58 protein-coding genes and 2 pseudogenes (1 of these 60 cut by a window edge) are annotated in these 56,050 nt (G+C 65.4%); 48 read left to right on the forward strand and 12 right to left on the reverse strand.

Annotation, left to right across the window (positions count from 1 at the left end; genetic code table 11):
• Positions 1 to 157: 157 nt before the first annotated feature.
• Entirely contained in the window at positions 158 to 643 is a 486-nt protein-coding gene (locus tag NG698_RS17000) for a nucleoside deaminase (protein ID WP_058929495.1), read from the forward strand.
• Positions 644 to 655: 12 nt separating this feature from the next.
• Here the strand turns inward: NG698_RS17000 and NG698_RS17005 are convergent, their stop codons facing one another.
• Positions 656 to 1,822, reverse strand: coding sequence for a pyridoxal phosphate-dependent aminotransferase (locus NG698_RS17005; protein WP_252600028.1), 1,167 nt, complete (start codon positions 1,820 to 1,822; stop codon positions 656 to 658).
• A gap of 69 nt (positions 1,823 to 1,891) precedes the next feature.
• Between NG698_RS17005 and truB the strand changes: the two genes are divergently transcribed.
• The 10 genes from truB to NG698_RS17055 all read left to right on the forward strand — a co-directional run bounded on the left by truB (position 1,892) and on the right by NG698_RS17055 (position 11,985).
• Positions 1,892 to 2,875, forward strand: a complete 984-nt coding sequence (gene truB, locus NG698_RS17010) for a tRNA pseudouridine(55) synthase TruB (RefSeq protein ID WP_252611168.1) — start codon at positions 1,892 to 1,894, stop codon at positions 2,873 to 2,875.
• Positions 2,876 to 2,877: 2 nt separating this feature from the next.
• Entirely contained in the window at positions 2,878 to 3,231 is a 354-nt protein-coding gene (locus NG698_RS17015; protein WP_248761780.1) for a hypothetical protein, read from the forward strand.
• Position 3,232: 1 nt separating this feature from the next.
• Positions 3,233 to 3,703 (forward strand): hypothetical protein, encoded by a 471-nt coding sequence (locus tag NG698_RS17020; protein ID WP_248761779.1) that lies wholly within the window; start codon positions 3,233 to 3,235, stop codon positions 3,701 to 3,703.
• 184 nt (positions 3,704 to 3,887) lie between these two features.
• Positions 3,888 to 4,871, forward strand: a complete 984-nt coding sequence (locus tag NG698_RS17025) for a bifunctional riboflavin kinase/FAD synthetase (protein ID WP_252600030.1) — start codon at positions 3,888 to 3,890, stop codon at positions 4,869 to 4,871.
• A 40-nt stretch (positions 4,872 to 4,911) separates the two neighbouring features.
• Positions 4,912 to 5,766, forward strand: coding sequence for a tryptophan 2,3-dioxygenase (gene kynA, locus NG698_RS17030; RefSeq protein ID WP_252611170.1), 855 nt, complete (start codon positions 4,912 to 4,914; stop codon positions 5,764 to 5,766).
• Between the two features lie 8 nt (positions 5,767 to 5,774).
• Complete coding sequence (locus NG698_RS17035) at positions 5,775 to 7,022, forward strand: kynureninase (RefSeq protein WP_374209891.1); 1,248 nt, start codon at positions 5,775 to 5,777, stop codon at positions 7,020 to 7,022.
• A gap of 230 nt (positions 7,023 to 7,252) precedes the next feature.
• Positions 7,253 to 7,522 (forward strand): 30S ribosomal protein S15, encoded by a 270-nt coding sequence (gene rpsO, locus NG698_RS17040; RefSeq protein WP_056348417.1) that lies wholly within the window; start codon positions 7,253 to 7,255, stop codon positions 7,520 to 7,522.
• 249 nt (positions 7,523 to 7,771) lie between these two features.
• A complete protein-coding gene (locus tag NG698_RS17045; protein WP_252600052.1) occupies positions 7,772 to 10,024 on the forward strand; it encodes a polyribonucleotide nucleotidyltransferase in 2,253 nt (750 codons plus the stop codon).
• Positions 10,025 to 10,148: 124 nt separating this feature from the next.
• A complete protein-coding gene (locus NG698_RS17050; RefSeq protein WP_252611172.1) occupies positions 10,149 to 11,492 on the forward strand; it encodes a M16 family metallopeptidase in 1,344 nt (447 codons plus the stop codon).
• 31 nt (positions 11,493 to 11,523) lie between these two features.
• Positions 11,524 to 11,985: a DUF1579 family protein gene (locus NG698_RS17055; RefSeq protein WP_252611174.1), complete on the forward strand. Its 462-nt coding sequence runs from the start codon at positions 11,524 to 11,526 to the stop codon at positions 11,983 to 11,985.
• 56 nt (positions 11,986 to 12,041) lie between these two features.
• Here the strand turns inward: NG698_RS17055 and NG698_RS17060 are convergent, their stop codons facing one another.
• Positions 12,042 to 12,323 (reverse strand): hypothetical protein, encoded by a 282-nt coding sequence (locus NG698_RS17060; RefSeq protein ID WP_252611176.1) that lies wholly within the window; start codon positions 12,321 to 12,323, stop codon positions 12,042 to 12,044.
• Positions 12,324 to 12,530: 207 nt separating this feature from the next.
• Here NG698_RS17060 and NG698_RS17065 point away from each other — a divergent pair, with 207 nt between their 5' ends.
• Positions 12,531 to 13,670, forward strand: coding sequence for a helix-turn-helix transcriptional regulator (locus tag NG698_RS17065; protein ID WP_252611178.1), 1,140 nt, complete (start codon positions 12,531 to 12,533; stop codon positions 13,668 to 13,670).
• Positions 13,671 to 13,682: 12 nt separating this feature from the next.
• On the opposite strand, the gene NG698_RS17070 is transcribed toward NG698_RS17065, so the two are convergent.
• The 3 genes from NG698_RS17070 to moaA form a co-directional block, all read right to left on the reverse strand.
• Positions 13,683 to 15,224: an HNH endonuclease signature motif containing protein gene (locus tag NG698_RS17070; RefSeq protein WP_252611180.1), complete on the reverse strand. Its 1,542-nt coding sequence runs from the start codon at positions 15,222 to 15,224 to the stop codon at positions 13,683 to 13,685.
• 221 nt (positions 15,225 to 15,445) lie between these two features.
• Entirely contained in the window at positions 15,446 to 15,712 is a 267-nt protein-coding gene (locus NG698_RS17075; protein WP_252611182.1) for a MoaD/ThiS family protein, read from the reverse strand.
• Between the two features lie 4 nt (positions 15,713 to 15,716).
• Positions 15,717 to 16,919, reverse strand: coding sequence for a GTP 3',8-cyclase MoaA (gene moaA / locus NG698_RS17080; RefSeq protein ID WP_252611184.1), 1,203 nt, complete (start codon positions 16,917 to 16,919; stop codon positions 15,717 to 15,719).
• 249 nt (positions 16,920 to 17,168) lie between these two features.
• On the opposite strand from moaA, the gene NG698_RS17085 reads away from it, so the two are divergent.
• From NG698_RS17085 to NG698_RS17115, 7 genes are all read left to right on the forward strand, one after another.
• Positions 17,169 to 18,725 (forward strand): molybdopterin-dependent oxidoreductase, encoded by a 1,557-nt coding sequence (locus tag NG698_RS17085; protein WP_252611271.1) that lies wholly within the window; start codon positions 17,169 to 17,171, stop codon positions 18,723 to 18,725.
• Positions 18,726 to 18,748: 23 nt separating this feature from the next.
• The gene (locus NG698_RS17090; protein ID WP_308293049.1) at positions 18,749 to 19,993 is read left to right on the forward strand and encodes a molybdopterin molybdotransferase MoeA; all 1,245 of its coding nucleotides are present in this window, start codon (positions 18,749 to 18,751) and stop codon (positions 19,991 to 19,993) included.
• On the forward strand, positions 19,981 to 20,475 hold the full coding sequence (moaC, locus tag NG698_RS17095) for a cyclic pyranopterin monophosphate synthase MoaC (protein ID WP_252600038.1): 495 nt from the start codon (positions 19,981 to 19,983) through the stop codon (positions 20,473 to 20,475). Before NG698_RS17090 ends, moaC begins: the two co-directional genes overlap by 13 nt.
• Positions 20,472 to 21,011 (forward strand): MogA/MoaB family molybdenum cofactor biosynthesis protein, encoded by a 540-nt coding sequence (locus tag NG698_RS17100; RefSeq protein WP_252611185.1) that lies wholly within the window; start codon positions 20,472 to 20,474, stop codon positions 21,009 to 21,011. Before moaC ends, NG698_RS17100 begins: the two co-directional genes overlap by 4 nt.
• Positions 21,001 to 21,462 (forward strand): molybdenum cofactor biosynthesis protein MoaE, encoded by a 462-nt coding sequence (locus tag NG698_RS17105; protein ID WP_252611187.1) that lies wholly within the window; start codon positions 21,001 to 21,003, stop codon positions 21,460 to 21,462. Before NG698_RS17100 ends, NG698_RS17105 begins: the two co-directional genes overlap by 11 nt.
• Positions 21,463 to 21,556: 94 nt before the next feature.
• The gene (gene dapB / locus NG698_RS17110; RefSeq protein WP_252611189.1) at positions 21,557 to 22,327 is read left to right on the forward strand and encodes a 4-hydroxy-tetrahydrodipicolinate reductase; all 771 of its coding nucleotides are present in this window, start codon (positions 21,557 to 21,559) and stop codon (positions 22,325 to 22,327) included.
• A gap of 3 nt (positions 22,328 to 22,330) precedes the next feature.
• Positions 22,331 to 22,810 carry a hypothetical protein gene (locus tag NG698_RS17115; RefSeq protein ID WP_058929479.1) on the forward strand — a complete coding sequence of 160 codons (480 nt, stop codon included), beginning with the start codon at positions 22,331 to 22,333 and terminating at the stop codon, positions 22,808 to 22,810.
• A gap of 59 nt (positions 22,811 to 22,869) precedes the next feature.
• Here the strand turns inward: NG698_RS17115 and NG698_RS17120 are convergent, their stop codons facing one another.
• On the reverse strand, positions 22,870 to 24,105 hold the full coding sequence (locus NG698_RS17120) for a heparan-alpha-glucosaminide N-acetyltransferase domain-containing protein (protein WP_252611191.1): 1,236 nt from the start codon (positions 24,103 to 24,105) through the stop codon (positions 22,870 to 22,872).
• 226 nt (positions 24,106 to 24,331) lie between these two features.
• Here NG698_RS17120 and NG698_RS17125 point away from each other — a divergent pair, with 226 nt between their 5' ends.
• The 8 genes from NG698_RS17125 (at position 24,332) to NG698_RS17160 (ending at position 32,949) form a co-directional block, all read left to right on the forward strand.
• Entirely contained in the window at positions 24,332 to 24,640 is a 309-nt protein-coding gene (locus NG698_RS17125; RefSeq protein ID WP_374209890.1) for a hypothetical protein, read from the forward strand.
• A 4-nt stretch (positions 24,641 to 24,644) separates the two neighbouring features.
• On the forward strand, positions 24,645 to 25,391 hold the full coding sequence (locus NG698_RS17130; protein WP_252611194.1) for a carbon-nitrogen hydrolase family protein: 747 nt from the start codon (positions 24,645 to 24,647) through the stop codon (positions 25,389 to 25,391).
• Between the two features lie 125 nt (positions 25,392 to 25,516).
• On the forward strand, positions 25,517 to 26,425 hold the full coding sequence (gene dapA / locus NG698_RS17135) for a 4-hydroxy-tetrahydrodipicolinate synthase (protein ID WP_252602117.1): 909 nt from the start codon (positions 25,517 to 25,519) through the stop codon (positions 26,423 to 26,425).
• 41 nt (positions 26,426 to 26,466) lie between these two features.
• Entirely contained in the window at positions 26,467 to 28,158 is a 1,692-nt protein-coding gene (locus tag NG698_RS17140) for a ribonuclease J (protein WP_252602113.1), read from the forward strand.
• A gap of 130 nt (positions 28,159 to 28,288) precedes the next feature.
• The gene (locus tag NG698_RS17145; RefSeq protein ID WP_252611196.1) at positions 28,289 to 31,210 is read left to right on the forward strand and encodes an FtsK/SpoIIIE family DNA translocase; all 2,922 of its coding nucleotides are present in this window, start codon (positions 28,289 to 28,291) and stop codon (positions 31,208 to 31,210) included.
• A gap of 9 nt (positions 31,211 to 31,219) precedes the next feature.
• Positions 31,220 to 31,855 carry a CDP-diacylglycerol--glycerol-3-phosphate 3-phosphatidyltransferase gene (gene pgsA, locus NG698_RS17150; RefSeq protein WP_252611198.1) on the forward strand — a complete coding sequence of 212 codons (636 nt, stop codon included), beginning with the start codon at positions 31,220 to 31,222 and terminating at the stop codon, positions 31,853 to 31,855.
• A gap of 9 nt (positions 31,856 to 31,864) precedes the next feature.
• Entirely contained in the window at positions 31,865 to 32,344 is a 480-nt protein-coding gene (locus tag NG698_RS17155; RefSeq protein WP_252611200.1) for a CinA family protein, read from the forward strand.
• Positions 32,345 to 32,496: 152 nt separating this feature from the next.
• Positions 32,497 to 32,949 (forward strand): helix-turn-helix domain-containing protein, encoded by a 453-nt coding sequence (locus tag NG698_RS17160; RefSeq protein WP_111906474.1) that lies wholly within the window; start codon positions 32,497 to 32,499, stop codon positions 32,947 to 32,949.
• Between the two features lie 75 nt (positions 32,950 to 33,024).
• Here the strand turns inward: NG698_RS17160 and NG698_RS17165 are convergent, their stop codons facing one another.
• Complete coding sequence (locus NG698_RS17165) at positions 33,025 to 33,594, reverse strand: MarR family winged helix-turn-helix transcriptional regulator (RefSeq protein ID WP_104063364.1); 570 nt, start codon at positions 33,592 to 33,594, stop codon at positions 33,025 to 33,027.
• A 41-nt stretch (positions 33,595 to 33,635) separates the two neighbouring features.
• Between NG698_RS17165 and NG698_RS17170 the strand changes: the two genes are divergently transcribed.
• From NG698_RS17170 to dapF, 6 genes are all read left to right on the forward strand, one after another.
• Positions 33,636 to 33,860, forward strand: a complete 225-nt coding sequence (locus tag NG698_RS17170; RefSeq protein WP_252611202.1) for a DUF3046 domain-containing protein — start codon at positions 33,636 to 33,638, stop codon at positions 33,858 to 33,860.
• A gap of 233 nt (positions 33,861 to 34,093) precedes the next feature.
• Complete coding sequence (gene recA / locus NG698_RS17175) at positions 34,094 to 35,152, forward strand: recombinase RecA (protein ID WP_104063365.1); 1,059 nt, start codon at positions 34,094 to 34,096, stop codon at positions 35,150 to 35,152.
• Positions 35,153 to 35,339: 187 nt separating this feature from the next.
• Entirely contained in the window at positions 35,340 to 35,843 is a 504-nt protein-coding gene (locus tag NG698_RS17180; protein WP_252611275.1) for a regulatory protein RecX, read from the forward strand.
• Positions 35,844 to 35,920: 77 nt separating this feature from the next.
• Positions 35,921 to 37,468 carry a tRNA (N6-isopentenyl adenosine(37)-C2)-methylthiotransferase MiaB gene (miaB, locus tag NG698_RS17185; RefSeq protein ID WP_252611209.1) on the forward strand — a complete coding sequence of 516 codons (1,548 nt, stop codon included), beginning with the start codon at positions 35,921 to 35,923 and terminating at the stop codon, positions 37,466 to 37,468.
• A 3-nt stretch (positions 37,469 to 37,471) separates the two neighbouring features.
• On the forward strand, positions 37,472 to 38,368 hold the full coding sequence (gene miaA / locus NG698_RS17190; RefSeq protein ID WP_252611211.1) for a tRNA (adenosine(37)-N6)-dimethylallyltransferase MiaA: 897 nt from the start codon (positions 37,472 to 37,474) through the stop codon (positions 38,366 to 38,368).
• Between the two features lie 9 nt (positions 38,369 to 38,377).
• Positions 38,378 to 39,322: a diaminopimelate epimerase gene (gene dapF, locus NG698_RS17195; RefSeq protein ID WP_252611213.1), complete on the forward strand. Its 945-nt coding sequence runs from the start codon at positions 38,378 to 38,380 to the stop codon at positions 39,320 to 39,322.
• Here the strand turns inward: dapF and NG698_RS17200 are convergent.
• Positions 39,303 to 39,917, reverse strand: a complete 615-nt coding sequence (locus tag NG698_RS17200) for a class I SAM-dependent methyltransferase (RefSeq protein WP_252611214.1) — start codon at positions 39,915 to 39,917, stop codon at positions 39,303 to 39,305. The two genes, dapF and NG698_RS17200, sit on opposite strands and share 20 nt — an antisense overlap.
• Positions 39,918 to 40,356: 439 nt before the next feature.
• Here NG698_RS17200 and hflX point away from each other — a divergent pair, with 439 nt between their 5' ends.
• Together hflX and NG698_RS17210 are read left to right on the forward strand one after the other, a co-directional pair.
• Positions 40,357 to 41,922 (forward strand): GTPase HflX, encoded by a 1,566-nt coding sequence (gene hflX, locus NG698_RS17205; protein ID WP_252611216.1) that lies wholly within the window; start codon positions 40,357 to 40,359, stop codon positions 41,920 to 41,922.
• Positions 41,915 to 43,972 carry an ATP-dependent DNA helicase gene (locus NG698_RS17210; protein ID WP_252611218.1) on the forward strand — a complete coding sequence of 686 codons (2,058 nt, stop codon included), beginning with the start codon at positions 41,915 to 41,917 and terminating at the stop codon, positions 43,970 to 43,972. The genes hflX and NG698_RS17210 overlap by 8 nt, the downstream gene beginning before the upstream one ends.
• A gap of 13 nt (positions 43,973 to 43,985) precedes the next feature.
• Here NG698_RS17210 and lexA read toward each other — a convergent pair whose 3' ends face one another.
• The gene (gene lexA / locus NG698_RS17215; protein WP_252611220.1) at positions 43,986 to 44,732 is read right to left on the reverse strand and encodes a transcriptional repressor LexA; all 747 of its coding nucleotides are present in this window, start codon (positions 44,730 to 44,732) and stop codon (positions 43,986 to 43,988) included.
• A 349-nt stretch (positions 44,733 to 45,081) separates the two neighbouring features.
• On the opposite strand from lexA, the gene NG698_RS17220 reads away from it, so the two are divergent.
• The 8 genes from NG698_RS17220 (at position 45,082) to NG698_RS17255 (ending at position 51,383) form a co-directional block, all read left to right on the forward strand.
• Positions 45,082 to 45,522 carry a LysM peptidoglycan-binding domain-containing protein gene (locus NG698_RS17220; protein WP_252611222.1) on the forward strand — a complete coding sequence of 147 codons (441 nt, stop codon included), beginning with the start codon at positions 45,082 to 45,084 and terminating at the stop codon, positions 45,520 to 45,522.
• Between the two features lie 78 nt (positions 45,523 to 45,600).
• The gene (locus NG698_RS17225) at positions 45,601 to 46,719 is read left to right on the forward strand and encodes a histidinol-phosphate transaminase (protein WP_252611224.1); all 1,119 of its coding nucleotides are present in this window, start codon (positions 45,601 to 45,603) and stop codon (positions 46,717 to 46,719) included.
• Positions 46,720 to 46,800: 81 nt separating this feature from the next.
• Positions 46,801 to 47,427 carry an imidazoleglycerol-phosphate dehydratase HisB gene (gene hisB / locus NG698_RS17230; RefSeq protein WP_252611226.1) on the forward strand — a complete coding sequence of 209 codons (627 nt, stop codon included), beginning with the start codon at positions 46,801 to 46,803 and terminating at the stop codon, positions 47,425 to 47,427.
• Positions 47,424 to 48,155 carry an imidazole glycerol phosphate synthase subunit HisH gene (gene hisH, locus NG698_RS17235; RefSeq protein ID WP_141140036.1) on the forward strand — a complete coding sequence of 244 codons (732 nt, stop codon included), beginning with the start codon at positions 47,424 to 47,426 and terminating at the stop codon, positions 48,153 to 48,155. Before hisB ends, hisH begins: the two co-directional genes overlap by 4 nt.
• The gene (locus NG698_RS17240) at positions 48,156 to 48,314 is read left to right on the forward strand and encodes a CG2302 family histidine operon protein (RefSeq protein WP_167349814.1); all 159 of its coding nucleotides are present in this window, start codon (positions 48,156 to 48,158) and stop codon (positions 48,312 to 48,314) included.
• A gap of 57 nt (positions 48,315 to 48,371) precedes the next feature.
• Complete coding sequence (gene priA, locus NG698_RS17245) at positions 48,372 to 49,118, forward strand: bifunctional 1-(5-phosphoribosyl)-5-((5-phosphoribosylamino)methylideneamino)imidazole-4-carboxamide isomerase/phosphoribosylanthranilate isomerase PriA (protein ID WP_252611228.1); 747 nt, start codon at positions 48,372 to 48,374, stop codon at positions 49,116 to 49,118.
• A gap of 8 nt (positions 49,119 to 49,126) precedes the next feature.
• A complete protein-coding gene (locus tag NG698_RS17250; protein ID WP_252564719.1) occupies positions 49,127 to 50,023 on the forward strand; it encodes an SseB family protein in 897 nt (298 codons plus the stop codon).
• Between the two features lie 55 nt (positions 50,024 to 50,078).
• Positions 50,079 to 51,383 carry an MFS transporter gene (locus tag NG698_RS17255; RefSeq protein WP_252611230.1) on the forward strand — a complete coding sequence of 435 codons (1,305 nt, stop codon included), beginning with the start codon at positions 50,079 to 50,081 and terminating at the stop codon, positions 51,381 to 51,383.
• 75 nt (positions 51,384 to 51,458) lie between these two features.
• Here the strand turns inward: NG698_RS17255 and NG698_RS17260 are convergent, their stop codons facing one another.
• Complete coding sequence (locus tag NG698_RS17260) at positions 51,459 to 51,845, reverse strand: DUF1844 domain-containing protein (RefSeq protein ID WP_252611232.1); 387 nt, start codon at positions 51,843 to 51,845, stop codon at positions 51,459 to 51,461.
• 252 nt (positions 51,846 to 52,097) lie between these two features.
• Here NG698_RS17260 and infC point away from each other — a divergent pair.
• A pseudogene (gene infC / locus NG698_RS21985) lies at positions 52,098 to 52,682 on the forward strand (translation initiation factor IF-3); the annotation flags it as partial.
• Positions 52,683 to 52,993: 311 nt separating this feature from the next.
• Here infC and NG698_RS21990 read toward each other — a convergent pair.
• Positions 52,994 to 53,284, reverse strand: a pseudogene (locus NG698_RS21990) (hypothetical protein); the annotation flags it as partial.
• 129 nt (positions 53,285 to 53,413) lie between these two features.
• On the opposite strand from NG698_RS21990, the gene rpmI reads away from it, so the two are divergent.
• From rpmI to NG698_RS17280, 3 genes are all read left to right on the forward strand, one after another.
• Positions 53,414 to 53,608, forward strand: a complete 195-nt coding sequence (gene rpmI / locus NG698_RS17270) for a 50S ribosomal protein L35 (protein WP_009358635.1) — start codon at positions 53,414 to 53,416, stop codon at positions 53,606 to 53,608.
• A gap of 119 nt (positions 53,609 to 53,727) precedes the next feature.
• Entirely contained in the window at positions 53,728 to 54,174 is a 447-nt protein-coding gene (gene rplT / locus NG698_RS17275; protein ID WP_252611235.1) for a 50S ribosomal protein L20, read from the forward strand.
• Between the two features lie 49 nt (positions 54,175 to 54,223).
• A complete protein-coding gene (locus NG698_RS17280) occupies positions 54,224 to 55,117 on the forward strand; it encodes a TrmH family RNA methyltransferase (protein ID WP_252602073.1) in 894 nt (297 codons plus the stop codon).
• Positions 55,118 to 55,195: 78 nt separating this feature from the next.
• Here the strand turns inward: NG698_RS17280 and NG698_RS17285 are convergent, their stop codons facing one another.
• Positions 55,196 to 55,471 carry a GlsB/YeaQ/YmgE family stress response membrane protein gene (locus NG698_RS17285; RefSeq protein ID WP_056342958.1) on the reverse strand — a complete coding sequence of 92 codons (276 nt, stop codon included), beginning with the start codon at positions 55,469 to 55,471 and terminating at the stop codon, positions 55,196 to 55,198.
• Between the two features lie 203 nt (positions 55,472 to 55,674).
• On the opposite strand from NG698_RS17285, the gene NG698_RS17290 reads away from it, so the two are divergent.
• On the forward strand, positions 55,675 to 56,050 hold the 5' portion of the coding sequence (locus NG698_RS17290; protein ID WP_252611237.1) for a cation diffusion facilitator family transporter. The gene runs 629 nt beyond the window's last position; the window shows 376 of its 1,005 coding nt (coding positions 1–376); the start codon lies at positions 55,675 to 55,677; its stop codon lies beyond the right edge, outside the window.

Here is a 56,050-nt window from a genome sequence, read left to right on the forward strand (position 1 = left end):
TCTAAAAGTTTCTTTCCTTAGACAGTCAGAAACCTATAGACGGAAAGCGGCGTGCGTCCGTTAAGGCGCGCTCAAAACGCCCACGGAAGAGTCAGGAGAGCCCTAATGTGCCCCCTATTTTGAACCGGAAATCCTGGCTCATGGCTAGGATCTAGTTATGACGCAGGCGAGCGACAACCACGAGGCCACCCGATACCTGGAACAGGCCATTGAGCTGGCTGTCCGGAACGTCTCCGACGGTGGCGGCCCGTTCGGTGCGCTGGTTGTGACCCCGGATGGGCGGGTCCATGAAGGCACCAACCGGGTCACCCGGGACAACGACCCCACCGCGCATGCCGAAGTGGTGGCAATCCGCGCTGCGGCAGCCGCAGGCGCCACGTTCGACCTGAGCGGCGCCGTGCTCTACACCAGCTGCGAGCCGTGCCCGCTGTGCCTGTCAGCCGCACTGTGGGCGCGGATTGATCGAGTCTATTTTGCGGCCGACCGCCATGGTGCAGCCGCGGCCGGTTTCGACGACGCCGTGTTCTACGAGTATTTCAACGGCACGCGTCCGGAACTTCTGCCGGTCGCCCAAACCGCCATTCCGGCGTCGGACGCTCCGTTTGACGCGTGGCGCCGCAACACGAAACGCAAGGATTACTAACCAGGTGCCGGATCATGAATCCTGGCGTTCAGGCAGCCTGCCGACACCCTCCACCAAATCGTTGCGGGTACCGCACAGCGCGATCCGTACCCAGCCCTCGCCGATCGAGCCAAAGGCAGTTCCCGGCGCAAGCGCAACGCCGGAATCGGCCAGGAACCTGCGGGCCCAGCTGCGGACGTCCCCGTCGCTGACATGGGAGACGTTGGCCCACAGATAGAAGGCTCCCTGTGCACTCAGGTACGGGATTCGCTTGTCCTCCAGCACTGCTGAGGCCGCGTCCCGGTTGGCCCGGTAGTGGTCGTGGGCGTGACCGACGTAGTCCTGCGGGCCTGTCAGTGCCGCGAGCGCGGCGTACTGCGACGGCGAGGCAACGCAGGAGACAATCGCTTCCATCACGTTGTTCATCTTCTGCTCCAGCCCCGGCGGACAGACCAGGGCGCCGATCCTCAGGCCGGTGAGGCCGTACGTCTTCGAGAGAGTCAGCGACGTGAACACGCGCGCCTCGCCGGGCACGTCGCTGTCGAACCGGGCCGGGCTGACGTGGGGGACGTCGTAAGTGAAGGCCTCGTAGCATTCGTCGGAAATGATCCAGAGATCGCGCTTGCGGGCCAGGTCCACAAGTTGCCGGGTCAGGTCCTCGCCGAGGACGGCGCCCAGCGGGTTGGACGGGGAATTCAGGATGAGCACCCGGGTCCGGTCCGTGATGAGCGCTTCAATGTCCTGGATCCGCGGCTGGAAGTCATGCTCGGGATACAGCGGGTAGCCCACCGGCACGGCATTCAGGAGCCGGCTGGTCATGGCGAACGTGGGGTAGCCGGGGTTCGGGATCAGGATTTCGTCGCCGGGGGAGAGCAGGAGGCTCATGGCGAAGTGCAGGCCCTGTTGCGCTCCGTCCACCACGTAGACGCGCTCGGCACCGAGGCCGGTGTTGAGTCCGGCGCGTTCACGGAACCGGGTGGCGAACGCTTCACGGAGGGCCGGGATGCCGGCGTTGGGCGTGTAATTCGTTTCGTCCCGGTCGAGGCACGCCATGCCGGCTTCCAGGATGTGGCGGGGGAGCGCGAAGCCCGGCTCGCCGATGCTCAGGACGATGGCCCCGGGAGTATGCCAGGCGGCCTCGGTGATTTCGCGGATCTGGTTGACGGGGACGTCGCGCGCGTGCGCCGCAAGCTCAGGCATGGATGCCATCCTAGCCGCCACCCGCGCACCTGGGCGGGGTCCGTCGCCAGCGCCGATATACTGGGAAGCGTGCTTTCTGGACTGGTGATAGTGGACAAACCGCAGGGATGGACCAGCCATGATGTGGTTGGTCGGATGCGGCGTCTCGCCGGGACCCGGAAAGTGGGGCACGCCGGCACCCTTGATCCCATGGCTACCGGCGTCCTGGTGGTCGGCATCAACAAGGCCACCCGGCTCTTGACCTACATCGTGGGCACGTCCAAGACGTACACGGCAACCATCCGGTTGGGCCAGTCCACTATCACGGACGACGCCGAAGGTGACGTGATTGCCGCCGTCAGTGCCGCCGCCGTCGCCGATGAAGCAATTCACGACGGCGTCGCCGCCCTCACGGGTGAAATCCAGCAGGTGCCCAGCAGCGTCAGCGCCATTAAAGTCAACGGAGAACGTGCCTACGCCCGGGTCCGCTCCGGTGAAGAGGTAAAGCTCGCGGCGCGCCCGGTCACCATCCACCGTTTCGAAGTTCACGCCATCAACCGGGAAGCGGGCGGCGACGTCGTGGACATTGATGTCACCGTTGAGTGCTCATCCGGTACCTATATCCGCGCCCTCGCCCGTGACCTCGGCGACGGGCTGGGAGTGGGCGGCCACCTGACCGCCCTCCGCCGGACCCACGTTGGCCCGTACTCGCTGGACCAGGCCCGGACGTTGGAACAGCTGGCCGAGGAGCTGAATGTCCTGGAGATGTCCCAGGCTGCCCGGGCACTGATGCCTAACCGCGAACTCACAGCGGAGGAGGCCAGAGAGATTTCCTTCGGACGCCGGATCGCAGCGGGAGCGGAAGCAGGAGATCCCGCGGCTGCCACCACTGAGCACCCGGCAGCAGCGTTCGCGCCGGACGGCAGCCTCGTGGCGCTCCTGGCGGACTCCGGAAACTTTGCCAAGCCTGTCCTGGTATTCGCGCCTGGCAACGGTGCGTCAGAAAAAACTGCGGCCCGGAATGCTGCGCCCGAGAATGTTGTGCCTGAAGATGCTGCGGGCGGGGACGCTTAGGCATGGACGCCTATTTCTACATCATCCTGGTGGTCGGCCTGCTCTCCAGCGGAATCTGCCTCGGTGCCGGCATCCTGAAAAAAGCCCCCAACGATCTCACCATCCTGTCCGTTGCCGCCGTCGAGCTGGCACTGCTGGTTTACCTGGTGGGTTCGATCGTGCGGGTGATCGCGGGCGAACCGATTGCCGGGGAAGCCTGGGAATTCTGGGGATACCTGGCCACGGCGATGCTCCTGCCGCCGGCAGCCGTGTACTGGTCCATCCTGGAACGGACCCGCTGGAGCAACTTTGTCCTCGCCGCCGTCGGTGTCACGGCCTTGGTGATGGCCGCCCGCATGAACCAGATCTGGTACTGAAATGGAAGAAGTACGCAACGTGAAAGCACCTCGTTCCGAAGCCGCCCGTGCCAAGGCAGACGCCAAGGCCGGCGTCAAGGACACTCGGAACACCGGCCCCGGACGCCTGCTCATCGCCGTCTATGCAGTGTTTGCCATTTCGGCCACCGCACGCGCCGGTTACCAGATCCTTACCAAGTTCTCCGAAGCCCCGCTCGCCTACCTGCTTTCCGCGTTCGCGGCGCTGGTCTACGTTGTGGCAACGGTGTCCCTGGCCAAGCCCGGCCGCACCTGGTTCAAGATCTCGCTGGCCGCCGTCCTGGTGGAACTTGTGGGCGTGCTGGTAGTGGGGGCGTTGAGCGTGTTTGATTCTGTGGCGTTCCCGCATGAGACCGTCTGGTCCCTTTTTGGCCGGGGGTACGCGTTCATTCCGCTGCTGCTGCCTGTCCTGGGTCTGGTGTGGCTGTACCGGCGCCGGCCGAACCAGCAGTAGACCGCACCAGCGGCAAACAGCACCAGCGATCGGCCGCCGCGGTCGGGCCTCCGGACATGTCCGCGCGTGCCCTCCAGTTGGCCCGGCGCCGTCCGGCAGCAGTACTGAATGCGGGTAATCTAGAGAGTTCCGGCGCCGGTGCGTTCGGAGAGATGTCAGTTTTAGGCAGTAAAAGGCGAGGGTGATGGTCTACATCTGGAACGATCCGTCCGAGGTCCCGGCGGACTTTGGTCCCTCCGTTGTCACTTTTGGCAACTTCGACGGCGTCCATCGCGGGCACCAGCAAGTCCTTTCCGAGCTAATCCGCTCGGCCCGCTTCAACGGGACGAAGGCCGTTGCCGTCACCTTTGACCCGCACCCGGCCTTGATCCACCGCCCGGAGTCCGCGCCTGAAATGATCATGGGCCTGCAGGACAAACTGGTCGCATTGGGGGAGCTGGGCCTGGATGCAATTTTGGTGATGAAGTACTCGCTGAACCTGGCCAGTCTCACCCCTGAAGAATTTGTGAGCCAGGTCCTGGTGGACAGCCTGCACGCCAGCCACGTGGTGATCGGTCACGATTCCCGGTTCGGCCGGGGCAACTCCGGTGACCTTGACACCATGAAGCAACTGGGCGAAAAGTTCGACTTCGACGTCCAGGTCATCAGCGAGTTCGGTTCGGAAGGCTACCCGCTGCATGACGACGACGGCACCGACCGCCGCTGCTCCTCCACCTGGGTGCGTGAAGCATTGCAGGAAGGCGACGTCGCCACCGCCGCCGCGGTGCTGGGACGACCGCACCGCATGCGCGGGGAGGTTGTCCACGGTGCTGCCCGCGGCCGCGTACTCGGGTTCCCCACCGCTAACCTTGCCCACGAGGCCACCGGGTTCATCCCCGCGGACGGCATCTACGCCGGCTGGCTGGTGGACCAGGCGGGCACTCGCTGGCCGGCGGCCATCTCGGTGGGGTCCAATCCCACGTTCGACGGCGTCAGCCGCCAGGTCGAAGCCCATGTGATTGACCGTCCGCACGAGGCCGTGGAGGATTTCGATCTGTACGGCCAGACAGTAGTGGTCGAATTTGTGGCCCGGCTCCGCGGCATGGTGGCATACCGTGGGCCGGAGGCGCTTGTTGACCAGATGCGTCTGGACGTTATTCAGGCCCACGATCTCCTGGTGCGGCGCTGACCCGGTCCCACCAGCACCGAACACCCAGAGAGGCAGCACCGTGGCCGTCGAGAAGAACACCCGCAAACTGGACAAAGGCATAGTCCGCGATTTCAGTTCCCGGATGAGCTACGCGTCCTACCTCCAGCTGACCACCCTGCTCAGCGCACAGCAACCTGTCAGCACGCCCGAACACCACGACGAGCTGCTGTTCATCATCCAGCACCAGACCACCGAGCTGTGGCTGAAGCTGGTGCTGCACGAGCTCCGCAGCGCCGCGGCCTGGCTGCGCGCAGACGATCTCGGCTCCGCGCTCAAAGGCATCGCCCGGGTCAAGCACATCCAAAAAACCCTGACGGAGCAATGGTCCGTCCTGGCCACGCTGACGCCCACGGAGTACTCCCAGTTCCGCGGGTTCCTGGGCAACTCCTCCGGATTCCAGTCCAGCCAATACCGGGCCGTGGAGTTTATCCTCGGCAACAAAAACCGAAAAATGCTGCCGGTCTTCGAATCTGACCCGGACGCGCACGCCATGCTGGAGGACGTGCTTAAGGCGCCCAGCATCTACGACGAGTTCCTGGCCTACCTGGCCCGGCAGGGCTTCGACGTGCCACAGTCCGTCCTGGAGCGGGACGTCACCCGTGCCCACGAGTTCTGCCCTGAGCTGGTGCCGCTGTTCAAGCACATCTACGAAAACGCCGCCGCTAACTGGGGTGCGTACGAGGCGTGCGAGGAACTGGTGGACCTGGAGGATAATTTCCAGCTCTGGCGGTTCCGGCACCTGCGAACCGTCCAGCGGACCATCGGGATGAAATCTGGAACCGGGGGATCCAGCGGCGCTGCCTTCCTGCAAAAGGCCCTTGAGCTCACCTTCTTCCCGGAACTGTTCGCCGTACGAACGGAGATCGGCCAGTGAGCAGCGCAATGGACGCGAACATGGAGAACCACGACGCCGCCGACCTCCTTGAGCAGGCCGCGCAACTGGATGCAGGCGACCCGTTGGCGCGCTACCGCGGCCTCTTCATCGGGACGGACACGGACCTTTCCTACCTCGACGGCAATTCCCTGGGCCGCCCGCTGAAGCGGACACAACGGGACATCAGCACCTTTATCGGGGAAGGCTGGGGCGGCCGGCTCATCCGTGGCTGGGATGAGGAATGGCTGGACCTGCCCCAGACCATCGGCGATCAGCTGGGCCGCGCTGTCCTCGGCGCAGCCCGGGGCCAGACCGTCATCGCCGACTCAACCACGGTGGTGCTCTACAAACTGATCCGCGCCGCGCTGGCCACCGTGGCTGACCCCGCCCGCACAGAGTTCGTCCTGGACACGGATAACTTCCCCACGGACCGCTACCTGGTCGAGGGCATCGCCCGCGAGGAAGGCCTGACCCTGCGGTGGATCGAAGCCGATCCTGCGTCCGGAGTCACCGTCGAACAGGTGCGGGACGCGACCGGCCCGGCCACCGCCGTCGTACTTCTGAGCCACGTGGCCTACCGCTCAGGCTTCCTGGCCGACCTTCCGGGCATCACGGAAGTTGCACACAGCGCGGGGGCGCTGGTGGTCTGGGACGTGTGCCACTCCGCCGGATCCGTGGAGCTGGACCTGGACGGGGCAAACGTGGATTTTGCCGCGGGCTGCACCTACAAATACCTCAACGGGGGACCGGGCTCGCCGGCGTTCGCCTACGTCAATCGCAGGCACCTGCCCGGTCTGAAACAGCCGATCTGGGGCTGGATGGGACGCAAGGACGCGTTCGAGATGGCCGCAGGCTACGAGCCGGCGCCCGGTATCCGGAGTTTCCTCAGCGGCACTCCGGCCATCTTCGGGATGTTGGCCATGCGCGGGACCCTGGACCTCATCGAAGAGGCCGGCATGGCTGCCATCCGGGAGAAGTCCCTAAAACTCACAGCCTTCGCCGTTCAGCTGTTTGAGGCATGGCTGGAACCGGCGGGCGTCGAGCTGGCGTCGCCGCGTGAGCCGGAGCTTCGCGGGAGCCACATCACCGTGGATCATCCGGCGTTCCGGAACGTGACGGCGGCGCTGTGGGAACAGGACGTCATCCCGGACTTCCGCGCACCACACGGGATCCGCGTGGGGTTGTCGCCCTTGAGCACCAGCTTCGCGGAGCTGTTCCGGGGGATGGCCGCCATCCGGGATCAGCTGCGTCGCTGAGCCACGGGCATTTGGTGACGGCCTTTTGGGGACGGCCGCGGCTGACGGCGGCGGCTGTTTCGACAAGATTGCGGCGGGGCCGGTAAACTAGCAGATGGATCCGGCTGCAGTCCGTGGCGGCTGGTTCCTGCCATGTGTGGAAATTCCCTGGTTTCCGGGGGATTCCCGCGCGGGCAGACCCGGCAGTGAAGTACTGAATCGGGCCTCACGGCACATCTATAGGAGTTATTGTGGCACTTGACGCCGCTGTAAAGCAGTCCATCATCCAGGATTTCGCAACGTCCGAGGGCGACACCGGTTCACCGGAGGTCCAGGTTGCAGTCCTGACTCAGCGGATCAAGGATCTGACTGAGCACATGAAGGTGCACAAGCACGATTACCACACCCAGCGCGGTCTGCTGGCCATGGTTGGTCGTCGCAAGCGTATGCTCACCTACCTCAAGAACACTGACATCACCCGCTACCGTGCGCTCATCGAGCGTCTCGGCCTGCGCCGCTAGTCAGCTTTAAGGGGCGGCCCCTTCCGTGACGGAAAGGGCCGCCTTCTTCAGAAGAAAAACTAAACAGGAGGATCAACCGCATCACGCATTCGCGGTCCTCGGTAGTGATCCCCGGGAACGGCTTCGAAGAATGAAGCCCCCGGCCCGTGGATCTCGATCGATGACCGGGTGCAGTGCAGGCCAGTAGACAGATGCTGGCCTGGGTTGATGCGGCTGGACTCCGTGAAACAAGAAACGGAGGTGACTCTCTTGGAGGGTCCCGAAATCCAGTTCTCAGAAGCAGTCATTGACAATGGCCGCTTTGGCAAGCGTGTAATCCGCTTTGAAACCGGCCGTCTTGCCAAGCAGGCAGCCGGCGCAGCCATGGTGTACATCGACGAAGACACCGCACTGCTGTCCGCCACCACCGCCGGCAAGCACCCGCGTGAAGGCTTCGACTTCTTCCCGCTGACGGTTGACGTTGAAGAGCGCATGTACGCCGCCGGCCGTATCCCGGGCTCGTTCTTCCGCCGCGAAGGCCGCCCGTCCACCGAGGCCATCCTGGCCTGCCGCCTCATGGACCGCCCGCTGCGTCCGGCCTTCGTCAAGGGCCTGCGCAACGAGGTCCAGATCGTGGTGACCGTCCTGGCCATCAACCCCGACGAGCTCTACGACGTGGTGGCCATCAACGCCTCCTCCATGTCCACCCAGCTCTCGGGCCTGCCGTTCTCCGGCCCGATCGGCGGCGTCCGCGTTGCCCTCGTCGCTGACGAGCACGGTTCACAGTGGGTTGCTTTCCCCAAGCACTCCCAGCTCGAGAACTCTGTGTTCAACATGGTTGTAGCCGGCCGTGTTGCCGGTGACGACGTCGCCATCATGATGGTCGAAGCCGAAGCAACCGACAATTCCTGGAACCTCATCAAGGAACAGGGCGCCACCGCTCCCACCGAAGAGGTTGTCTCCGAGGGCCTCGAGGCTGCCAAGCCGTTCATCAAGGCACTCTGCGACGCCCAGGCGGACCTGGCTGCACGCGCTGCCAAGCCCACCGTTGAGTTCCCGGTCTTCCTGGACTACCAGGATGACGTCTACGCCGCTGTTGAGTCCGCTGCCGCTGAGAAGCTGGCCGCTATCTTCCAGATCGCTGACAAGCAGGAACGCGATGCTGCAACGGATTCGCTCAAGGACGAAGTCACTTCTTCCCTGGCCGGCCAGTTCGAAGGCCGCGACAAGGAGCTGTCCGCAGCATTCCGCTCGGTTACCAAGCAGGTTGTGCGCCAGCGTATCCTCAAGGACCAGATCCGCATCGACGGCCGTGGCCTGACGGACATCCGCCAGCTCACCGCCGAGGTTGAGGTTCTGCCCCGCGTGCACGGCTCGGCAATCTTCGAGCGCGGCGAAACCCAGATCATGGGTGTCACCACGCTGAACATGCTCAAGATGGAACAGCAGATCGATTCGCTGTCGCCCGTCACGCGCAAGCGCTACATGCACAACTACAACTTCCCGCCGTACTCCACCGGCGAGACCGGCCGCGTGGGTTCGCCCAAGCGCCGCGAAATCGGACACGGCGCCCTCGCCGAGCGCGCCATTATGCCGGTGCTGCCGTCCCGCGAGGAATTCCCCTACGCGATCCGCCAGGTGTCTGAGGCTCTCAGCTCCAACGGTTCGACGTCGATGGGTTCCGTCTGCGCTTCGACGCTGTCCCTGCTCAATGCAGGTGTGCCGCTGAAGGCAGCTGTTGCAGGTATCGCCATGGGCCTGGTCTCCGACCAGGTTGACGGCCAGACCCGCTACGCAGCCCTGACCGATATCCTCGGCGCCGAAGATGCTTTCGGAGACATGGACTTCAAGGTTGCCGGCACCGCCGAATTCGTTACGGCCATCCAGCTGGACACGAAGCTCGACGGCATCCCCGCTTCCGTGCTGGCAGCAGCGCTGAAGCAGGCCCGCGAAGCCCGACTGCACATCCTGGACGTCCTGAACTCCGCGATCGACACCCCGGATGAGCTCTCCGAGTTCGCGCCGCGCGTCATCGCGGTCAAGATCCCGGTTGACAAGATCGGCGAGGTCATTGGGCCCAAGGGCAAGATGATCAACCAGATCCAGGAAGACACCGGCGCCGACATCTCCATCGAGGACGACGGCACGGTCTACATTGGCGCCACCAACGGTCCGTCTGCTGACGCAGCACGCTCCGCCATCAACGCCATTGCCAACCCGCAGATCCCGGAAATCGGCGAGCGCTACCTGGGTACGGTCGTCAAGACCACCACCTTCGGTGCCTTCATTTCGCTGACTCCGGGCAAGGACGGCCTGCTGCACATCTCCGAGCTGCGCAAGCTGGCCAACGGCAAGCGCGTGGACAACGTTGATGACGTGGTTTCCGTCGGCCAGAAGATCCAGGTGGAAATCACCAAGATCGATGACCGTGGAAAGCTGTCGCTGTCCCCCGTAGTGGCTGAAGAAGAAGGCGCCGAGAGCGTTGACGCTTCCGCCGCAGAGAGCGCTGTCGAAGCGGAGTAGTCCACTGACGTGGAGGAGCATCCTCCTCCACACAGCATGAATCGGCGGGGCCGGTGGATGATCCACCGGCCCCGCCGCTGTTACGATGGCAGCCAGATCCGGCTGCCGCTCCTGAAAGGCTTCAATGACTGTTGTACCCCTGCCGCTTGAGCAGAACCAGCCCGGCGACACCCTGGTCCACGGCTCCGACGGCGGCTCCGTTGTCCGGCGTTCGGTGCTGCCGGGCGGCGTTCGGGTGCTCACCGAAGCGATGCCGGGCCAGCGTTCGGCGACCATCGGTTTCTGGGTGGGCGTCGGGTCACGCGATGAAGCCCCGGGCCAGCACGGCTCCACGCACTTCCTGGAGCACCTGCTGTTCAAGGGGACCAAACGCCGCACTGCCCTGGAGATCGCCTCGGCCTTTGACGAGGTGGGCGGGGAGTCCAACGCAGCCACGGCCAAGGAGAGCACGTGCTATTTCGCGCGCGTGCTGGACACGGACCTGCCCATGGCCATCGACGTCATTGCCGACATGATCACCGGTGCCGTCCTGGATCCGGCCGAGATGGAGCAGGAGCGCGACGTCATCCTGGAGGAAATCGCCATGGACAGCGACGACCCCACGGACGTTGCACATGAAAACTTTGTGGCTGCCGTCCTGGGCACCCACCCGCTGGGCCGCCCTATCGGCGGCACGCCCGCCGCGATCCGCGCCGTCGCCCGCGAGTCCGTCTGGGAGCACTACCGCCGTTACTACCGCCCGGATGAGCTGGTCATCACCGCCGCCGGGGGCTTGGAGCACGACGTCGTCTGCAGCCTTGTGGTGGACGCCCTCCACACTGCCGGGTGGTCACTTGAGCCGGATGCCGCTCCGGTGGATCGCCGCTCCACCGAGCGGGCGGACATCACCGGCACAGCCGGGCTGCATGTGGTCAAGCGTGCGGTGGAACAGGCGAATATCATCATGGGCTGCCCGACGATTGTGGCCACCGATGAACGCCGCTACGTCATGAGCGTCCTCAACGCCGTCCTGGGCGGCGGGATGTCCTCGCGGCTGTTCCAGGAGATCCGCGAGAAGCGTGGCCTGGTGTACTCCACGTACTCCTTTGCCTCCTCCTACGCGGATGCAGGCTACTTCGGGATGTACGCAGGGTGCACTCCGTCCAAGGTCCGCCAGGTACTGGACCTGCTGGGGCTGGAGCTGGACAAGCTTGCCGAAGGCGGGATCTCCGACGACGAACTGCGCAAGGCCGTGGGCCAGCTCTGCGGCGGAATTGTCCTGGCACTGGAGGACACGGGTTCCCGCATGTCCCGCCTGGGCCGTGCTGAACTCGTGTCCGGTGAATACCAGGACATCGACGAGACCCTGCGCCAGATCAAGGCGGTCACTGCGCAGGAGGTCCAGGAGCTTGCCAGGGAACTGGCGGCCGCCCCGCGGACTGTCACCGTGGTGGGCCCGTTCGAGGAGACCGAAACCTTCGGTCTCTGACGGGCAGGCTTGCGCCCGCCATAATGAACCTATGAACTTTCCGCAGCCGGGCACGGTGCACGCCGTCCTGGAGAACTTCCTGGGCCATTGGCGCGGCACCACCTGGCTGGACGCGTCGGCCTGGGGGCCCAAGCGCACGGCCTCGGCGGAAATCAGTTACACCAGGGCTGCCGGGGGCTACGCAGTCGTGCAAAGTTACAGACACACCGAAGCTGATGGCACGCACTTTGAAGGCCACGGCGTTTTTACTGTCGACCGTGACCACAACGACATCCTCTGGTACCACGTGGACAGCATGGGCCTACCGCCGGGAGCCCCGGCCCGCTGCACGTGGGTGGACGGTGTGCTGCGCGTCGAGCGCCACAGTGACCGGGGGACTGCCCGCCATACTTTCCGGGTGGACAACGACGTGCTGATCCACACCGCCGAGTTGCGCCTCGGCGACGGCCAGGCCTTTGTCCCGTTCATGAACTCCGAGTGCCGCCGCGTCTGACCCCATCCCGACCCCTGCGCGAACGGACACTTGGGGCCCCTGCAGAATTCCGACCGTCAGCCGGCTGATTCCAGAATCCTTGTCCGCGGAGCGCCGTTCAAGGCTGGCGCTGCGGAAGACGAATTCCACACCCTACTTTTCAGGTTCGCCGGCAATTGCTCAGCCGGGCCGGGTTCGTTGAAATAGAGTTCCACCACCACGTAGTGGGAATCATCCACAGGCTGGGAAATCCGGTGGCCGACGACTCCGGAGGCCGCGCGGTCCACTGGATCCCGGTCGAAGGCTTCTTTCCACATGCCAAAGTCCTTAATGCCATGTTCGATTTGCAGTGTGTACATTGCTAATTCTCCTTAGCTCATCGTGTTAGTTGATCGCACTTATTTGCCTCCGTGCTGTCCAACCCATGGCTCCTGTCCTGGGACAGCCGCACGGTTCCGCTGCGTCGCGTACTGTCACGTTAACTGCCGGCCGATGTGGCCGGTATCCCAGAAATCTGGGATCTTGGTAGAAAACCCGGTGCTGTCCACAGAGGGCATACTGGGGGAATGACCCCCGGCAGGCCCTGGAACAGGAGCTTTGAACGGATCCGGCTCATCGGCGACTCCGCCCCGGATCACCACTCGTTACGCACTGCCGTGCTCGCTGAGTTGGGCCGGGTGCTTCCGTTCAGTGCTTTCGTGTGGCCGCTCTCAGATCCGCTGACGGCGACGGGCATGTCGCCCATGGCCCGGATTCCGTGCCCGGACGAACTGCCGTTGCTGATCAGGCTCAAGTATCTGACGCAGGCAGGTCGGTGGACGCAGTTGGCGATCAGCCCGTCGCCGGTCACGACGCTGCTGCGCGAAACTGCCGGCAATCCATCACGGAGCCTGGTATGGGATGGCCTGATGAAGCGCTACGGAGTGACCGATGTCCTGTTCGCAGTGCTGGCGGACAAGCACGGTTGCTGGGGTTGGATTGACCTCTGGCGAACGGCGAAGGAAAATCCCTTTACCGCCGACGAAGTGGGATACGTCGCTGCCGTGACGCGTGAGGTCATGCCCGCCCTTCGTCGTTCGATAGCCCGGCAATTTCTCCTGGAGGTGCCTGGCGGACGCGACCCCGTAGGACACGAGGTGGTCCGTACGCGGGCGTCAGCCGTCGGCGAACGTCCTGGGCCGGACTTGCCTCAGCAGGCTGTGCTGACTCTGGATGCGGATATGGCGGTGGTGGGTGGAACGGCTTCGGTGGAGGAGTGGCTTGGACTGCTCCAGGCCGGCCCGCGTCCCTTTCAACGCGTACCGGCCGAGGTCCTCAACGTCGCTGCCCAGCTGCTGGCGCGTGAGGCGGGCGTGGATCGTCATCCTGCGTCCGCCCGTGTGCACATCGGGTCAGGCCAGTGGGCCCTCCTCCAGGCCAGCCGGATGGACTCTACCGGCACGGCGGCCATTCCGCCATTGGCCGTCACCATCCAGGCCTGCCCTCCGGCGGCGAGGCTTGATATGTTCGCCCGGAGCTTCGGGCTGACAACGCGCCAGCGGGAATTGTTTGAGCTTGCCGCCAGCGGCGCCGACACCAACGCCATGGCTGACGCCTTGGGGATCGGGGCCCATACCGTCCAGGATCAGTTCAAGCAGATTTTCGAGACATGCGGCGTCCATAGCCGCGCGACGTTGTTGGCCCTGGCGATGGGAACGGCCCAGTAACCGAAACGCAGTTCAGCTCCGTGCCGGTGGTATGCCCAGGTCCAGGTCCAGGTCCAGGTCGAGTTCCAAGTCCAGGTCCGCGTCCAAGACCGAACCGGTGCTGGTGCCGGCGCCGGGCATGGGGATGTTGGCTGGCCAGTGGGGTGGTTCCCAGTCGGGGTGTTCGCTTTGGTAGTGCCGTCCGGTGGGTGAGGTCCAGCCGGGTGGTTCATTCTTGGTGGCGGTGGTGGGTTTCCAACCGGTGATGTGTCTGAGTCTGTGGTGTTTGTGGCAGGGTTGGCCGAGATTTGGGATGCCGGTGGTGCCGCCGTGGGCCCAGGCGAGGAGGTGGTCCGCTTCGTTGTCGAGGGAGTGGTTGCTGCAGCCTGGGAACGGGCATTTTCCGTCCCGTAGTCGTAGCCATTGGTGTTGGGCTTTGGTGAGCCGGTAGCTGGTCCGGCCGATTTCCAGGGGTGCGCCGTCGCGGGGATCGATCAGGACGCGGTGGAAGGATTCGGCACCGTCGGCGATCAGGTGGCGGGCCATGGATGGCGGGATCGGCCCGTATCCGTCGAGCATGGCGGGTTCGTCGGTCTGGCCCAGCAGCGCCATGACCGGGACCGTGATCAACACCTGCGCCCGCGGGGATGGAACACCGCCGCTCACGGCGATGCCCCCGGTCTCTTCGTGGCTCGTTTCGCCGGTCGCGCCGCCGCTCTTTTCCCTACCTTCATCACCGGTTCCGCTGCCTGCACTGTTGTTGGTCAGAAGCCAGGTGGCGGCGATGTCTGCTCGGAGCTGGCTGAGGTTCCGGTCCTCATGAGGCCCCTGCAACGCCCTGGCCACTGTGGGGGTCCGGTTCCAGATCCCGGCGGCGGTGTCCGCAGGGAGGTAGGCGGAGAGCCAGGCCATGCCGTCGCGGTCCGGGGCATATTCCAGGCGTCGGTCGGCTGCGCTCTTGATATGGCGTTTTTCGATGCTGACCGGGTGGTGGCGTTCCCGCCAGGTGCGGGCCTTGTGCCGGAACCTTCCGGGGATGAGCTCACCGGCCGGGCCACGTGCCGGATTCACCACGTGAGGGTCCAGGAAATGTGCCTCCAACGCCGCCGCGCCCGGCCTGTCGAGGTTGGTGGTTTCGTCGACCATGATCCGGGCGTGCTGCCACGAGATCGTCCCTGCCTGCAGCGCGGAGAATGTCAGCGGCAGGGCCGTGGTCAGGGCGTGGGCTTCGGCGAGGAGGGCCCCGGCAGTGCGTTCACTGACCGTCAGGGCACACGCGACCTCCGCGACGACGGCCATCTCCTGCCCGGTATGGTCCTCGGGCGACGTTGCAGGGCCCGCCAAAGTCTCGGCGGCGGCGGTGTAGCCGGCAGCCAGCCAGGCCTTCAGTGCGGCACTTTTCGCGTCCAGCCGTGAGATCTCGGCCAGCCCGTCCAGGAATTCATCTGCTCTCCGACGCATAGGATCAGCGTCCCCGGAACAGTTGGAATCAGTCCCGTCCCGGAGCGCCACAGCCAGCTCAGCGAAGGATGCCGAAAGGGCCTCCGCCGTCGCTACAGCTGCTCTGCTATCCATACTCAAATCATCCCGCGAGGGTCTGACAATAACGGCCAGCCTGAACGGCTATGTGCATAACTCCGCGAAGCAACTGTAAGTGCCTGCATCCGTGGGCGGTTTCAAGGTGTCGTTGCAGGGGCCTCAACTGTCCGTTCGCACCAAGGACGCGGGGCCTCAAATGTTCGTTCGCGCCAAGATCCGGGGCCTCAAGTGTCCCCTCGCGCCGTCTGCAAGGTGTCCTACCCGCCGGCGAACGGAGGCAGCACGTCGACCACATCGCCCGGATTTAACACAGTCGTGCGGTCCCGGACGGCCACCTCGTTGAGCAGGAAACTGCTCCGGGACAGGATACGTTGCAGGGGAGGAGTGCCGGCAGCGGGCTCGGCGCGGTCCACAGCCAGGACTGCCAGCAGCAGGTCGGCCACTGTGGCCCCCGGCGCGAGATCGAAGAGCTCTTCTTCGACCCCAGCGGCAGCGCGTGCGGCAGCGAAGTAACGTACGTTCAAGAATTCAGCCTCCGATGGCGCTCATGCTGCGGTCCGGCTGGACAAAGTCCGCCGCGCCGAGACCTGTGTGGTCCATGCCGTGGGCCTTTGGCTTGACCCACATGGCATCCTGCCAGCGTTCGGCCAGGGCCTGATCACCGGCGCCGTCCCGCAGAAGACCCAAGAGATCAAACTCCTCACGGGAGAACAGACAGCTCATGATCTTGCCCTCGGCGGTGATCCGTGTGCGACGGCAGTCGGAGCAGAACGGCTCCGTGACGGACGCGATGATGCCCACGGTGCCGAGCACCGGCCCTTGGGCTTCCGGCGCCGCCTCCACGCCTTCCGGCCGATGCACGTTAGCGGCAGACACTAGTCCCTCGGTACCCAGCACGGGACTATCCGGCCCCGCGGTCCCGGCTGCCCGGCGTCGTACTTCAAAGCGTTCCGCGGGGGCTCCATCGCGGGCGCGGGGATCGGGACTCAACACAAAGTCGCGCGAGAGCAGAGTGCGAATCTCGGCCGCGGTGATCATTTTCCGGCGGGTCCAGCCGTGGTCTGCGTCGAGCGGCATCTGCTCGATGAAGCGCAGTTCGTAGCCGCGGTCCAGCGCCCAGGCGAGCAGGGACGGCGACTCGGTGTCGTTGATGCCCCGCATCAGGACGGCGTTGAGTTTGACGGGGCCCAGTCCCGCGGCCCAGGCGGCATCGACGCCGGCCAGGACACGGTCCAGGAAGGGGCGCCGGGTCAGCTTGGTGAAGGTTTCTTCGTGCAGCGAATCCAGTGAGACGTTGATGCGGGTCAGGCCCGCAGCCTTGAGCGTGGCGGCCTTCTTGTCCAGGCCCACGCCGTTGGTGGTCATGGAGATGGGCAGTTCCGGATGGTTGCTGCGCAGGGCCGCAATGATGTCAATCAGGTCCGCCCTGACCAGTGGCTCCCCGCCCGTCAGGCGCAGTTCGCGAACACCGAGCAGCTCCACGCCGATCCGGACAATCCGCACGATCTCCTCGGCGGACATCACGGCCTGCTTGGAAAGCCATTCAAGCCCCTCGGCCGGCATGCAGTAGGTGCAGCGCAGATTGCATTTGTCCGTCAGCGACAGCCTCATGTCCGTGGCCCGGCGGCCGTACTGGTCCAGCAGTCCCGGCGCCGTGCCGGCCGGCCGGGCAGGCGGCAGCCCCGGCCCTGCATCCTCCCGGGGTTGTGGCATGCCTAGCTGAACACTCATGAATTCAGGCTACGCCACGTTTACCCCCGGGATCACGCCCATGACGCCCGGGATCCGCTCCATCGCCGGAAGTCCCTCCGAACGGTGGCGAAGTCCCGCGCCGCCGGGGCCCGGCGAACCTATGCTGGAGAGGTGAACAGCTCCCAGCCCCTGCAGGAAACGGCCGACGACGGCGCCACCTCTCCAGGGCGCTCGGGAACCGACGGTGCCGCTCGAGGCAGCCGTCGCTGGGCCGCCGCGTCGGGAGCCGTGGCCGCCGGCGCCGCCGTCGTAATAGGGGAGCTGCTGGCAGGTCTGTTCAGTCCGTCCCTCTCGCCCTTGACGGCAGTCGGCGGAGCCGTGATCGACGCTGTTCCGCCGGGTGTGAAGGACTGGGCCATCTCGCTTTTCGGCACCGCCGACAAAGCGGTGTTCGTGGGCGGGATGCTGCTGGTTATCGCGGCCGTCGGGGCATTGGCAGGGATCCTGGAGCAGCGCAGGCGGTTTGCCGGTGGGGCGGTGATTGCTGTTTTTGGGCTCGTCGGGCTCAGTGCGGTCCTCACGCGTGCCCAGATGACCCCGGCCGCGGCTGTAGTGGCACTGGCCGCAGCCCTGTCCGGTGCCCTGCAGCTGGGATGGCTGATCCGGCGGCTCCACGAAGGGCACCCGGCCGGCGCAGCTGGAACAGGTGCAGCGGGGACAGCAGCCGGGACAAACGCCGCGACGGCGCAAGTTCCCGCGGGGACAGCAGCAGCCGCCGGGCGGCGCACGTTCCTGCAGGTCTTGGCTGCGAGCGCGGGGGCCACCGCCGTTGGCGGGGTTGTGGCCGCGGTCTGGCGAGGTGCAGCCTCCGGCATCAGTACTGCCCGCGAGATGCTGCAACTGCCTGCCGCAGTCTCCGGAGCGCCCGCCATCCCGGCCGGCGCCGAGGTCGGCCTGGACGGGATGCAGCCGCTGGTTACACCGAACCGGGACTTCTACCGGATTGACACCGCCCTGATCGTCCCGTCCCTCGACCCTGAATCTTGGGTACTCCGCGTCACGGGGATGGTGGAACAGGAGATTGAGCTGAACCTGGCCGATCTGCTGGCCAAGCCGCTGATCGAACGTCATGTGACCATCGCCTGCGTCTCCAACGAAGTGGGCGGGGACCTGATCGGCAATGCCCGCTGGCTCGGCTGGCCGGTGCGGGAACTCCTGGCCCTTGCCCGGCCGCAGTCCGGCGCCGACATGGTGCTGTCCCGGAGCTCCGACGGCTGGACGGCGGGCACACCGCTGGAGGTCCTCACTGATCAGCGGGACGCCCTGCTTGCGGTGGGGATGAACGGCGAACCGTTGCCGCTGGAACACGGCTTCCCGGTCCGGTTGATCGTGCCGGGCCTCTACGGCTACGTTTCCGCGACCAAATGGCTCACGGAACTCCGTCTCACCAGGTTCGCGGACGACGTCGGCTATTGGACGCCGCGCGGCTGGTCCGACCGCGGCCCCATCAAAACGTCCTCGCGGATCGACGTTCCGCGCACCGGCCGGCGGGTGGGTGCTGGAACGGTCATGTTTGGCGGCGTGGCCTGGGCCCAGCACACCGGGGTCGGCAAAGTGGAGCTCCGGGTCAACCGCGGTCCGTGGCAGGCGGCCCGCCTCGCGCCCGGGATTTCGCTGGACACCTGGTACCAGTGGCAGCTGGGCATCGACCTGGCTCCGGGCCAGTACGAGGTCCAGGTCCGCGCCACAGACCTCAACGGCGAGCCGCAGGTGGAGGACCGCCGGCCGGTTGCTCCCGACGGTGCCACAGGCTTCCACACCATTAGAGTTGACGTGAATCCATGACCGCCCGGACCGAAGGCAAGACCATGCACAGCCCTCCGCACCAGCGCGGCCACATGCACCACCAGGCACGGTCCGTCGCCCTGCACCGCGCCGCCGTCACCGAACTGCTGGCGCCCCTGCTGGCCCAGGAACGGACGGAAACGCTGGCACTTCGCGACGCGCTGGGCAAGGGCCTGGCCCAGGACGTGATGGCCGCCCTGAACCTTCCGCCGTTCGCCAACTCCCAAATGGACGGCTTTGCCGTCAACAGCCTGGACGTGCCCGACGGCGGTGCGGAGCTGCCTGTGGGTGTCCCCGTTCCGGCAGGTGCCGTGCCGGCGGCCCTGGACCGCGGCACTGCCGCCCCCATCATGACGGGAGCCATGATTCCCGCCGGTGCTGACGCCGTCGTGCCCGTGGAACGTGCCGTTCCGGACCGGTTCCCCGCCCCGGGGGAAACAACCACTGTGTGGCTGCCGGCGACGGCGGCCGGCACCTTCGTGCGGTCGGCCGGCAGCGATATTGCGGAGGGGGAGCGGGCGCTGGCCTCGGGTACCTTCCTTGGCCCGGCGCAGCTGGGGCTGCTGGCGGCCCTGGGGATCGCCGAAGTTACTGTGCACAGGCCGGTGACCGTCCTGCTGGCCACCACGGGCGACGAAGTGGTGGAACCCGGCCAGCCCCTGCCGGCCGGCAAGATCTACGATTCCAACGGAACCCTCCTCGAAAGCGCCATGCGGCAAGCGGGCCTGGCCGTGGTGCGCACGGCCATTGCCTCGGACCACCCTGACGAATTCCGGGCACTCCTGCGCAGCCACGCCGGCACGGTGGACCTGATCGTTACCACGGGCGGCGTCAGCAAAGGAGCCTACGAAGTGGTCCGCCAGGCCATGGAGGGCCAGGCCACCGAGTTCCTGCATGTGGCCATGCAGCCCGGCGGCCCGCAGGGCATCGGGACGTTCGACGGGTTGCCTTTCCTCGGATTCCCGGGAAACCCTGTTAGCTGCCTGGTTTCCTTCGAAATGTTCCTGCGGCCTGTGCTGGCTGAACTGTTTGGATCGCCGGCACCGCGGATTCCGGTCCGCGCACGGCTGGGCCACAGCCTTTCGTCGCCTGAACACAAGCACCAGGTCCGGCGCGGAACCCTTCAGGGGGACGGAGCCGTCCGCCTGGAAGGGGGCGAAAGCTCCCACCTCATGCATGCCCTCGCCGGCTCCAACGCGCTGGTGCACGTACCCGTTGGGGTCTCGGCGCTCGCCGAAGGTGACGAGGTGGAAGTATGGATGCTGTGAATCCAGAACATAGCCCGTCCGCGCTGACCCACCTGCGCCAGGACGGAAGCGCCCAGATGGTGGACGTGTCAGGCAAATCCGAAACCACGCGGGAAGCCACCGCCACTGCCACCGTCCGCACCACTGACGAAGTGCTGGGCCTGCTCGGATCCGGCGGCCTGCCCAAGGGTGATGCCCTGGCCGTGGCGCGGGTTGCCGGCATCATGGCGGCAAAAAAGACCCCCGAACTCATCCCGCTCTGCCATCCTTTGCCGCTCTCGAAAGTCACTGTGGACTTCGAGCTCGGAACCGATTCCGTGGAGATTCTGGCCACGGTCAAGACCCGCGGGGTCACCGGGGTTGAGATGGAAGCGCTGACGGCGGCCTCCGTGGCTGCCCTCAGCGTGTACGACATGATCAAGGCCGTCGACAAGCACGCCGTGCTGACCGACATCAAAGTGCTGGCGAAAAGCGGCGGCAAGAGCGGGGACTGGACACTATGAGCACCGAGAGCACTTACCCGGCTGAGCCAAACACAGAGCCGCACACTCACGGCGAGGTGCAGGGCCGGAAGGCCGGGGTTGTCATTGCGTCCACCCGGGCTGCCGCAGGCATCTATGAGGACGAAACCGGGCCCGTCATCATCGACTGGCTCACCGAGCACGGCTTCGAGGCGTACCCCGCCATGGTGGTGCCGGACGGCGCGCCCGTCGGTGCGGCGATCCGGGCCCTCCTCACCCAGCATCCCGCCGTCGTGATCACCAGCGGCGGTACAGGGCTCAGCCCGGACGACCGCACACCCGACGTCACCCTGCCCCTTCTGGACCGTGAAATCCCGGGCATCATGGAGGCCATCCGGCGCGAAGGCGCAACCAAAACGCCGCTGGCGGCCCTCAGCCGCGGCCATGCGGGAGCTGCCGGGCAGACGTTCATCATTAACCTGCCCGGCTCACCCAAGGGCGTTATGGACGGCCTGTCGGTGCTGGACCCGTTGATCGGGCACCTGTGCGACCAACTGGAGGGCGGCCATGGGCACTGAATCGGTTTTCGAAGTGGTGCACGCGGTACTGAGCCCAGAACCCATTTCCGTGGACCAGGCCATCGCCGCGGTGGAGTCTGACACCGCAGGGGCCGTGGTCAGCTTCAGCGGCGTGGTGAGGAATCACGACGGCGGCAAGGCAGTGGAGCGGCTCAGTTACAGTGCGCACCCCACGGCTCACCAGGTAATGGCCGACGTCGTCGCGCGGCTGGCCGCCGAACATGCCGGCGACGGGGCCGCCACGCAGCCCGTGCGGATCTGGGCTGCCCACCGCATCGGGATGCTCAACATCGGTGATCCGGCGCTGGTTTGTGCGGTCTCGGCTGCGCACCGCGGACAGGCTTTTGCCGTGTGTTCCGAACTGGTGGACCGCATCAAGGAGCAGGTTCCCATCTGGAAGGAGCAGTTCTTCGCCGACGGCACGGTGGAGTGGGTCGGCGCGGGCAGCTGAGCCGTACGGGCTTCCCTCCGCCTTCCAGCGGTTGCGAGGTAACGCACAGCCTCCGGTTCAATCCCGCACCCGGCCCGACGGTAGGGTTAACGGCATGACCGAACAATTCTCCGCGCCCACCCGCGTGGCTGTCCTGGGCGCCAACGGGCGCATGGGCGCCGAAGCCGTAAAGGCCGTTGAAGCTGCCTCCGACCTGATGCTCGTAGCCGCCCTGGGACGCGGCGACTCGCTGGACCAGCTGGCCACTTCGGGTGCCGACATCGTAGTGGACCTCACCGTCCCCGAGAGCACGGAAGCGAACGTGCGCTACGCCGTCGAGCATGGCATGCACGCCGTCGTGGGGACCACCGGCTGGGATTCCACGCGGCTCGCCGCCCTGGAAGCACTGCTCGCGGAGCACCCGGAAACCGGAGTGCTGATCGCCCCCAACTTTGCCCTAGGCTCCGTGCTGGCCTCGGCCTTTGCCGCCAAGGCGTCTAAGTATTTTGAGTCCGTGGAAATCATCGAACTGCACCACCCGGAAAAGGTTGACGCGCCATCCGGGACCGCTGTCCGCACCGCCCAGCTCATTGCTGCCGAGCGCAAGGCTGCGGACGTTCCGCCCAGTCCTGATGCGACCACCAGTGAACTCGCGGGCGCGCGGGGTTGCGAGGTTGAGGGAGTCCGCGTTCACAGCGTCCGGCTGCGCGGGCTGGTGGCCCACCAGGAGGTGCTCCTCGGAGGTCCGGGGGAGCAGCTGACCTTCCGCCACGACTCCTTCGACCGTGCTTCTTTTATGCCCGGAGTGCTGCTTGGCGTGCGCAACGTCGCCGCGCATCCGGGACTGACGGTGGGCCTGGACGGCTACCTGGACCTGGGGCTCTAGGCCGTGGGCGAGTTCCTGGCCGCGTTCCGGAAGAACCGCACCAAGATCTGGGTGGGTGCCGTAACGCTCCTGCTGGTCTTCTACCTGGTGGTGTCCTTCCAGCGCTCCGTGCTCCTGCTGCTGGACAGCAACCCCGCCGCCAAGGCCATCGGGGCTGCCTACCTGGTCCTCCCGGCCATCGGCGCCTGGGCTATGATCCGTGAACTGCTGTTCGGCGCGCGCACGGAACAGATGGCCAAGGTCCTGGAGGCCGAAGGCGGGCTCCCGGTAGACGAACTGCCGCGCACACCCGCCGGCCGGATCGTCCGCTCGGCCGCGGACCTGGAATTCGAAAAGTACAAGGCCGAGGCGGAGGCGGCGCCCGGTGACTGGCGTTCGTGGTTCCGGCTCAGCTGCGCCTATGACGCTGCCGGGGACCGCAAGCGCGCCCGCGCCTCCATGCGCGACGCCGTGAAGCTGTTCCGCGGCCAGGTTCCGGCGTAGGAGCCTGCTCTCCGCGACTACTCTCTGCGGCGGGTTAGCTGTAACCGGGCTAGCGCGGGCTAGCGCAGGCCCGCTCGTCCGCCGCGCCCCAGTTGGTTGGCGGCATGGCCCACCAGTTCCAGTGGCCCCCGCCATTTCAGGAGGACAAACACGATGCCCACGGCGATGGCCGTCGCGGCATGTGCCCAGTACATCCCCGCCTCGGTCCAGCCGGGGGGCAGCGGCTTCAGGTAGAACGCCGAAACCACCCACACATGCGCTGAGTAGAGCGTGAGCGTCATTGCCCCCGCGCCGCGCAGCGGCAGCAACAGGTCCAGGTCCAGCCAGTCAGCCAGACTGCCGAGCAGGAGGAACGCACCCACAACGGCGGCCGCCACGCCGCAGGTGTGAAGCAGATCCAGCGTGGTGGCCGAATGCGGTGCCGCGGCCGCCAGCCACCACCACGATCCTTCCTGCCGGATTCCCGTGAGGTTGACCTGGAGGACACTGTCCAGCGGGTATCCGGGGGCGTTCAGGACTGCCTCCAGCGCGGCCCGGCCGCCCCAGGTCTCCATTGCGGCGGTGCCCAAAGCCTTGGCCAGTGCGGCCACCGCAGTCCCGCCGGCGAGCAGCAGGACAGGAACCATCGCCTTGGTGAGGGCCAGCCGGCCAATGACCAGGCCCACCAGCAGGTACGACAGCCACTGGAACACCGGGTAGTAACCGGTCAGGAACAGGTCTCCCAGCAGAGGGAACGGGGTCGAGAGGTCTTCCCAGGACGGGTTGTGCCCCAGATTCAGGGGCGGATTGGCTGCCATAAGCCAGGGGCGGAGGAGATATGCGAGGACCGGGGAAACCACGATCCAGCCGACGGCCCAGACGCACAGTGCCTTCAGCTTCAGGCCCAGGAACGGCAGGATGCACAGGAAAAGCAGGGCGTAGTGGACCAGGATGATCGCAAGGTTCACTTCCAGCCCGCCCAATGAGAGCCCGACGGCGGCAATCACCAGGGCGCGCAGTGCGATGCCGCGGCGTGCTGCGTTCAGGGCAACACCTTCCGGAGGTACCTGTTTTCCGGTGGACAGCGCCAGGCCCACGCCCGCCAACACGGCGAAGAGGGCTGCCGCGCGGCCGGAGAAGGTCAGGCCGATCCACGTGGGAGTGAGGTCGGCGTTTGCCTCGAAGGTTGGGAGCAGATGTGTGGCCATCATGCCAAGGAGCGCCAGCCCCCTGGCTGCGTCAATACCGCGGAGGCGGCCCACGGCCTGTGAGGTTCGAGGCACCCGCGAGGGTCTTGCCGGGGCACGGGACGTCATGAGGCGATGTTCTCACACCAACCTTTATGGCAGCAGCCAAGAGCCAGCCGGAAACACGGTCTTGTAGACCTTGTATTCGAATATATGTTCGAATAATATGGAGACCATGCAAACCCCATCCCAGCCGCGACCCTTCCCGGAATCCCCAACCGCCGGCGGATCCGTGCGCCCCGCTCGGGACGGCCAGTACCCCGGCTCGGCACAGCCTGTTGGACTGATGAAAGCGATGAGCCCGGGAGTGGTGGACTTCCTCTTCCGCCAGCTCGTGGCAGGTCGGCCCCCTGTGGACATCCAGTGGCAGGACGAAGGCGTCACACTCACCGCCCAGCCGGCGGGTGCAGAGCTGGCCCGCAGGTTGGACGAAACTGACCTCGACGCCTTGACGCCCACGGAACTGTTCCACTACGTCCGGGCGGCCCAGCGGCTCGCGGCCTGGGCTGAGGGGCTGCGGGAGGCTGCGGTGGACCGTTACTGCCAGCCAGGGAAGCCGCAGGATGGCGTAGTTCCCTCGGCCAGGCGCGCATCCCTAGGATAGAGGGGTGATTGATGCCCTGACCGTCTCTGCCGTGCAGTACCAGGCGCTGGAAGGCGGGATTATCCCGAACGTGCAAGAACACGTCCGGCTGGTCGAGGACGCCGAATCCCACGGTGCCCGGCTGGTGGTGTTTCCTGAGCTGTCGTTGACGGGGTACAACCTGGCGCTACTGGCTGTTGACGACTCGTGGCTTCAACGCGATGACCCGCGCCTGGCCGATCTCCACGAAATCTGCCGCCGGACGGGGATCACCGCCGTGGCAGGTGCTGCCTATCGGGAACCTGACGGCACGCCGCGGCTCGCCAGTCTCGTGATCCACCCCGACGGCACCACTGGACTCGGGTTCAAAACCCACCTCCACGGCCCGGAGCGGGAGGCCTTTGCCGCGGGCGACGGTGCCGTCGTGATCGAGCTGGATGGCTGGAAGATCGCGCTGGCCATCTGTTTTGACGCCGCGATTCCGGACCACTCCACCGGGGCAGCCCAGGCCGGCGCGGATATCTATGCCGTTTCGGCCCTGTACACGCAGGCGGAAGAACGGCGGCTTGGCCTGCATCTCGGAGCCAGGGCCATGGACAACAGGATGTTCGCCATCTTGGCGAACCTTGGCGGACACACGGCGCTGGGCCCCACCTGCGGCCTCAGCGGGTTCTGGGGACCGGATGGCTTCGAAATGAAAAAGGCTGCCGGAACAGGCACCGAAATAGTCACCGCCATCCTGCAACGGAGTGCCTTGCGGAAATTCCGCTGACCCTGCGGGGGGCGATCTGCGGTGCGTGCTGACCCCATTCCCTAGGGCATCGCGGCCCGCTAGTTGACGCGGATCACGCCGTCCCCATTGTCCTAACCAGCCGCCGACAGGGTAACGTTTTTTCCATGCCTCACAAATCCGCCACCGCTCCTGCCCTTGGTACGCTCCTGACCGCTATGGTCACGCCCTTCACCAAGGATGGCGCCGTGGACTACAAGCAGGCGGCCGAACTGGCCACCAAGCTTGTGGACGATGGCTGCGACGGCCTGGTCGTCACCGGGACCACCGGCGAAACGTCCACCCTCTCGGATGAAGAAAACCTTGGCATGTTCCGCGCTGTCAAGGAGGCTGTCGGAGACCGCGCCGCCATCATCGCCGGCACCGGGACGAACGACACCGCACATTCGGTGCGCCTCTCCCAGCAGGCGGCAGCGCTCGGCGTCGACGGCCTGCTGCTCGTCACGCCGTACTACAACAAGCCCAGCCAGGCCGGGGTCCGGGCACACTTCGAGACCGTCGCCTCCGCAACCGATGTGCCCGTTATGCTCTATGACATTCCGGGCCGCTCCTCCATCGCGATCGAGCCCGAAACCATGATCCGCTTGGCGCAGCACCCGAACATCGTCGCCGTCAAGGATGCCAAAGCCGATTTCATGGCAGCCAGCCGCGTGATGGCAGAGACGGACCTGTACTTCTACTCCGGCGACGACGGATTGACCCTTCCGTGGATGTCCCTTGGCGCCGTCGGGCTCGTGGGTGTGACAACCCACGTCGCAACGCGCCGCTTCCGCGAGCTGATCGACGCCATCAATGCGAACGACTTCGAAACCGCGCGTAAGATCAACTTCGAGCTGCTGCCCGTTGTGAGGGCAACGATGACCCGCGTCCAGGGAGCCGTTGCAGCCAAACAAATTCTTAAATGGCAGGGAGTCCTGCCCAACTCGATTGTCCGTTTGCCCCTCGTGGAGCCGGACGAAGCCGAGATCGTAACCATCCGCGAGGATTTGGCGGAAGCGGGGCTGGTCTTTCCCTGAGGGCTAAGACCAGCACCCTTCCGCCTGGAAAGTAGTGCACTATGACCCAAACCGCCCTTCCCGGCCTTGTCACGCCTCCACGCCTGCCGCAAGGCACCCTCCGGATCGTTCCGCTGGGCGGACTGGGGGAGATCGGCCGCAACATGGCCGTGTTCGAAATTGATGGCAAACTGCTCATCGTGGACTGTGGTGTCCTCTTCCCGGAGGAGACGCAGCCCGGCGTTGACCTGATCCTGCCCGATTTCTCTTACATCGAGAACCGTGTCGACGACATCGTGGCCGTTGTCCTTACCCACGGCCACGAGGACCACATCGGCGCCGTTCCATACCTCCTGCGGCTGCGCGCCGACATCCCCCTGGTGGGCTCACAGCTGACGCTGGCGCTCATCGAGGCCAAGCTGCAGGAACACCGGATCCGTCCGTACACGATGACCGTTGAAGAGGGCCAGGTCGAAAAGTTTGGCCCCTTCGAGTGCGAGTTTGTCGCGGTCAACCACTCGATCCCCGATGCTTTGGCTGTGTTCATCCGCACGGCCGGCGGCACTGTCCTGCACACGGGCGACTTCAAGATGGACCAGCTGCCCCTGGACGGCCGGATCACCGACCTCCGGCACTTCGCCAAGCTGGGTGAAGAGGGCGTTGACCTCTTTATGTCCGACTCCACCAACGCGGATGTGCCAGGCTTCACCACCGCCGAGAAGGAAATCGGACCCACGCTGGAACGGCTGTTCGGCCAGGCCACCAAGCGCATCATCGTGGCGTCCTTCTCCTCGCACGTCCACCGCGTCCAGCAGGTGCTCGACGCCGCCGCCAAGCACAACCGCAAGGTGGCCTTCGTGGGCCGCTCCATGGTCCGCAACATGGCCATCGCCGCCAAGCTCGGCTACCTGGACGTTCCTGACGGCCTCCTCGTGGACATCAAGAACATCGACAACATGCCGGACAACCGCGTGGTGCTGATGTCCACGGGTTCCCAGGGCGAACCGATGGCCGCGCTTTCCCGCATGGCCGCCGGTGACCACCGCGTGGTGGTGGGCGACGGCGACACCGTCATTCTGGCCTCCAGCCTCATCCCGGGCAACGAAAACGCCGTCTTCCGCATCATCAACGGCCTGCTCAAGCTCGGCGCGGACGTCATCCACAAGGGCAACGCCAAGGTGCACGTCTCCGGACACGCAGCCGCTGGCGAGCTGCTCTACTGCTACAACATCCTTGAGCCGCTCAACGCCATGCCCGTGCATGGCGAGACCCGCCACCTGATCGCCAACGGCAAGATCGCCATCGAGTCCGGCGTCCCCACCGCCAGCGTCATCCTTGCCGACAACGGCACCGTGATCGACCTCAAGGACCACCGCGCAGACGTGGTGGGCCAGGTTGAAGTGGGCTTTGTCTACGTGGACGGCTCCAGCGTCGGCGAAGTCACGGAAGCGGATCTCAAAGACCGCCAGACACTTGGCGATGAAGGCTTCATCTCCATCATCACCGTCATCAACCGCACCACCGGCAAGGTGGTCTCCGGACCCGAGATCCACGCCCGCGGCGTGGCCGAGGACGATTCAGTCTTCGACGAGATCATCCCCAAGATCAACGCCGCCCTGGAAGAAGCCGTGCTCAACCGCACGGACCACACCACCCACCAGCTCCAGCAGGTTGTCCGCCGAGTTGTCGGCACCTGGGTCAACCGCAAGCTGCGCCGCAAGCCCATGATCATCCCGGTGGTCCTCGAGGCGTAATAGCCCCGAAGGCAAGCGGAATGGCAAAGGCCCGGTTCTTGTAGAACCGGGCCTTTCCCATCCGCAACATGAGGCCGGGAACAGCCGGAAATCCGCGGAAAACCGCGCCAGTTCCGGTACCGTGGCACGTATGGCCACTCGTACCACTCCCGCGCCCCGAGGCACCGCTGGCGGCAAATCCAGCGCCAAAACCGGCAGCCCGGCGGGCCGCGGTGCAGGCGCCACAGCGTCCAGCCGCACCGGCGGCCGGGCTGGCTCTTCGGCCGGCACCACACGCACGCGCCAGCTTCCCGCCGTCGAACAGCGGCAGCCCTGGCTCCTGCGTATTGTCGGCGGCGCCTGGCTGGCCGTGGGCCATCTGGTCGGCGGCGGTGTCCGCAGGATCGGCTCCGACGTCAGCGACCTGCCGGCGGAGGAGCGCCGCGACGGCGCGGCCCTGTTCAACCTTGCCCTGGGCGTCTTCATCGCCACCTTCGCGTGGTGGGGAATGACCGGCTGGTTCCCCGACGCCGTCTACGGCGTGGTCAACGGCACCTTCGGCTGGATGTCACTGCTATTGCCGCTGATGCTTTTTGTGTGTGCCTTCCGGCTCTTCCGGCAGCCCGACGACGGCCGCGGAAACAACCGGGTGGGGATCGGTTTCCTCATCATGACGTTTGCGGGCTGCGGCCTTGCCCACGTAGTGGGAGGGCAGCCCACCGTTGCCGAAGGCTTCGACGGCCTCCGGCAGGCCGGCGGTATGCTCGGCTTCCTGGCCGCCTCACCCCTCGGGGCCATCCACGCGGCAGTGCCCGTGGTGATCTACGGCCTGCTGGCCTTCATCTCGCTGCTCATCATTACCGCCACCCCCTTCGGGGCCATTCCACGCCGCCTGCGGGGTGCCTATGAGCATCTGATGGGCCTGGACCTGCAGGAACCTGGCGACGGCGGGGACAGCCACGACCGCAGCTACCTCGAGGAATCGAAGGCAACCCCGGCGCCGCGGAAGAAGAAGCGGCGTTTCTTCGGCAAGGACGACGAGTCCGACGCCGGGCTGGAAGGCTACGTGGGCGACGAAGCCTTTGAGCACGCCGTCATCGACGACGACGAGACCGACGCAAAGTCGGGCCGCGGACCGCGCCCCGCTCCCGGCGTGCGCCGCCCCACCCAGGCGGAAATCGCCGTCGAAAAAATCAAAGCGGCCCAGGGCCTCGGCACTGCAGGGAGGGCTCCGGCAGAGGACAACGCCACCGAGGCCATCCCGCTGGTCACACCCGGGATGGTGGCCGCCGGCTCACTCAACGCTGCACCCGCTGCCGTTGCCCAGGTGCCTGCCAAGCCCGTCACGCCCATGCCCCTTCCGGCTCCCATTCCGCAGCGGACCGAGCAACTCTCACTGGCGGGCGACGTCACCTACACCCTGCCGCCGTCGGACGTTCTGACCCCGGGCTCCATCCCCAAGGAGCGCACCGAAGCCAACGACGCCATTGTGGCTTCGCTGACCGAGACCCTTAACCAGTTCAACGTGGAGGCACAGGTCACCGGCTTCAGCCGCGGCCCCACCGTCACCCGGTACGAGATCGAGCTCTCCCCGGGCACCAAGGTGGAGCGCGTCACCGCCCTGTCCAAGAACATCTCCTACGCCGTGGCTTCCAGCGATGTCCGGATCCTCAGCCCCATCCCGGGCAAGTCCGCCATCGGCATCGAGATCCCCAACACGGACCGCGAGACCGTTTCCCTCGGTGACGTGCTGCGCAGCCAGAACGCGCGGCGGACCGACCACCCGATGGTGATGGGCGTTGGCAAGGACGTCGAAGGCGGCTATGTTGTGGCGAACCTCGCCAAAATGCCCCACCTGCTCGTCGCAGGTGCCACTGGCGCCGGTAAGTCCTCGTTCGTGAACTCCATGATCACGTCGATCCTTATGCGGGCAACCCCGGATGAGGTCCGCATGGTCATGGTGGACCCCAAGCGTGTGGAACTGACCGCCTACGAAGGCGTCCCGCACCTCATCACGCCCATCATTACCAACCCGAAGAAGGCTGCCGAGGCCCTGCAGTGGGTGGTCCGTGAGATGGACGCCCGTTACGACGACCTCGCCAACTATGGGTTCAAGCACATCGATGACTTCAACAAGGCAGTCCGCGCCGGCAAGGTCCAGCCGCCCGTTGATTCCAAGCGCGTCATCCGGCCCTACCCGTACCTGCTGGTGATTGTTGACGAGCTCGCCGACCTGATGATGGTGGCACCGCGCGACGTCGAAGACTCCATCGTCCGCATCACCCAGCTGGCCCGTGCCGCCGGCATCCACCTGGTCCTGGCCACCCAGCGGCCCTCCGTGGACGTCGTCACCGGCCTGATCAAGGCCAACGTGCCTTCGCGGATGGCCTTCGCCACGTCCTCCGTCACGGACTCCCGCGTGGTCCTTGACCAGCCCGGTGCCGAAAAACTCATCGGCCAGGGCGATGCGCTGTTCCTGCCGATGGGTGCCTCCAAGGCCATGCGTGTCCAGGGCGCCTGGGTCACGGAGTCTGAAATCCACAAGGTGGTGGAACACGTCAAGGGCCAGCTCAAGGTCGACTACCGCCACGATGTCGCCCCCGAGGCGCCAAAGAAGCAGATCGACGACGACATCGGGGACGACCTGGAAGTGTTGCTTTCGGCCACCGAACTGGTTGTCACCACACAGTTCGGTTCGACGTCGATGCTCCAGCGCAAGCTCCGGGTGGGCTTCGCCAAGGCCGGACGGCTAATGGACCTCCTGGAGTCCAGGGGAGTGGTTGGCCCCTCCGAAGGGTCCAAGGCACGCGACGTCCTGGTGAAGCCGGACGACCTCGCATCGGTGCTGGCAGCCATGAAGGGCCAGGACGCCCTGGCCGTTGCTGATTCACAGACGGCAGCGCTCAGCGACAACGCCAACGCGAACATTGCCCAGGGCGGTTATGCGGAGGACCTCGTGCAGGCGGACCTGGACCAGCGCAGCCAGAAGGTTGAGTACTTCGACGGCGCCGACGGCACCTCGGGCGACGACGAGGACGGTTCCGAAGACGCTTGGTCACTCACCGGACGGTAGCCTAGGAGTGTGACTAGCACCGAAGCAACTGCCGCCGGCTCCAGCAGCCCAGGAATCTGGAATCTTCCCAACATCCTGACCATGCTGCGCATCGCCCTGGTGCCGTTCTTCGTCTGGTTCCTCCTCGCCGACGCCCCCGGGCTGGACAGCGAGTCAGGGCCGTGGCGCTGGGCCGCGGTGGTGGCGTTCGCCGTCGCCATCTACACCGACAAGCTTGACGGCGACATCGCCAGGAGCCGCGGCCTCGTCACCAATTTCGGCAAAATTGCAGACCCCATCGCCGACAAGCTCCTCATCGGCTCAGCCCTGGTGATGCTCTCCATCCTGAATGAACTGCCGTGGTGGGTCACCATCGTCATCCTCGTCAGGGAATGGGGCATCACCGCCCTTCGGTTCTTTGTCATCCGGTACGGTGTCATCCCGGCCTCGCGCGGAGGCAAGCTCAAGACGGTCGTTCAGACAGCCGCGATCTTCCTGTACCTCCTGCCGCTCGGCGCGCTGGCGCCGTGGCTTGTCTGGGTGGCTTTCGCCGTCATGATGGTGGCCGTGCTGATCACGGTATGGACCGGCGTCGAATACGTCATTGAAGCCCTGCGCATCCGGTCACAGGGCAAGCGGGCCGGAAAAACTACAACTGGCAACTAGGGAGCCGATGTGACCAACCTTCACCACCTGGCGGAACAGGCAGTCAAAAATGCCTTGGAAATGGGCCGCACCGTAGCGACCGCGGAGTCGCTCACTGCGGGAATGGTCAGCGCCGTTCTCGCCGACACAGCCGGAGCCTCAGGCATTCTCCAAGGCGGCGTGGTGGCCTACCAGAACTCCGTCAAAGTGGACGTCCTGGGCGTTCCGGCAGAGCTGCTGGCCGCCGCCGGATCAGTTGACGGTGCTGTCGCAGCGGCCATGGCGGCCGGGGCCAGGACTGCGCTGCATGCAGATATCGGCGTTGCCACCACAGGAGTAGCCGGCCCGGAGGAACACGACGGGAAAGCGGTGGGAACGGTGTTCATCGGGGTTGCCACAGCGGACGGTGCGTCATATGTCGAATACGCCTTCACCGGGAACCGCGCAGAGATCCGCGGACAGGCTTGTGGCGCTGCGCTGGAAAGCCTGATCGCGGCCCTATCTTCCTGAAGCTACCGGGCGTAAAGTTGCCGGGAACAAATCCCGGTGTCCATTAGTTATTACATTGTGTCGCTTCCGGAGAGCGGAGGCGCCTAGGATGAATAAACCACCACGGTTCGCTCCACGGCGGACCGAACTCATGAGGGAGCAAGGCGATACAGATGGTAAAGCAGCCCGTATCCATAAACGGCGTTGTCCGCTGGAAGGATGTGGGCCTCGCCGATCAGGCCAAGAGCGAACAGAAGGAGCGCAAGATGGTTGTACTTCGTCACGAAATCGGTGATGTCCTGCGCGATGTACGCCAGCGCCAGGGACGCACGCTCCGTGAAGTTTCGCACAGTGCCCGTGTTTCCTTGGGCTACCTCAGCGAAGTAGAGCGCGGCCAGAAGGAAGCTTCATCAGAGCTCCTCTCGTCAATCTGCTCAGCCCTGGACGTGCCGCTGTCCAGCATGCTCAGGGAAGTCAGCGACCGTGTCGCCGTCGCCGAGGGCGTTGCCGTTCCGGACACCGTTCCCCAGGAATTCTCACAGCGCTACGGCCGCGACCTTGATCGCGATTTGAGCGCTGAACTCAACAACGAACTTTCCAAGGGCCTGCTTTCCGGCGCACGGTAAGCCGTCCGCAGGAGCCAGACAGGAAGTACAGCAAAGCCTCCGGCCATGGGCCGGAGGCTTTGTTGCGTGTGGTGGCTATTTTGCCGTGTCGCCGGCGGACGGGTCCTTCGCGAAACCGTCGAGTTCAAAGAGGGAGTTGAGCTTTGCCATGTATTCGGCGAGGGTCTGCAGTTCCCCGACCGGCCACTCACCGAGCCGCTCACGGAAATCCTGGCGGCGCGCATCCTGGACCTGATGCATTTTTTCCTCGCCCTTTTCGGTGAGGCGGATCGACTGCGCCCTTCCGTCCAGGGGGTCAGCTTCCTTGAACACCAGCCCGATGCTTTCCAGGAAAGCGATCTGGCGGCTGACGGATGGCTTGCCCACTCCGATGTTCAGGGCAAGGTCTGTCAACCGGATGGGTCCCTCGCGCCGGATGACCGAAAGCAGGCCGTAGGCTGCCGGTTCCATGTCCGGGTGCACCTGCCGCGAGAGCTGATGGGACACCGACCGGGCGCGCCGCCAAAAGAGACTGATTTGGTGTTCCACGGTGTTCAGGGCCTCATCGACGGTGTCCTTGTCGGTACCTGTCCCCGCAGGGGACGTTGCCGGAAGGCCGGTTTCGGGAAGGCCTGTCGCAGGAGGGCCGTCGGCAGTGTTGCTCATAGCAACAATTCTAGGGTCCGGGACCGTGAGAGACTCTATTGGTGCGGATCAGTGACTATTGGCGGCTTATGGACGACGAATTCGGGGCTGGCTACTCCCGGGTCTTGAGCAGCACCCTGGTCCTGGCCGGGGCCGGCGGGCGAACCGCCGACCAGGCCCTCGCGGCCGGAATGAACCCGCGGCAGGTGTGGCTGGCCATCTGCGATGTCCAGGATGTGCCGCCGGAGCGGCGCCTGGGACGCGACGTCAAACCCCTGCGCGACTGACGCCGCCACCAACCGGACATCGTTCCCCAGGCTCACGTGCGCCCTTTCTGCGCTGACACGCCGCCGGATCTGTTCGAATACCTGTTCGGGTAAAGCTATGCTTTTCGTAGTGGGTTATCCACATAGGCGATGTCATCCGGCCAGAATGTCAGCGGGTGCCATTAGCGTCAGAGATGACCAAGAAATGGCCGCTGAGGCCACTCCAAAGCGAGAAAGCATTAGAGGTGTGAACCATGGCGGCAGCCCCGGATCGTCAAAAGGCGCTCGACGCAGCGCTGGCACAAATTGACAAGCAGTTCGGCAAGGGCTCGGTCATGCGGCTGGGCGATGAAGTCCGTGCCCCCATCGAGGTCATCCCCACCGGATCCATCGCGTTGGACGTGGCCTTGGGAATTGGCGGCCTGCCCCGCGGCCGCGTCGTGGAGATCTACGGCCCGGAATCTTCGGGTAAGACCACCGTGGCACTGCACGCTGTTGCCAACGCGCAGCGCCTGGGCGGCATTGCCGCCTTCATCGATGCCGAGCACGCCCTCGACCCCGAATACGCCGCCAGGCTGGGCGTGGATACGGACGCCCTCCTGGTCTCGCAGCCGGACACAGGCGAGCAGGCCCTGGAAATCATGGACATGCTGATCGGCTCCGGCTCGCTGGACGTCATCGTCATCGACTCCGTTGCTGCCCTGGTGCCGCGCGCGGAAATCGAGGGCGACATGGGCGACAGCCACGTGGGTTTGCAGGCACGCCTCATGAGCCAGGCGCTGCGTAAGATCACCGGCCGCCTGAGCCAGACCAAAACCACCGCCATCTTCATCAACCAGCTCCGTGAAAAGATCGGCGTGTTCTTCGGTTCCCCGGAGACCACCACCGGCGGTAAGGCCCTGAAGTTCTACGCGTCCATCCGCATCGACGTCCGTCGGATCCAGACGCTCAAGGAAGGTGCCGACTCCGTCGGTAACCGCACCAAGGCCAAGATCGTCAAGAACAAGATGGCCCCGCCCTTCAAGATCGCCGAATTCGACATCATCTATGGCCAGGGCATTTCCCGCGAGGGCGGCATCATCGACATGGGCGTGGAGCACGGCATCATCAAAAAGTCGGGTTCGTGGTTCACGTACGACGGCGACCAGCTCGGCCAAGGCATGGAGAACTCCCGCCGGTTCCTGCGCGACAACCCCGAGCTGGCGACCGAACTGGAGCGCCTGATCAAGGAGAAGCTTGGTGTCGGGGTAGTCAAGCCCGCCGAAGCCGATGTCAAAGACACGCCGAAGCTGAAGGCTGTTGACGGCTTCTAGGGATGCCCCTGACGTGACGGTCGGGCAGAGCGCCGGATGGCGTGCGGCCGGGCAGGACGCCGGATCGGGGCGACGGCAGCGGAGACGGGGCGGACGCCCCGGCTTCGGGCCGGACGGACCCGATCCGGATGCTGCCCTCACCGGAGACGCCGACGCAAACGCAGACGCCGAACCGGATCCAGCGTCCGTGGCGCGGGCCATCGTGCTCCGGCAGTTGACCAGTTCGGCCAAAAGCCGGCTCCAGCTGGCTAGGAAACTGGCCGAGCGGAACATTCCGGAGGATTTGGCGGAAGCCGTCCTGGACCGCTTCCAGGAGGTCCGCCTCATTGACGACGCCGAGTTCGCCGACATGTGGGTGCGCAGCCGGTCGCAGTCTCGGAAGCTCGCCAAAGGGGCCCTCCGGCGCGAACTGGCGGACAAAGGAATTGACGCGGACACCGCTGCCGCCGCACTGGAACAGCTTTCCGACGCGGACGAGGAAGTGTCGGCCCGGCTCCTGGTGGAACGCAAGCTCCGGGCAGGCACGGATTTGTCGGACCGCGCCGAGCAGGACAAGATCACCCGGCGGCTGGCGTCAATGCTTGCCCGCAAGGGCTATCAGCCGTCGCAGGCGTTCCGGATCGTCGGCGAGGTGCTCGACGCACATGCGGAGACCCAAACAGACGCACCGGATGCCCTGCCGGATCTGTAGGCCCGGGGAAGCGGTGCCCCCGCCGATAAGGCAACCTGAGCGATCCCGCAACCGTAGCGACCCGGTACCCTTAACAGGTGAGTTTGACCATTCCTTCCCCCGCATCCGGTACCGCCCCGTCAGCCGACCCAGCCCTCCAGCAGCCCCGTACCTATCAGGTGCGCACGTTCGGCTGCCAGATGAACGTGCATGATTCGGAGCGGATGGCCGGCATGCTCGAGGAAGCGGGCTACGTACCGGCCAGCGGTGAACAGGCCGACGTCGTGGTGTTCAACACTTGCGCGGTCCGGGAAAACGCGGACAACAAGCTCTACGGCAACCTGGGCATGTTAGCGCCCGTCAAGGCCGCCAACCCGGGTATGCAGATCGCCGTGGGAGGCTGCCTGGCCCAGAAGGACCGCGAGACCATCCTGAAAAAGGCTCCCTGGGTGGATGCTGTCTTCGGCACCCACAACGTCGGAGCCCTCCCGGCACTGTTGGACCGGGCCCGGCACAACAACGAAGCCCAACTGGAGATCCTCGAATCCCTGGACGTCTTCCCCTCCACACTGCCCACAAAGCGTGACTCGGTCTATTCCGGCTGGGTTTCCATCTCGGTCGGCTGCAACAACACCTGCACGTTCTGCATCGTCCCGGCCCTGCGCGGGAAGGAAAAGGACCGCCGCCCGGGCGACATCCTGGCTGAAATCCAGGCCCTGGTGGATGACGGCGCCATCGAAGTCACCCTGCTGGGCCAGAACGTGAACTCCTACGGTGTGGAGTTCGGTGACCGGCAGGCGTTCTCCAAACTCCTGCGCGCGTGTGGGGAAATTAAAGGCCTGGAACGGGTCCGCTTCACCAGCCCCCACCCCGCCGCCTTCACCGACGATGTCATAGACGCCATGGCCGAAACCCCCAACGTGATGCCGCAGCTGCACATGCCGCTGCAGTCCGGGTCCGACAAAGTCCTGAAGGACATGAAACGGTCCTACCGTTCCACCAAGTTTTTGGGCATCCTGGACAAGGTCCGCGAGAAGATCCCGCACGCCGCCATCTCCACTGACATCATTGTCGGCTTCCCCGGCGAAACCGAGGAAGACTTCCAGGCCACCCTTGACGTTGTGGAGCAGTCGCGCTTCGCGACGGCTTTCACCTTCCAGTACTCGAAGCGTCCGGGTACTCCCGCGGCGGACTTGCCGGACCAGCTTCCTAAGGCCGTGGTCCAGGAGCGATTTGAACGCCTGACCGCACTGCAGGACAGGATCGCCGCCGAGGAAAACGCCACGCAGCTTGGCCGCCGGGTAGAAGTGATGGTCACCGCCCACTCAGGGCGCAAGTCCGAAGAAACCCACAGGCTGTCCGGCCGGTCCGAGGACCAGCGACTGGTGCACTTCTCCGTTCCCGAGGGGGCAGAGGTGCCGCGTCCGGGGGACCTGGTCACCGTCACCATCACCGAGGCCGCAGCCTTCCACCTCGTGGCCGACCCGTCGTTGCAGGACTACAGCCTGCGGCGTTCCCGCGCGGGGGACGCCTGGGACAGGTCCCAGGCAGATTCGTGCGGCGCTCCCGTGCCGGCTGCCGCAGGCGGCGCCGGCCGCACCGGAGTCTCGCTGGGGATGCCCACGCTGCCGGTACGGAGCCGCTGACCGGTGGTCCAGCCTCCGGTTATTGCTGTTGTTGGTCCCACAGGGTCAGGTAAGTCCGATCTAGCCGTGAATCTTGCCCTGGAGCTGGACGGCGAGGTCATCAATGCCGACGCCATGCAGTTCTATCGCGGGATGGACATAGGCACCGCCAAGATCACGCCGGCAGAGCGCAAGGGTGTTCCCCACCACCTTCTGGACATCCTGGACGTCACGGAGGAGGCCAGCGTTTCAGACTTCCAGCAGCAGGCCCGGAGCATTGTCAGCGATATCCACGCGCGCGGCAAGCGAGCCATTCTGGCGGGCGGTTCGGGTCTCTACGTGCGGGCCGCCCTCGACGTCCTCGAATTCCCGGGCACGGATCCTGTCCTCCGGCAACGGCTCGAGGCTGAGCTCGATGAAGCTGGCCAGGATGCCCTCCTGGCACGGCTCCGGGAGGTGGATCCGGTGTCAGCGGGCCGTGTCTCCGATGCGCGCCGGATCATCAGGGCGCTCGAAGTCCATGAGCTCACCGGCCGGCCCTTCAGTTCCTTTATGCCCCAGCGGGAGTATTTCCAGCCTGCCGTCCAGATCGGCCTGGCCGTGGACCGCGACGTCCTCCGTGAACGGCTGGCACTGCGGGTCCACAACATGGTGGACCAGGGGCTGTTGGGGGAAGTGCGCCAGCTGGACACGGCCGGTCTCCGCGGCGGCAAAACTGCGCCGAGGGCCCTCGGCTATGCCCAGTTCCTGAAAGTGCTCGCCGGCGGTTCAACAGTTGGCGAGGCTGCCGAGGACACCATTGTGGCCACGCGGCAGTTCGCCAGGCGCCAGCTCACGTGGTTCCGCGCCGATCCCCGCATCACTTGGCTGGACTGGCAGGCGCCGGACCTTGCGGCCCAGGCCGTGGCTCTCAGCCGGTAATCTAGGACCATGGACGCAACTCCCGCAGAGACCACAGAGCCCGTCTTCCACACCTTGGGCGGACTCCGCTTCTCCAAGGGACACGGCACCGGCAACGACTTTGTGCTGGTCGCCGACCCAGACGGCGTCCACACCATCGACGCCGGCCAGGTAGCCGCGCTCTGCGACCGTCACCGCGGGATCGGCGGCGACGGACTGATCCGGGCCGTCCCCTCCCGGTACCTCTCCGAAGGTCGCGAGCTGCTGCTGAGCAGCCCCGAGGCCGAATGGTTCATGGACTACCGCAACGGCGACGGGTCGCTCTCGGAAATGTGCGGCAACGGGGTCCGCGTATTTGTGCACTTCCTGCGTGCCGAGGGCTTGGTTGACCTGCCCGACGGCGGCGCGCTCACCATCGGGACGCGCGGCGGCGTCAAGACCGTGGTCCGGACAGGGGACAGCTATGCGGTGGACATGGGCGCGTGGGAATTCATTTTCCCCGGCGACGCGACCGCGAAAGCCATGGACTCGCTGGTAACCGCAGACGGCCTGGAAGTGCCCCGCCCGGCCCTGTCAGTGAGCATGGGCAACCCGCACACCGTGGTGGCACTGGCTGAACTGTCCGAATTGGAAGCCACCAGGCTCTACACTGCTCCGAAGGTCGATCCGGTGCCGGCCAATGGAACCAACGTTGAATTCGTCGTGCCTGCCGAACCGCTGGTCCACAAGGGGATCGGCACCATCACCATGCGCGTCCATGAGCGGGGTGTGGGCGAGACCCAGTCCTGTGGAACAGGCGCGTGCGCCGCCGCAGTGGCCATCCGGCACTGGGCCGGGGCGGAAGCGCCGGACTCCTGGCAGGTCAACGTGCCGGGCGGCGTGGTCGGGGTCAAGTTCTTCGCCGGGGCGGGCGGGCACGAGCACGTCGAGCTCAGCGGGCCCGCCGTAATTGTGGCTACTGGGACGCTTTCCTGACCCGAAGGATGCGGAAGGACTTGGACGTGGACTCCCGGCTCACGGCGAAGGATGCATCCAGTTCCGTCGCGAGCCAGCGCTGAAGCGAATCCGAGCCCAGGTTTTTTTGGACCACCAGCCACGCGGAGCCGCCCGGCGCCAGCCGGGGCAGCCACAGCTTCAGGAGGCTGTGGAGTTCATCCTTGCCGATCCGGATGGGCGGATTGGACCAGATCGTGTCAAAGCGCAGGTCCGGGTCCACCGCCTCCGGAGTGCTGGCCAGCACGTTGCCCAGGCCCAGCAGGGACGCATTCTCGTTGGTCAGCGTGATGCAGCGTTCATTGACGTCCACGGCGTAGACCTTGGCGTGTGGCGCCCGCAATGCGAGGGTCAGGGCAATGGGCCCCCAGCCGCAGCCGATGTCAAGGAGGTTGCCTGTGGGGTCCGGGGCCGGGACCTCGGCCAGGAGCACCGCCGTCCCCTTGTCGATGCCGTCGGGGCTGAAGATGCCGCCGGACGTCTGCAGCGTGCGTGTCTCGCCGGCCAGTTCCACGGTGAGCGGCTTGCGGGTGAACGGCCCGGCGGGCGATGCGCTGAAATAGTGTGCGGACTCCATAACTGGCCAGATTAGTTGGCCGGGGTGGACAATGCGAAACCGCGGGCACCGCTTCTGCTAATCTTGAACCCATGTTCTTGATCTTCGAGTAGCCGGCACGGCCGGTGTCCCTCCCGGACGCCGCCTGTTCCGAAGCCGTGCCCCGCAGCGATGCAGGTATTAACCTTCCGCAAGTGCGCCACATGCCAGGTTTTCCGTATCTGGTATGCCGCCGGGCAATACTCGAGCGATCTGCCGCCGCCGGTCCTTGCTGTTTTGCCCGCGCTTCCACCACTCCACGCATCCCCGGATGCGAAGACTCCCTGCGCGGCCCGGTCCCGACCGGCGCGCAGCAGACCAGGAGGCCCGGATGACTGCAAGCCGTCAGCCCAGCGCGAATACTTCACCACTGAACAACGATCGGCACTATTCTGAAAATGCCGAAACTTCAAAGGAGACCATGACCAGCCAGCCCAACACCGGTTCAGATCCAGCAGCCCAGGACATGAGTCCCGAGGAGATCCAAGCTGTCATCGACCGGATTCTCGCCAAGGACGTACCGGCCAGGAACGTCACCGCCGCAGACGGTGACAAGAGCGTGTTCGGCAGGGCCCAGGCGATCTCCCGCTTGGACGACGAACACACCAGCTACGACGGCGACCAGCAGGACCGGGAGGAACGCCGGGCGCTGAAGCGCGTGGCCGGGCTGTCCACCGAACTCGAAGATGTCACCGAGGTCGAATACCGGCAACTGCGGCTCGAACGTGTGGTCCTGGCTGGGCTATGGTCCGAAGGCACCTTGGCGGACGCGGAGAATTCCCTGCGTGAGCTCGCCGCCCTCGCCGAAACAGCAGGCTCGGAAGTCCTGGACGGGATGGTGCAGCGCCGTGCCAAACCGGACCCGGGCACGTTCCTGGGTTCCGGAAAGGCCCTCGAGCTCAAGGAAATCGTGATGGCCACCGGGGCTGACACCGTTGTGGTGGATGCCGAACTGGCACCGTCCCAGAGGCGTAGCCTCGAGGACATTGTCAAGGTCAAAGTCATTGACCGCACGGCCCTGATCCTGGACATCTTTGCCCAGCACGCCAAGAGCCGTGAAGGCAAGGCCCAGGTGGAACTGGCGCAGCTCGAATACCTCCTGCCACGACTGCGTGGCTGGGGTGAATCGATGTCCCGCCAGGCCGGTGGCCAGGTGGGCGGCGCTGGCGCCGGCATGGGTTCGCGCGGACCGGGTGAAACAAAAATCGAACTGGACCGTCGCCGGATCCGGACCCGCATGGCCAAGCTGCGGCGCGAGATCGCTGCAATGAAGCCGGCGCGGGAGACCAAGCGGGCCAACCGCCGTCGTAATTCAGTGCCTTCGGTTGCGATTGCCGGGTACACCAACGCCGGGAAGTCATCGCTGCTGAACAGGCTGACCGACGCCGGCGTGCTGGTGGAGAACGCACTCTTCGCCACCCTGGATCCCACCGTGCGAAAGGCAGAGACCTCCGATGGCCTCGGCTACACCCTGGCGGACACCGTGGGTTTTGTCCGTTCACTGCCCACCCAGCTGGTGGAGGCCTTCCGCTCCACGTTGGAGGAAGTGGCTGACGCGGATCTGATCCTGCACGTGGTGGACGTGTCCCACCCGGACCCCGAGGGCCAGATTGCCGCTGTCCGCAAGGTCTTCAGCGAAGTGGATGCCCGCAAGGTGCCCGAAATCATTGTCCTGAACAAGGCCGATGCCGCGGATCCTTTTGTGGTGGAGCGCCTCAAGCAGCGCGAGCCGCGCCACGTAGTGGTCTCGGCACGCACAGGCCAGGGGATCCCCGAACTGCTGCATGCCATCAGTGAGGGGATTCCGCGGCCCGGCGTGAAGCTGGAGCTCCTTATTCCCTACGACCGCGGTGACCTGATCAGCAAACTGCACGAGACCGATGCCGAGATCCTGAGCCTGGATCACGGCGAGCACGGTACCCGTGTTTTGGTGATGGTGCGTGAGGGCCTTGCGGCTGAACTGGAACCCTTCATCAACCATGACTGAGGTTGCGGCAGGGGAAGTCAAAGGTACGGCCGGCGAGCAGTTCGTGATCGAATTGCTCGACCGCGCCGTGGCCGGCATGGGCGGTCAAAGCCGCAGTGGGCAGCACGAGATGGCCAGGCAGGTGGCCAAGGCCATCGAAACCGGCGACCACCTCTTGGTTCAGGCCGGAACGGGGACCGGAAAGTCGCTGGCCTACCTCATTCCGCTCATTGCGCACTCGCTGGTGAGCAACAAACCCACCTTGGTGTCAACGGCCACGCTTGCGCTGCAGACCCAGATTGTGGGCCGCGACCTTCCCCGGCTGCTGAAGACCATCACCCCTGCCCTGGACCGCCCGGTCAAGGTGGCCCTGGTCAAGGGTCGCTCCAACTATGTCTGCCAGCACAAGCTCGAAGGCGGGTTCCCCTCCGAGGAACCCGCCGAGGGCCAGCTGTTCTCCCTCGGCGAAGACACCAGCGTCCCGCATTTCGCCGCCGCATTGGGCGGGCCCTCGTCCCAGCTGGGCAAGGAAGTGGTGCGCCTGCGCGAGTGGGCGGAGAAGACCACCACGGGCGACCGTGACGAACTCCTGCCCGGCGTTACTGACCGGGCCTGGCGGCAAGTTTCGGTGACGTCCATGGAATGCCTGGGGGCCCAAAAATGCCCCATGGCAGCCGAATGCTTCAGCGAACTGGCTCGCCACGACGCCGCCGAGGCCGACGTTGTGGTCACCAACCATGCCATGCTCGCTGTCAGCGCCTTTGAAGGCCTGGCAGTGCTTCCCGAATACGACGTTGTGGTGGTGGACGAGGCCCACGAACTGCAGGACCGGGTCACCGGTGCGGTATCGGGGCAACTCTCCGTGGCAATGGTCCACGCTGCGGCGTCGGGCGCTCGGAAACACACGGCCATCACTGTGGATGCCCTCAACGCAGCTGCCGCCAACCTGGAACTCGCCTTGGCCGGCGTGCCCAACGGGCTGCTCCCGAATGGCCTCAACGACGAACAGCTGGATTGTGTGGACCAATTGCGTGAGGCCTGCCGCGCCGCGCTGTCCGATTCCAAGGGGGACGGCAGCCAAACGGCCGACGGCGGGCGGCAGCTCGCGCGCTCACGCCTGATGCTGATCCTCGAGCTGTGCGAGCGGCTGATCGTGGCCCGTGAAAACCGCGAGGTTGTGTGGTTTTCCCGCGCAAGTTCCTTCGATCCGCAACAGGGCTATGCGCAGCCCGACGACTCTGCGCCGGTCCTGGTCAACATCGCGCCGCTTAGCGTTGCCGGCAAGCTCCGCGAAGGGCTGTTCGCCGGCCACACGGTTGTGCTGACCTCGGCAACCCTGGCCATCGGCTCAGCCTTTGAACCGACCGCCGGCGGCTTGGGACTGGTGGGGGAGGGCGCGCCCAGCTGGAGCGGGATCGATGTCGGATCGCCCTTCGACTATCCCAAACAAGGGATCCTCTACGTCGCAGGGCACCTCCCCAAGCCGGGCCGCGGGGCGTCGCCGGAGGCCCTCGATGAACTTGAGGCGCTGATCCGCGCGTCCGGCGGCGGCGCCCTGTGTCTGTTTTCGTCGCGCCGAGCCGCCGAGGAGGCCGCTGAAGCGATGCGTCCCCGGCTTGGCCTCAGCATTCTCTGCCAGGGCGACTCCACCATGACGGCCCTGGTGAAGCAGTTCGCGGACGAGCCCGATACCTGCCTGTTCGGCACCATGTCCCTGTGGCAAGGCGTTGATGTTCCGGGTGGATCATGCAGGCTGGTGGTGATCGACCGCATCCCGTTCCCGCGGCCGGATGACCCGCTGATGACCGCACGGTCCCGCGCCGTTGCGCAGGCCGGCGGAAACGGCTTTATGGCGGTATCGGCGACCCACGCGGCCATCCGCCTGGCCCAGGGCGCGGGAAGGCTGATCCGTTCCACCGGAGATAAAGGTGTGGTGGCGGTGCTTGATTCCCGGCTGGCCACCGAGCGCTACGCCGGATTCCTCCGCGCCGCTCTGCCGCCGTTCTGGCCCACCACGGACCGCAAGACCGCGTTCGCCGCCCTGGAAAGGCTGGCCGGAAAGGGCGCCTGACTGCGCGCAGGTCCTATAGCGACCGCAGGACCGAGACGACCTTGCCCATGATTGTGGCGTGATCGCCCAGGATGGGCTCGTACTGGGTGTTCTGCGGCAACAGCCACGTGTGGCCATCGCGCTGGCGGAAGGTCTTGACGGTGGCTTCGTCGTCCAGCAGGGCCGCGACAATATCGCCGTTGGAGGCGTCTGCCTGCCGTCGGACCACTACCCAGTCGCCGTCGCAGATGGCAGCATCCACCATGGAGTCGCCGGCCACGCGCAGCATAAAGAGCTCACCCTGGCCCACGAGCTGCCGGGGCAGGGGCATCACATCTTCCACCACCTGGTCAGCAAAGATGGGCCCGCCGGCCGCGATCCGGCCCACCAACGGCACCATCGCGGTGTCCATGGCAGAGGGAAGTTCGGTGACCGTCCCGCCGATGCCGTGCAGGACTGAGGGCTTGGTTGTCCCGTTCGCCTTAGGGGACCCGCCGTCAAGCGTCAACGGCATCAGGACTTCCATGGCGCGCGGACGCTTGGGGTCCCGGCGAAGGTATCCCAGCTTCTCCAGTTGCGAGAGCTGGTGGGTCACGCTCGACAAACTCGCCAGGCCCACGGTGTCACCGATTTCACGCATCGACGGCGGATAGCCGTTGTCATTCACCGAGCGCTGGATGGTTTCAAGGATCTTCTTTTGGCGGGCGGTGAGCCCCTTGGGAGTCCGTGGGGGTTGGCGGCGCTGCGGTGTCGCCTTGCCCTCGGCGGCTGGTGCTGCCATGTTCGCCAATGCCTTTCGGTTGCCCGGCTCCGCTCCGGCCGCTGGTGCCTGGAACGCCCCGGGGCTGGTGTCGGAGTTGATTGTCAGAACCTGCTGATGAACTACAGAGGTGGTTGTTCTTTCATCCAAACGTAGGCCAGCCACAGGGCTTTTTCAAACATTTGTTCTAGCGAGTCTCGACAATATTCGTTGATAAGTGCTAAAAATGAAGAAGCAAAGTTCGAACATGTGTTCTACTCGTTGCTTGCGGATTCGAATATTCGAATCTATGGACGGCTCAGGCCGGTACCGGCAAGTGGACGCGGAGGGCGCGCCGGGCAGCACAGTATGGTCCAGGAGGGCTCATTTCATGTCAGCTTTATCTGCTTCGCAGGACTCGCGTCCGCAGTTCATTTCCGTGCAGGACCTCACCTCGCGGCAGTGGTCCGAACCCGTTTCGACGTCGGGTTCGGCGCCAAGGCAGCGCAGGGAACCGTTGCCGCCGCTGCGCCTGACCCGCAGGGGCCGGATTGTCCTCATCGGCATCCCGCTGGTGATTCTTGCCGCAATCCTGCTTTCCCTGGCAGGTTTCCTCAACGCCCCGGCAAAGGCCGCCGATTCTGCCGCCGACCTGTCGCTAACGCCAACAGTCTCGGTCACGGTGCAGGCCGGCCAGTCACTCTGGGCCATCGCCAGTACCGTTGCGCCCGAGCGTGATCCCCGTGATGTCATCGCGGATATTGCCCAGTTGAACAACCTTTCCGCCGGCGGCGTTGTCCCCGGACAGCAACTCTTCGTCCCCACCAGGTAAAGAGCCTGCGGGCTCGGGCGTGTGCCGCCGCAGGCCGTCACATTTTCCGGCCGTCTGCTTCGGACCTAAACTGTTCAGGTGAATGACCAGCTAGAGCGTCTGAACAGACTTCCCCTCCGGACCAACCTCCGCGGACTGACCCCGTACGGTGCCCCGCAGTTGGATGTACCTATCCTGCTGAACGTCAACGAAAACACCCATGGCGTCCCGGCGGACGTCCGGGCCGCGATCAGCGTGGCCGTGACGGAAGCCGCGGCGGGCCTCAACCGCTACCCGGACCGTGAGTTCACCGAACTCCGGGAAGCGCTGGCCGAATATCTCGGCCACGGTCTGGATGCCACCAACATCTGGGCGGCCAACGGGTCCAACGAGGTCCTCCAGCAGATTCTCCAGGCCTTCGGCGGACCCGGGCGGACGGCCCTGGGATTCCCGCCCACGTACTCCATGTATCCGCTCCTGGCCAGCGGCACGGACACCGGGTACATCGTCGGGCAGCGGGCCGACGATTACGGGCTCAGTGCCGAGTCGGCCGCGTTGCAGGTCAAAGAGCTTCAGCCCAACATCGTTTTCCTCTGCTCGCCGAACAATCCCACCGGCACTGGGCTGGGCCTGGACGTCGTGGAGGCCGTGTACGAGGCCGGCGAGGCCAGCCATACCATCGTCATCGTTGACGAGGCCTACCACGAGTTCGCCCACGACGGAACGCCGAGCGCCCTTACGTTGCTGCCCGGCCGGGAGCGCCTCATTGTGTCCCGCACCATGAGCAAGGCGTTCGCCCTCGCGGGCGCCCGTCTGGGCTACATGGCCGCCGCTCCTGAAGTCACGGACGCACTGCGCCTGGTCCGGCTGCCGTACCACCTTTCGGCCATCACCCAGGCAACAGCCCTCGCCGCCCTGCAGCACCGCACTGCGCTGATGGCCGACGTCGAGGACATCAAGGAGCAGCGCGACCGCATCGTCTCGGAACTCACGCGAATGGGACTCAAACCTGCCGCCTCCGATTCGAACTATGTCTTCTTCGGCGGCCTCGACAGCCCGCATGACGTCTGGCAGCGGCTGCTGGACGACGGCGTGCTGATCCGCGACGTCGGCATCCCCGGCCACCTGCGTGTCACGGCGGGAACTGAGACGGAGACCACAGCCTTCCTGACGTCGCTGGAACGCATCCTGGCCAGCCAGGCCAGGATGCCCGCCTAAACTTGAAGTATTGGCGCCGCCGCGCGCCGGCACATCTCCTTCGCTTTCGCATCACTGACTTCGCCTAAAGGACATATGACCATGAGCTTCACCGGATCGAACGCTGCCGCGCCCCGGACCGCACGCATGGAGCGTGCCACCAGTGAATCGTCAGTGCTCGTGGAGATTAACCTCGACGGCACGGGCGTTTCGGACATCGACACGTCTGTCCCGTTCTACGACCACATGCTGACGGCGCTCTGCAAGCACTCGCTCATTGACATGACGGTCAAAGCCACCGGTGACACCCACATTGACGTCCACCACACCGTGGAGGACGTCGCCATCACGTTCGGTGAAGTTCTGCGCACAGCCTTGGGAAACAAGGCCGGGATCCGCAGGTTCGGCGAGGCCACCGTGCCCCTCGACGAAGCCCTGGCGCAGGCCGTCGTCGACGTCTCCGGCCGCCCCTACCTGGTGCACGGCGGAGAGCCTGCCGGGCAGGAGTACCACTTGATCGGCGGCCACTTCACGGGGTCATTGACCCGCCACGTCTTTGAGGCCATCACGCTTCACGCCGGCATCTGCCTCCACATGAACGTCATCGCGGGCCGCGACCCGCACCACATTGTGGAAGCGCAGTTCAAGGCCTTCGCCCGCGCCCTGCGTGCTGCGGTAGAGCCCGATCCCCGCGTGGAGGGAATCCCCTCCACCAAGGGTGCCCTGTGAGCGGCCAAATTCTCCGGGACGGCGCCGTCATCGATCCGGCAACCGGCAAGAAGCCTGTGTCGCCCGAAGGCAAGCCGACGGTCACTGTCCTGGATTACGGTTCGGGAAACGTCCGGTCCGCCGTGCGCGCCCTGGAGCGGGCAGGAGCCGAGGTCATCCTCAGCTCCAAGCCGGAGGACGTGCTTAATGCCGACGGCCTGGTGGTACCCGGCGTCGGCGCGTTCGAGACTGTAATGCGCGAGCTTAAGGCCGTGGACGGCATCCGGCTGATCGGCCGGCGCGTGGCCGGGGGCAGGCCGGTCCTGGCAATCTGCGTGGGCCTGCAGGTTCTGTTCGAGGCCGGGGTGGAGCACGGGACAGAAGCTGAAGGCATGGGGGAGTGGCCGGGCAAGGTGGAACTCCTTCCCGCTGAGGTGGTGCCACACATGGGCTGGAACACGGTTGACGTTCCGGAAGGATCCAAACTCTTCGCCGGCGTCGCGGACCAGCGCTTCTACTTCGTTCACTCCTATGGTGTCCAGGACTGGAACTTCGACGTGATCCAGCCGCGGATGACTGCGCCCCTGGTGACCTGGTCAGAGCATGGCGCGCGCTTTATTGCCGCAGTGGAGAACGGACCGCTCTGCGCTACCCAGTTCCACCCGGAAAAATCCGGCGACGCCGGTGCACGGCTGCTGCGCAACTGGGTGGACGGCCTTCGCAAGCCAGCTGCCACGGACGCCGCCTAGATGTGGTCGATTGTCCTGATGGGCCTGGCCGGCCTATTGGTGGGCGGCGCACTGTCCTTCAGGCAGCAGCACAAACCGCTCTGGACCCAGGTGGGCTTCTACGTCCTGGCCGGCATGGCGCTGCTGGCCGCGTACCTGCTGACGCTTCCTGGAACCTAGCCCACGCAACCCCCAGTTCCGCTTCCACGAGCAACCCAACACCCAAAAGGATTTGAGATGACCACCGCAACCGATCTGCCGGTTCTTGAACTGCTGCCCGCCGTCGACGTCGTAAACGGACAGGCCGTGCGGCTGGTCCAAGGCGAAGCCGGCAGCGAGACGAACTACGGCACACCGCTGGAGGCAGCCCTCAACTGGCAGGAGCAGGGCGCCGAATGGGTACACCTGGTGGACCTCGACGCCGCGTTCGGCCGGGGCTCGAACGCCGGGCTGCTCCGTGAATTGGTGGGCCGGCTTGACATCAAGGTGGAGCTGTCCGGCGGACTCAGGGACGACGAATCCCTCGAAGCGGCGCTGGCCCTCGGCGTTGCCCGCGTCAACCTCGGCACAGCGGCGCTGGAAAACCCCGAGTGGACCCGCAGTGCCATCGACCGCTTTGGCGACAGGATCGCCGTCGGCCTCGACGTCCGCGGAACCACGCTGGCAGGCCGCGGCTGGACCAAAGAAGGCGGCGACCTCTGGGAGGTCCTGGGCCGGCTCGAAGAAGCCGGGTGCTCCCGGTACGTTGTCACTGACGTTACGAAAGACGGCACACTGCAGGGTCCCAACGTTGAACTCCTGCGCCAGATGGTGGAGAAGACCGGCAAACCGGTGGTCGCCTCCGGCGGCATCTCCAGCCTGGACGACTTGAAAGTGCTGCGCTCCCTGGTGCCGCTGGGCGTGGAAGGCGCGATCGTGGGCAAGGCGCTGTACGCCGGTGCCTTCACGCTCCCCGAAGCCCTCGACGTCGCCGGCCGCCGCTAGGCGGTTCCGTGGACAGCACGCACAACGCCGATCCGGCAGCGGAATCGCCGCCGCCGCGCCATCTGCCCGGACACATTGCGGCGGCTTTGGCGGGCGCGGGCGGCCGTACTGACTCGGCCGGCCGGCCGTGGGAAGGCCGGAGCCTCGCCGGGGACGAAGGCAGGATCCATAACTTCGAGGACGACGACGGCACGGCCGACGCAGGCTACCTCGCCGCCGTCGCGGCTCTGGTTGACGGCAACGGCGACGAAGCGGCTGTGGTGGCCTCGCTGGCCACCGCCCGAGTCTTTATCCCGATCATCGCCCAGCTCGGCGAGGAAGCGGCCGGCGTCGACGGCCTGACGTCGGACAAACAGGCGGACATGGCGCTGGTCACCCTGAAGGCCGCCGACGGCCGGACGGCCATGCCGGCGTTCAGCTCGGCGAATGCCTTGGCTGCCTGGCACCCCGAAGCCCGGCCGGTGGCGGTATACGCCGCCAGGGCTGCCCTCTCAGCCGTGGCCGAGGGGGCCGAGCTGCTGGTGCTCGATCCGGGCTCGGAGGTCACGTTCGTGGTCCGGCGGCCCGCCGTCTGGGCGCTGGCCCAACAACGGGAGTGGATCCCTTCCTACACAGACGCGGCGTTGGCAGCCGAGATGGCTGAGGCAACGGCCGCCTTCCCTGCGGTGCGCAAGCTTGCCCTCCTCCCGGGTTCCGGCGTCGCCGTCCTCACCGGTACCGGTGCCACGCTCACCGGGGGCGGTGCCGGGCCGGAACTTCAGGTGCTGCTCCACCTTGAGGATGGGTTGGACGCTTTGGCAGTACAGGACCTGGTGTCCGGCCTCCAGCAGGCATGGTCCCGGAATGTATTGTTTGGAGAGCGTGTTGACTCGATCGAAATCAAGTTGCGGCGCGCGGCACAATAGCTGACGGTTGGCGCGGAGATCCCGGGCTGCCGCGGGCAGACCCAAAGGATTTTCCGTGAACTTCGCTCTTTACCGGGAGCTGCTGGCCCACCGGCCCATCCGGCGGCTGCTGCTGGTCGGCATGATCGCCCGCATCCCCCACTCCGCGGCAGGCCTGCTGCTGACCCTGCATATCGTCCTGACCCTGGACCAGGGGTACGCAGCAGCCGGCGCCGCAGCGGCTGTTATGACCATCGGCATTGCCGTTGGCGCACCATGGCGCGGCAGGCGCGTGGACACTGTTGGCCTGCGCCGGGCGCTGATTCCGTCAGTGGTGTCAGAGGCCCTCATCTGGTCCATGGTGCCGCACGTGTCCTACCAGTGGCTGCTTCCGCTGGTGTTCGTCGGCGGCCTGCTGACGTTGCCGATCTTCAGTGTGATCCGCCAGTCCCTGGGCGTCCTCGCGGACGGCGATCAGCGGCGGACCGCTTTTGCGCTGGACTCGATCGCCACGGAGATGGTGTTTATGATCGGGCCTGCCGCCGGAGCCGTTGTGGCCACCAGCGGCTTCACCGCTCTGGGACTCACCGTGGTGGGCGTTTCCACGTCACTGGCCGGATTGTTCCTGATGTGGTTCAACCCGCCCACCCGAAGTGCCACGCAGACTGAGGAGTGCCAGGCAGACCAGCGCCACGCCGCGGAAGTGGCTGTGGTTTCCGCCGCACCAGCACACCTCCAGGAAGCAGCGGCAGACCTCGTCCCGGCCGGGGCAGAACGCATCCGCAGAGGGTCGGCGGGGCTGCGCGGCAAGGTGGCCCACAACTTCGCCTGGCTCACGGCCACTGTAGCGGCCGTATTCGCCGTGGCGGCTGGAACCGGCATGGTGCTCAGCGGCACGGACGTTGGCATTGTTGCTGCCCTGGAAACAGGCGGGCACCAGGGCGAACTCGGCATTGTGTTCCTCTTTTGGTGCGCCGCATCGGTGGCCGGCGGACTGGTCTACGGGGCCATGCACCGTCCAGTTTCGCCGATCCTCCTGCTGCTGGGGATGGCGGCCCTGACTATCCCGATGGGCTTCGCCCAGGACACCTGGACGCTGGCCTTCGTCTCGATCCTTCCGGGCCTGTTGTGCGCCCCTGTCCTGTCGGCCGCCTCCGAACATGTGGCAGACCTGGTGGCGGAGGACCGCCGCGGCGAGGCGATGGGCTGGTACGGCTCTGCGCTGACTGCCGGTGTGGCGCTCGGGGCGCCCCTTGCCGGGATTTTCATCGACGGGATGGGACCATCCGGCGGCTTTGTCTCCGTGGGCGTGGCCGGCGTTCTGCTCTGCCTGGTGGGACTGCTGCTCCAGGCCCACCGCCGCCGCCGCGCCGCTGCCTGAAACACGACGGCGGCGGAGGGTCCGTGTGGACCGTCCGCCGCCGTCGTCGTACTTTGTGAAGTTTGCTGGCTGGTTCTAGTTGACGGCGCCGGTGTACTTCTCGCCCGGGCCCTTGCCCGGGGCATCCGGGATGATGGACTCCTCGCGGAACGCGAGCTGCAGGGAACGCAGGCCATCGCGCAACGGGCCGGCGTGCTGGGATCCGATTTCGGGGGCCGCTGAGGTCACGAGTCCGGCAAGGGCGGTGATGAGCTTGCGGGCCTCGTCCAGGTCCTTGAGTTCCTCTGCATTGTCCTCGGCGGCGAGGCCCAGCTTGACCGCTGCCGCGCTCATCAGGTGCACGGCGGCGGTGGTGATGACCTCGATGGCCGGCACCTTCGAGATATCGCGGATTTGCTGGGTCACGTCAGCCTTGGCGGCCGGGGCCTCGAAAACGTGTGAATTACTGTCTGGGGTGCTCATACTGGTAAGCTTGTCACAGACCGACTGGATGTCGTTATTTCGCTGTGGAAGGTCCCACCAACGCTTAGCTGCGTTAGGCGGGATTTGTTCTGTAGAATGACATGCAGTTTGCAAGCGGAGTACTCTCCCACCCGCGTCAGCCGTTTTCCCCGCCGGAAGTAATTCCTGAGGAAGCAAGGTTGCCGGGTACCGGTCGGACAGTTCCATCCGGCATTGAGCCTGGGGAAGTGCGCACTGCCTCTGCTGAGGTCGGTGCATCCGATCATCGAGGCCTTCGATTGCTCCGGCAATTGGGGGCCTTCTCTATTTGCCGGTGAATACCACATCAATCACAGGAGCTTTAACATTAGCGAGCCAAGAATCAATGAGCGTATCCGCGTCCCCGAGGTGCGGTTGGTCGGTCCTGCAGGTGAACAGGTAGGAATCGTCCGTATTGACGATGCCCTGCGTTTGGCTGCCGAGTCCGATCTTGATCTCGTTGAAGTTGCACCGCAGGCCAAGCCTCCGGTGTGCAAGCTGATGGACTTCGGCAAGTACAAGTACGAGGCCGCCGTCAAGGCACGTGAAGCACGGAAGAACCAGACCAACACTGTTCTGAAGGAAATCCGCTTCCGCCTCAAGATTGACACCCACGACTACGAGACCAAGCGCGGCCATGCACTGCGCTTCCTCGGTGCCGGTGACAAGGTCAAGGCCATGATCCAGTTCCGCGGCCGTGAGCAGCAGCGTCCGGAGATGGGCATCCGCCTGCTCCAGCGCTTCGCTGACGATGTCGCCGAAGTGGGCGTTGTGGAGTCCAGCCCCCGTATCGATGGCCGCAACATGGTCATGGTCGTGGGCCCGCTGAAGAACAAGGCCGAAGCCAAGGCCGAGGCACGCCGCGCATCGCAGCGTGCAGAGGCCAAGGCGCAGAACGAAGCGAAAGCTACGGGTGGCGGCCGCATCGACGTGTCCGGCGACGACCAGGCGCCGCTCACGCAGTCGCTGGCTGACCTTCTTCCGGAAGGTTTCGCCATCACCACGGAGCCGGAAACCGAAGCTCCGGCGGCACAGTCTGAAGCTCCTGAGGCGCCTGCTGAAGCCGCTCCGGAAGCCGAGGCCCCTGTCAAGGAAGCGCCAGCGAAGGAAGCTCCCGTCAAGGAAGCCGCCGCGAAGGAAGCTCCTGCAAAGGAAACCGCCGCCAAGGCAGCACCCGTGAAGGAAGCCGCCGTCCAGGAGGCGCCCAAGCAGGCTGCCCCGAGGGCCGCTGCTCCCAAGCGTGAGGCTCCCAAGGCAGCCCCGGCACCCGTCAAGGCTCCTGTCGCTGCCAAGCCCGCCGAAGCTGCGGCTCCGGCAGCTCCGAGGCCGCCGGTGCCGATGCCTAAGCCGATCGCCCGGCCGGCAGCGCCGAAGCCTGCTGCAAGGCCTGCCCCCAAGGCAGCTCCGAAGCCGGCTGGCAAGAAGACTACCTAGTTCAAAGCTGCGGGAGGTTATCCTCCTGCAGTACGCAACCAGCATGCCGCCTGCAGGGGCGGCGGCTCGAAAGAACTGCAGACAATGTCTGTGGACACGTAAGGAGATCGGTTCCCATGCCGAAGATGAAGACCCACAGTGGTGCTAAGAAGCGCTTCAAGCTGACCGGCAGCGGCAAGCTGCGCCGCCAGCAGGCCAACCGCCGCCACTACCTTGAGCACAAGTCCTCCAGGCTGACTCGTCGCCTCGCCGGCGACAAGATTGTCTTCAAGGGTGACGCTAAGGTCATCCGGAAGATGCTCGGCATCTAAGTTCCAAGTTCTCTGACTGATGCCACCTGGCAGCAGTCAACTACCAAAAAGGCTTCTCAGGCCAGCCGGTTGTTCCGGCAGTAGATGCTTGGGATCAGAATTTTCGAAGGAGTACGCACGTGGCACGTGTGAAGAGGGCGGTCAACGCCCACAAGAAGCGCCGGGTTATCCTTGAACGCGCAAAGGGCTACCGTGGACAGCGTTCACGCCTGTACCGCAAGGCTAAAGAGCAGCTGCTGCACTCGTTTGTGTACAGCTACGGCGACCGCAAGAAGAAGAAGGGCGACTTCCGCCGCCTGTGGATCCAGCGCATCAATGCTGCATCCCGCGCCAACGGCCTGACTTACAACCGTCTGATCCAGGGCCTGAAGGCCGCTGAGGTCGAGGTTGACCGCCGTATGCTTGCTGAGCTGGCCGTTTCGGATGCGAACGCATTCGCCGCGCTGGTGAAGATCGCCAAGGATTCCCTGCCTGCCGACACGTCCGCTCCGGCCGTCGAAGCCGCAGCCCCCAAGGCACCCAAGGCCAAGGCTGCAAAGCCTGCCGCTGACGTGGCTGCCAAGTAGCACCCACGCCAGTTCGAGGACTGGTGGCTGAAGCCACTAAGGTTCTTGTATGAACGAAACCGGGCGCCCGCAAGACTTTCCACTCTCCAACCCCCGAGCTGATCGGGTGAGGAAGGTGGCACAGCTTGCCGGGCGCCCGGCCCGTTCAAAGCGCAGCGAGTTTCTGGCGGAGGGTCCCCAAGCTGTCCGTGAGGCCCTCACTCTGCACCAGAAAAGGATTGCAGCGGGCGAGCCCGGCGCCGTCTATGAGGTGTACGCGAGCGAGGCCTGCCTCGACCGGCACCCGGACCTGGAGGCTCTCGCGGAGGGCATTGACGCATACCTCACTACCGACGAAGTGCTGGCCGCGATGGCGGACACGGTTACCCCGCAGGGCATTCTCGCGGTCTGCGGTTTCCTGGACGTGAGCCTTGAGCAGGTCCTCGACGCCGGCCCTCGGCTGCTTGCAGTGCTGTGTCAGGTCCGGGACCCGGGCAACGCCGGCACTGTACTCCGGGCTGCTGACGCGGCCGGGGCGGACGCCGTCATCCTGACCTCGTCCAGCGTTGACATCTATAACCCCAAGGCCGTCCGTTCCACCGCCGGTTCCCTGTTCCATCTGCCCGTGGTCCTGGGTGCCGATATCGCGGAAGTGGCAGCCGCCTGCCGTGCGCGGGGAATTGGCATACTGGCCGCCGACGGTGACGGTGACGTCAACCTGGATACGCTCCAGGACGAAAACGCCGCCCGCCGGATCGCAGGCCCTGGCGTCGAATCGCTGTTCGCCCTGGAGGGTCCCACAGCGTGGCTGTTCGGAAACGAAGCGCAGGGGCTCGCCGAAGATGAACTGGCCTTGGCCGATCACCGGGTGGCCGTGCCCGTATACGGCGCAGCCGAAAGCTTGAACCTCGGCACGGCGGCAACGGTGTGCCTCTACGCGAGTGCCAGGTCCCAGAAAGCGTGACTGAACACGTGACTTAAAAGGCAGGGCCCCGGAAGTTCTCCGGGGCCCTTGCTGTATGAATCAGGTGAGGTAGGGGTATCAGGGCGCCCGTGTGCTCTTGCTGCGTCCTGTGATGGCGCCGTAGACGCCGGCAACTACCAGGCCGCCTACGATGGCCAGGATCCAGGTACCCAGATCAAAGAAGGCAAGGTCACCCTTGCCGAACAGGAGGCTGCCAATCCAGCCGCCTACAATCGCGCCGACAACGCCGAGCACGAGACTCGTCACCCAGCCGCCGCCGACTTTGCCCGGCATAACGGCTTTCACGATGGCCCCTACGATGAGGCCGAGAATAATCCAAGCAAGAAAACCCATGTCTCCTCCTTCATATTCGTCGGGACTAAACGTCCCGATTAGTGTTCAAGCTAACATACGGCCCCTCCGATGTCAGCAGGCTTAGTGGATGTCAGAAGTGCGTCTTCTGCACCCGAAAAGGTACGGTATTCGTGGGCGGAGCCGACTGCGGCGCCGCGAATATCCCTGCTTGTTCTTGAAACCTGTGAAGAGGAGAAGCCTCCGTGGCTGCAAATGGCGGTGCCAAGGCGATCGTCGCGGCCCTAGCCGCAAACCTGACCATCGCCGTCCTGAAATTCGTGGCCTTTTTTCTGACGGCTTCCTCGTCGATGCTGGCCGAAGCCATCCACTCGATTGCCGACTCCGGCAATCAACTGCTGCTCCTGATCGGCGGCAAGCGCGCCAGAAAGGCAGCCAGCCCGAAGCACCCGTTCGGGTATGGCCGTGAACGCTACATTTACGCCTTTATCGTCTCGATCGTGCTCTTCAGCGTGGGTGGGCTTTTTGCACTGTTCGAAGCGTGGGAGAAGCTGCAGCACCCGCACGCCATCGAAGGGGACTTCTGGTGGGTTCCTTTGGCGGTGCTGATCGGCGCCATTG

It is taken from the genome of Pseudarthrobacter raffinosi (assembly GCF_023913735.1).
Lineage (GTDB): Bacteria > Actinomycetota > Actinomycetes > Actinomycetales > Micrococcaceae > Arthrobacter > Arthrobacter raffinosi.

Coding starts and splice junctions, on each gene's coding strand:
- NG698_RS17035 (WP_374209891.1), top strand. CDS start 5,775: ATGGACGCGAACATGGAGAACCACGACGCCGCCGACCTCCTTGAGCAG.
- NG698_RS17285 (WP_056342958.1), bottom strand. CDS start 55,471: ATGGGTTTTCTTGCTTGGATTATTCTCGGCCTCATCGTAGGGGCCATC.
- NG698_RS17200 (WP_252611214.1), bottom strand. CDS start 39,917: ATGGAGTCCGCACACTATTTCAGCGCATCGCCCGCCGGGCCGTTCACC.
- hflX (WP_252611216.1), top strand. CDS start 40,357: ATGACCAGCCAGCCCAACACCGGTTCAGATCCAGCAGCCCAGGACATG.
- rpmI (WP_009358635.1), top strand. CDS start 53,414: ATGCCGAAGATGAAGACCCACAGTGGTGCTAAGAAGCGCTTCAAGCTG.
- dapB (WP_252611189.1), top strand. CDS start 21,557: ATGACCGAACAATTCTCCGCGCCCACCCGCGTGGCTGTCCTGGGCGCC.
- NG698_RS17060 (WP_252611176.1), bottom strand. CDS start 12,323: ATGTACACACTGCAAATCGAACATGGCATTAAGGACTTTGGCATGTGG.
- dapF (WP_252611213.1), top strand. CDS start 38,378: ATGGACGCAACTCCCGCAGAGACCACAGAGCCCGTCTTCCACACCTTG.
- NG698_RS17000 (WP_058929495.1), top strand. CDS start 158: ATGACGCAGGCGAGCGACAACCACGAGGCCACCCGATACCTGGAACAG.
- moaA (WP_252611184.1), bottom strand. CDS start 16,919: ATGAGTGTTCAGCTAGGCATGCCACAACCCCGGGAGGATGCAGGGCCG.
- NG698_RS17145 (WP_252611196.1), top strand. CDS start 28,289: ATGGCCACTCGTACCACTCCCGCGCCCCGAGGCACCGCTGGCGGCAAA.
- NG698_RS17090 (WP_308293049.1), top strand. CDS start 18,749: ATGCACAGCCCTCCGCACCAGCGCGGCCACATGCACCACCAGGCACGG.
- NG698_RS17025 (WP_252600030.1), top strand. CDS start 3,888: ATGGTCTACATCTGGAACGATCCGTCCGAGGTCCCGGCGGACTTTGGT.
- NG698_RS17240 (WP_167349814.1), top strand. CDS start 48,156: ATGTGGTCGATTGTCCTGATGGGCCTGGCCGGCCTATTGGTGGGCGGC.
- NG698_RS17210 (WP_252611218.1), top strand. CDS start 41,915: ATGACTGAGGTTGCGGCAGGGGAAGTCAAAGGTACGGCCGGCGAGCAG.
- NG698_RS17050 (WP_252611172.1), top strand. CDS start 10,149: ATGACTGTTGTACCCCTGCCGCTTGAGCAGAACCAGCCCGGCGACACC.
- NG698_RS17065 (WP_252611178.1), top strand. CDS start 12,531: ATGACCCCCGGCAGGCCCTGGAACAGGAGCTTTGAACGGATCCGGCTC.
- NG698_RS17140 (WP_252602113.1), top strand. CDS start 26,467: ATGACCCAAACCGCCCTTCCCGGCCTTGTCACGCCTCCACGCCTGCCG.
- NG698_RS17160 (WP_111906474.1), top strand. CDS start 32,497: ATGGTAAAGCAGCCCGTATCCATAAACGGCGTTGTCCGCTGGAAGGAT.
- NG698_RS17055 (WP_252611174.1), top strand. CDS start 11,524: ATGAACTTTCCGCAGCCGGGCACGGTGCACGCCGTCCTGGAGAACTTC.
- NG698_RS17020 (WP_248761779.1), top strand. CDS start 3,233: ATGGAAGAAGTACGCAACGTGAAAGCACCTCGTTCCGAAGCCGCCCGT.
- NG698_RS17165 (WP_104063364.1), bottom strand. CDS start 33,594: ATGAGCAACACTGCCGACGGCCCTCCTGCGACAGGCCTTCCCGAAACC.
- NG698_RS17015 (WP_248761780.1), top strand. CDS start 2,878: ATGGACGCCTATTTCTACATCATCCTGGTGGTCGGCCTGCTCTCCAGC.
- lexA (WP_252611220.1), bottom strand. CDS start 44,732: ATGGCAGCACCAGCCGCCGAGGGCAAGGCGACACCGCAGCGCCGCCAA.
- NG698_RS17120 (WP_252611191.1), bottom strand. CDS start 24,105: ATGACGTCCCGTGCCCCGGCAAGACCCTCGCGGGTGCCTCGAACCTCA.
- dapA (WP_252602117.1), top strand. CDS start 25,517: ATGCCTCACAAATCCGCCACCGCTCCTGCCCTTGGTACGCTCCTGACC.
- priA (WP_252611228.1), top strand. CDS start 48,372: ATGACCACCGCAACCGATCTGCCGGTTCTTGAACTGCTGCCCGCCGTC.
- hisB (WP_252611226.1), top strand. CDS start 46,801: ATGAGCTTCACCGGATCGAACGCTGCCGCGCCCCGGACCGCACGCATG.
- NG698_RS17005 (WP_252600028.1), bottom strand. CDS start 1,822: ATGCCTGAGCTTGCGGCGCACGCGCGCGACGTCCCCGTCAACCAGATC.
- NG698_RS17105 (WP_252611187.1), top strand. CDS start 21,001: ATGGGCACTGAATCGGTTTTCGAAGTGGTGCACGCGGTACTGAGCCCA.
- NG698_RS17070 (WP_252611180.1), bottom strand. CDS start 15,224: ATGGATAGCAGAGCAGCTGTAGCGACGGCGGAGGCCCTTTCGGCATCC.
- NG698_RS17260 (WP_252611232.1), bottom strand. CDS start 51,845: ATGAGCACCCCAGACAGTAATTCACACGTTTTCGAGGCCCCGGCCGCC.
- recA (WP_104063365.1), top strand. CDS start 34,094: ATGGCGGCAGCCCCGGATCGTCAAAAGGCGCTCGACGCAGCGCTGGCA.
- NG698_RS17280 (WP_252602073.1), top strand. CDS start 54,224: ATGAACGAAACCGGGCGCCCGCAAGACTTTCCACTCTCCAACCCCCGA.
- NG698_RS17125 (WP_374209890.1), top strand. CDS start 24,332: ATGAGCCCGGGAGTGGTGGACTTCCTCTTCCGCCAGCTCGTGGCAGGT.
- moaC (WP_252600038.1), top strand. CDS start 19,981: ATGGATGCTGTGAATCCAGAACATAGCCCGTCCGCGCTGACCCACCTG.
- NG698_RS17100 (WP_252611185.1), top strand. CDS start 20,472: ATGAGCACCGAGAGCACTTACCCGGCTGAGCCAAACACAGAGCCGCAC.
- NG698_RS17220 (WP_252611222.1), top strand. CDS start 45,082: ATGTCAGCTTTATCTGCTTCGCAGGACTCGCGTCCGCAGTTCATTTCC.